Raw genomic sequence first — 54407 nt, 5'->3', positions numbered from 1 at the left:
TTCGAGCAGGGCTTCTTCCTGCTCCGCATCGAGGATACGTCGGTCGTCGGCCGAGAGCGTGCGCCGGGTTCGACTGTCGGTCACGAACCATTCGATATCCCCTTCGGAGAATTGATACCAGTAATGCTTTAGTTCACGGCCTGGTTGCCCGTCGGGCAATAGTTCGTGAACAGGGCTGTGGCTGGCCTGGTATAGCTCGTAAGCCGCCATTGCATTGTTGTAGAGGAACGCGTCGGCTTTACTTTTGTGAGTCGGCCAATTGTCTTCTATTTCGTGATCGTCGAGGATCATGTAAGTGGGGAGTGTGGACATCGACTTCTGAATATGAGGTTGAGAAAAGGCGGTGCGATACTTGCTGAGGATTTCTTCGTACTCCCGATCAGGACCCATCCTGTTCAGGTCATCTACATAAACCTGATCGCCCGTCATCAACAAGGCGCTGATCGGTGGTGATGATTTTTCAGCCAGGGCGTTGATCGCGGCAAAGATTCTGTCGCCCTTGGCGGGCGCTGACGGTATGCCGAATGTCATGCGCAGGTAGCGGCATGAGCCGACGATATAACCCCGTGCTGCGCGGGTCTTGTCCGACGCGGTGCGAAAGCGGTAGATGTCCTTCGGCCATTGCAATGGCAGCTCTTGTACCGTTTCCACGGTATGCACCGGGCTCATGGTGCTGAACCAGCCGGCCTGGTACTCGTAGGCGGTATCGGCGGCAAGATGGTTGAGTGCAATAACGTCAGACATGTCGCGTAATGGCGTCAAGACAACAAACAGGCCTTTGGACCAGTGTGGATCGCCGGCGCGGCGATAGCGTATTCCCGCAAATACCGGAGCGTTTTTTTTCACGTCGCCGCGTAAAAAGATGCGTGCATGGTTAGTTGTGGTATGGCCAATAATCGGGCCAACAGTAGGTTTAAGCATTTTCGAGTCCGTTCGAAATGTAACTATTAAAAGTAGTGGTGTTTTACGAAAGCAGTCACTGTACGTTGCTGGACTTATCCTATTGTTCGTCGGGCGATAAATATTGATGGGTAAGTGGACTTTGGCTGTGGCCTGAATAAGCCGCGGAAGTAGTCTCGACTGTTATCGACAGTAGGAATAGGTACAGCTCTTAACCGATCGTTGACGGCATCGTGAAGTGGTTGGGTGTTTTTCAGGCAAAAAAAGCCCCGCCAAATTGGCGGGGTTGAGGTACGAGCGTGGCGCTCGGAAACGTGGAGCACGAGTGGCCCTCCGGTGGAGGAAGGCCGCCCGGTCTTACAGCAGAATGGTGCGGATGTCGCCCAGCAGGTCGCTCAGACGCTTGGTGAAGCGTGCGGCAGCGGCGCCGTTGATCACACGGTGATCGTAGGACAGCGACAGTGGCAGCATCAGTTTCGGCTGGAAGGCTTTACCGTCCCAGACTGGCTGGATGGTTGCCTTGGAAACACCGAGGATCGCCACTTCCGGCGCATTGACGATCGGCGTGAAGCCGGTGCCGCCAATGTGCCCGAGGCTGGAAATCGTGAAGCAGGCACCTTGCATCTCGTCCGCCGAGAGCTTCTTGGTCCGGGCTTTTTCAGCCAGGGAAGCCGCTTCAGCCGCAAGCTGCAGCAGGCTCTTCTGGTCGACATTCTTGATGACCGGTACCAGCAGGCCTTCAGGGGTGTCGACGGCGAAGCCGATGTTCACGTATTTCTTGCGGATGATCGCTTTGCCGCTTGGTGCCAGCGAGCTGTTGAAGTCCGGCAGCTCCTTGAGCAGGTGCGCGCAGGACTTGAGCAGCAGTGGCAGCACGGTCAGCTTGACGCCAGCCTTCTCGGCCACGGCTTTCTGCGCGATACGGAAAGCTTCCAGCTCAGTGATGTCAGCCGAATCGAACTGGGTCACGTGAGGCACGTTCAGCCAGCTGCGGTGCAGGTTGGCGGCGCCAGCCTGCATCAGGCGGGTCATCGGCACTTCTTCGATTTCACCGAAGCGGCTGAAGTCCACGACCGGAATCGGCGGGATACCGGCACCGCCGGTTGCGCCTGCGGCTGGAGCTTCCTTGGCCTTCTGCATCATGGCTTTGACGTAAACCTGCACGTCTTCCTTGAGCACGCGACCGTGTGGGCCACTTGGGCTCACCGCGTTCAGCTCGACGCCGAATTCACGGGCCAGCTGACGAACCGCCGGGCCTGCGTGAACCTTGGCACCGCTTGGCGCTGGAGCTTGCGCCGGAGCGGCCTCGGCTTTTGCAACAGGTGCCGCAGCGGCAGGTGCAGCCGCTTGAGCTGGTGCTGGAGCCGCAGCTGGTGCTGGTGCAGCCGGTGCTGCAGCCCCTGCCACTTTCAGCTTGAGGATAAAGTCGCCAGTGCCGACTTCGTCTTCGAGTTTGACCGCGATGCTTTCCACTACGCCGGCAGCCGGCGAAGGGATTTCCATGCTGGCCTTGTCAGACTCAAGGGTAATCAGCGATTGATCAGCCACAACGGTGTCGCCAACCTTGACCAATACTTCGATGATCTTGGCCTTGCCCGACGAGCCGATGTCCGGGACGTGAATGTCCTGAACGGTGGCCGCAGCCGGTGCAGCGGCTGGCGCTGGAGCAGCAACAGGTGCCGGTGCAACAGGTGCAGGTGCAGGAGCGGCAGCCGGAACCTCAGGTGCCGCAGCGGCACCCTCGACTTCCAGTTCCATCAGTTCGTCGCCTTCTTTCAGGCGATCGCCCAGCTTCACTTTCAGGCTCTTGATGACGCCGGCCTTGGGGGCCGGAATCTCCATGCTCGCCTTGTCCGACTCAAGTGTCAGCAGGCTTTGGTCAGCTTCGATGCGATCACCGACCTTGACCAACAATTCAATTACTTCACCTTCACCGCTGCCGATGTCAGGTACGCGAATGAGTTCGCTCACAGAGTGTCTCCTCAGCAGTCCAGTGGGTTGCGTTTTTCCGGGTTGATACCGAACTTGGCGATGGCTTCAGCCACCACCTTAGGTTCGATGTCACCACGGTCAGCCAGTGCTTCAAGGGCTGCCAACACCACGAAATGACGGTCGACTTCGAAGAAATGACGCAGTTTCTTACGGCTGTCGCTGCGGCCGAAACCGTCGGTGCCCAGCACTTTGAATTCCTTGGACGGAACCCACTGGCGGATCTGTTCGGCGAACAGCTTCATGTAGTCGGTGGACGCGATGACCGGACCTTGACGGCCGTTCAGGCACTCTTCGACGTAGCTCAGCTTAGGCTTCTGGCCAGGGTGCAGACGGTTGCTGCGCTCTACGGCCAGACCATCGCGACGCAGTTCGTTGAAGCTGGTAACGCTCCACACGTCAGCGCCGACGTTGAACTCTTCACGCAGAATCTTCGCCGCTTCACGGACTTCACGCAGGATGGTGCCGGAGCCCATCAGTTGAACGTGGTGTGCCGCTTCGCGGTTGTCTTCTTCGAGCAGGTACATGCCCTTGATGATGCCTTCTTCCACGCCGGCCGGCATGGCTGGCTGCTGGTAGGACTCGTTCATCACGGTGATGTAGTAGAAAACGTCCTGCTGCTCTTCGGTCATCTTCTTCATGCCGTCCTGGATGATCACCGCCAGCTCATAGCCGTAGGTAGGATCGAAGGTGCGGCAGTTCGGGATGGTGGCGGCCAGCATGTGGCTGTGACCGTCTTCGTGTTGCAGGCCTTCGCCGTTCAGCGTAGTCCGGCCGGCGGTGCCGCCGATCAGGAAACCACGGGTACGGCTGTCGCCGGCGGCCCAGGCCAGGTCACCGATACGCTGGAAGCCGAACATCGAGTAGAAGATGTAGAACGGCAGCATCGGCTGGTTGTGGCTGGAGTACGAAGTACCGGCAGCGATGAAGGAACTCATGGCGCCTGCTTCGTTGATGCCTTCTTCGAGAATCTGACCTTTCTTGTCTTCGCGGTAGAACATCACCTGGTCTTTATCGACTGGCTCGTAGAGCTGGCCGACGGACGAGTAGATGCCCAACTGGCGGAACATGCCTTCCATGCCGAAGGTACGGGCTTCGTCCGGAATGATCGGAACGATGCGTGGGCCGATTTCCTTGTCCTTGACCAGTTGCGCGAGGATCCGCACGAAGGCCATGGTGGTGGAGATTTCACGGTCGCCCGAGCCGTCCAGGATAGCCTTGAGGGTATCGAGTGGCGGCGTCGGGATGCTGAAGCTCTGGGCGCGACGCTGAGGTACGAAACCACCCAGGGCGGTACGACGCTCGCTCAGGTAACGGGCTTCGGCGCTGCCTTCTTGCGGTTTGAAGAACGGCAGGTTTTCCAGTTCGTCGTCCTTGACCGGGATGTCGAAACGATCACGGAACAACTTCAGGCTGTCGACATCGACTTTCTTGGTGTTGTGCGCGGTGTTCTTCGCTTCGCCGGCGCCGGTGCCATAACCCTTGATGGTCTTGGCCAGGATGACGGTCGGTTGTTCTTTGTGGTTGACCGCTTCGTGGTACGCCGCGTAGACCTTGTACGGGTCGTGGCCGCCACGGTTGAGTTTCCAGATCTCGTCGTCGGACAGATCGGCAACCATCGCCTTGAGTTCTGGCGAGTTGAAGAAGTGTTCACGCACGAACGCGCCGTCTTTGGCCTTGTAGTTCTGGTACTCGCCGTCGATGACTTCGTCCATCCGGCGTTGCAGGATGCCGTCGACGTCTTTGGCCAGCAGTGGGTCCCAGAAACGGCCCCAGATGACTTTGGTCACGTTCCACTGAGCACCGCGGAACACGCCTTCGAGTTCCTGGATGATCTTGCCGTTGCCGCGAACCGGGCCATCAAGGCGCTGCAGGTTGCAGTTGATGACGAAGATCAGGTTGTCCAGCTTCTCGCGGCCAGCCAGGGAGATGGCGCCCAGGGATTCCGGCTCGTCGCACTCGCCGTCGCCCAGGAAACACCAGACTTTTTGCTTGCCTTCAGGGATGAAGCCGCGGGCTTCCAGGTACTTCATGAAGCGTGCCTGGTAGATCGCCTGGATCGGGCCAAGGCCCATCGATACTGTCGGGAACTGCCAGAAATCAGGCATCAGCCACGGGTGCGGGTAGGACGACAGACCGTTGCCGTCGACTTCCTGACGGAAGTTGTTCATCTGGTCTTCGGTGATGCGGCCTTCCATGAATGCACGGGCGTAAACGCCTGGCGAGGTGTGACCCTGGAAGTAGATCAGGTCACCGCCGTGTTCGTCGGTCGGGGCCTGGAAGAAATAGTTGAAGCCGATGTCATACAGGGTTGCGCTGGAGGCGAAGCTGGAGATGTGACCGCCCAGGTCAGAATCTTTCAAGTTCGTACGCATAACCATGGCCATCGCGTTCCAGCGTACCAGCGAGCGAATGCGGCGTTCCATGAACAGGTCGCCAGGCATGCGTGCTTCGTGGGTAACGGGGATCGTGTTGCGGTACGGCGTAGTGATGGCGTAGGGCAGTTGCGAGCCGCTGCGGGTCGCGAGTTCGCCCATACGGGTCATCAGATAGTGAGCACGGTCTTCGCCTTCTTTGTCGAGAACCGATTCCAGGGCGTCCAGCCATTCCTGGGTTTCGACGGGATCGAGGTCTTGCATGGCTTGCTCCAGGGCGGAAAGGCTTCCAGAATCGGTTGCCTGAGTTAGCGACTGGCCTTGTGGGCAGACGTTATAAATTCTTGGAATGCCGGAGGTTGATTCGGCGGCGTGTAGTTTTACTACAAATCGTCGGCCATTTCAGCCTTTCGAATGTATATACGAGTAGTAAAACTACAGAAGACTGGCGTGTGGCCTCCTGCTTCGTTGTGAGAATAATCGTTACTGTTGGTCTTTAGCTAACCGAGATAGGTGGAAGTTTGATGCTGGCTGCCAAAAAAACCAAAATTTCAGCTATTTCTAACTTTTGTTCGACAGTCCTTTGCGTAGTGCATTTCATGCGTTCACTACAGACAGCCCTTTCCACGCCGATCAAGGATAGACCATGAGCCTTCCTTCGCTTGCCGAACTGCCGGCCATTCTCCTCCCGTTTGTCAGCCGCGCCGAGCAGTCGTTCCGTGCCACGGTTGCCCTGTTTGACGATGATCATGGCCTGTCGACCTGGTCGCCAGAGCGCTGGGCAGCGTTTGCCCGAGTGACTGCGGCCAGCGATTTTGTCATTGAACAGAGTCTGCGTGACCCTTTGATGTTGCTTGAGCTTGCGCGGTCCGGCGAACTCGACCGAAGTTTCACCGCCGGTGAGTTGTGCGCGCAGATCGCAGCCGCTGTGCAGGTGACCACTACCGAGGATGAATTGGGTCGCGTATTGCGCCGTCAGCGCAACCGCCAGCAAGTACGGATCATCTGGCGCGACCTGACCCGCCAAGCCGATCTGATCCAGACCTGCCGCGACCTCTCGGACATGGCCGACGCAAGCATCGATCAGGCTTATCAATGGTTGTATCAGCGCCATTGCCAGCAGTTCGGTACACCCACCGGGCGGCGCAGCGGCGAACCGCAGCAAATGGTCATCCTCGGCATGGGCAAGCTTGGCGCGGTGGAGCTCAACCTGTCGTCGGACATCGATTTGATCTTCGCTTACCCCGAAGGCGGCGAAACGGTTGGCGTGAAGCGTGCGCTGGATAACCAGGAATTCTTCATTCGTTTGGGGCAACGGCTGATCAAGGCGCTGGACCCGATGACCGTCGACGGTTTTGTATTCCGCGTCGACATGCGCTTGCGGCCGTATGGTTCGTCCGGCGCGCTGGTGCTCAGTTTCAACGCGCTGGAGCAGTACTACCAGGATCAGGGTCGCGACTGGGAGCGTTACGCGATGATCAAGGCGCGGGTGGTGGCCGGTGACCAGGTGGCGGGCGCGCAGTTGCTCGACATGCTGCGACCGTTCGTTTATCGGCGTTATCTGGATTTCTCGGCGATCGAAGCGCTGCGCACCATGAAGCAGCTGATTCAGCAGGAAGTCCGGCGCAAAGGCATGGCCGACAACATCAAGCTCGGCTCCGGCGGCATCCGTGAAGTTGAATTTATCGCGCAGGCCTTCCAGCTGATTCACGGGGGGCGCGACCTGAGTTTGCAGCAGCGCCCGCTATTAAAAGTCCTCAGCACGCTGGAAGGGCAGGGTTACCTGCCGCCGGCAGTGATTGGCGAGCTGCGTGAAGGTTATGAATTCCTGCGCTACACCGAGCACGCGATCCAGGCGATTGCCGACCGGCAGACGCAAATGCTCCCGCATGGCGAGCAGGATCAGGCGCGCATTGCCTTTATGTTGGGCTTTGCCAATTGGACGGCATTTCATGAGCAACTGATGTATTGGCGCGGCCGGGTCGACTGGCACTTCCGTCAAGTGATCGCTGACCCGGATGACGAGGAAGGTGAGGAGAGCGAAGTGGTGGTCGGCGGTGAGTGGCTGCCGCTCTGGGAAGAAGCCCAAGATGAAGAGGCCGCCTGCCGACAGTTGGAGGAAGGCGGTTTTGTCGATGCGCCCAAGGCCCTGAAAACGCTTGCCAGCCTGCGCAGCAGTCCGCAATTGCGGGCGATGCAACGTCTGGGGCGCGAACGGCTCGACGCCTTTATTCCGCGTTTGCTGGCGCAAGCGGTGGAGCACGCCAACCCGGACCTGGTGCTCGAGCGTGTGTTGCCGTTGGTTGAAGCGGTGGCTCGGCGCTCGGCTTACCTGGTGCTGCTCACCGAGAACCCCGGTGCGTTACGGCGCCTGCTGACCTTGTGCGCGGCCAGCCCGTGGATTGCCGAGCAGATCACCCGTTTCCCCCTGCTGCTCGACGAATTGCTTAACGAAGGGCGACTGTTCAAGCCACCGCTGGCACCGGAATTGGCCGCCGAATTGCGCGAGCGGTTGACGCGTATTCCTGAGGATGATCTCGAACAACAGATGGAAGCCTTGCGGCACTTTAAGCTGGCGCACCGCCTGCGCGTGGCGGCCTCGGAAATTGCCGGCAGCCTGCCGCTGATGAAAGTCAGCGACTACCTGACCTGGCTCGCTGAAGCCATTCTGGAGCAAGTGTTGACCCTGGCCTGGCGCCAGACGGTCGCCAAGTACGGCTCGCCACAGCGTACCGACGGCACCTTGTGCGCCCCGGGTTTCGTCATTGTCGGTTATGGCAAAGTTGGCGGCCTGGAGCTGGGGCATGGTTCGGACCTGGACCTGGTGTTCATCCACGATGGTGATCCGCAGGCGGAAACCGACGGCGCGAAACCGATCGACGGCGCGCAATTCTTTACCCGGCTGGGGCAGCGGATCATCCATTTGCTGACCACCCAGACCAACTCCGGCCAGTTATACGAAGTCGATATGCGTCTGCGTCCATCCGGCGCGTCGGGGCTGTTGGTCAGTTCGCTGGGGGCGTTCGAGCGTTATCAGGAAAACGAAGCCTGGACCTGGGAACATCAGGCGCTGGTGCGGGCGCGAGTGCTGGTCGGCAGTCAGGATGTCGGCCAGTCCTTTGAAAAAGTCCGGGCGAAGGTTCTGGGTCGTGCACGCGATTTGCCCAAGCTGCGCCAGGAAGTCAGTGAGATGCGTGCCAAGATGCGCGACAACCTGGGGAGCAAGGGCACCGCTGCCGGGACCGCGCCCAATGCCTTCGAAGCGACTGCGCCATTCGACCTGAAGCAGGACGCCGGAGGTATCGTCGATATTGAATTTATGGTGCAATACGCCGCTTTGGCGTGGTCTGACGCGCACCCTTCGCTGCTCCGCTATACGGATAACATCCGCATACTGGAAGGTCTGGAGGAGGTCGGGTTGATGCCCACCGAAGACGCCAGTCTGCTGCGTGAGTCCTACAAGACCTACCGCGCCGCCGCTCACCGCCAGGCCCTGCAGAATGAGGCCGGGGTGATTCCGGGAGACCAGTTCGTGGCCGAGCGTCGAGAGGTTTTACGGATTTGGGCGGGGCTTGGCTTGAGCTAAAAGGATGAGATCAGGCAGGGAGCAGAAAATGCAGGATGACCGAGTGGCGTACACTGCTCATACAAAGCCTGGATAAATAAGACGGGGAGGCCGCCAGGAAGACTGGTCATGCCTCCCCGCTCGTTTGTGGATAACTATGAAAATTCTGATCGTTGGGCCCAGTTGGGTCGGTGACATGGTGATGGCGCAGACACTCTTTCAGTGCCTGAGACAGCGCCATCCTCAGTGCGAAATCGACGTGCTGGCCCCCGAGTGGAGTCGGCCGATCCTTGAGCGGATGCCCGAAGTGCGCCAGGCCTTGAGCTTTCCGCTCGGCCACGGCGTGCTGGAGCTGGCAACGCGGCGGCGGATCGGCAAGTCCCTGGCCGGCCAGTACGATCAGGCGATTCTGCTGCCCAACTCGCTGAAATCGGCACTGGTGCCGTTCTTTGCCGGCATCCCGAAACGCACCGGTTGGCGTGGCGAGTTTCGTTACGGCCTGCTCAACGACGTGCGCACCCTCGATAAAGAGCGTTACCCGCTGATGATCGAGCGCTTCATGGCGCTGGCCTATGAGCCTGGCGCCGAGTTGCCCAAGCCGTATCCGCGCCCGAGCCTGCAAATCGACCCGGCCAGCCGCGACACTGCGCTGACCAAGTTCGATCTGGCCCTTGATCGTCCGGTGCTGGCGCTGTGCCCGGGTGCCGAGTTCGGCGAGTCCAAGCGCTGGCCGTCGGAGCACTACGCCAAGGTCGCCGAAGCGAAAATCCGCGAAGGCTGGCAAGTCTGGCTGTTCGGTTCGAAGAACGATCACGCGGTCGGCGAAGACATTCGCTCACGACTGATTCCGGGCCTGCGTGAAGAGTCGGTGAACCTCAGCGGGGCTACTTCGCTGGCCGAGGCCATCGACTTGCTGTCCTGCGCCGATTCTGTGGTGTCCAACGACTCCGGCCTGATGCACGTTGCGGCAGCGCTGAACCGTCCGCTGGTGGCGGTCTATGGCTCGACGTCGCCGGGCTTCACGCCGCCGCTGGCCGAGAAGGTCGAGATCGTTCGTCTGGGTATCGAGTGCAGCCCGTGTTTCGATCGCACCTGCCGTTTCGGCCATTACAACTGCTTGCGCCAGCTCGCGCCGCAACCGGTGAACGAAGCTCTAGAACGCCTGCAAGGCGCTCCGGTCGAGGTCCGTTAAGTTGCGGGTACTGTTGATCAAGACTTCTTCGTTGGGCGATGTGATTCATGCGTTGCCGGCGTTGACCGACGCAGCACGGGCGATCCCGGGCATCAAGTTCGACTGGGTGGTGGAAGAAGGCTTCGCCGAGATCCCGACCTGGCACCCGGCTGTCGACAAGGTGATGCCGGTGGCGATCCGTCGCTGGCGCAAGAACATCTGGCAAACCATCAAGAGCGGCGAGTGGAAGCGCTTCAAGCAAAGCGTTCGCACCACGAAATACGATCTGGTGATCGATGCCCAGGGCCTGCTCAAAAGCGCCTGGCTGACCCGTTACGTCCGCGCGCCGGTGGCCGGGCTGGACAAAAACTCTGCCCGTGAGCCAATCGCTGCGCGGTTTTATTCCCGACGCCTAGCGGTCGCCCGTGGGCAACATGCAGTGGAACGACTGCGTCAGCTGTTCGCCGTGGCGCTGGGCTACGACCTGCCGCAAGGGTTGGGCGACTATGGCCTGAGCGTTGAGCGGCTGGTCGAACTGCCGCGCAAGAATCCTTACGTGCTGTTCCTGCACGGCACTACGTGGGACACCAAGCACTGGCCGGAAGCTTATTGGCGTGAGTTGGCTGAACGCATGGGGCACCTTGGCATGGCGGTGAAACTGCCGTGGGGCAACCCGGTCGAGAAGGCCCGCGCTGAGCGCATCGCCAAGGGCCTGCGTAATGCTGAAGTGCTGCCCAAATTGAACCTGGCCGGCGTCGCCAAGGTGCTGGCCGGTGCACAAGCCTGCGTGGCGGTGGACACGGGGCTCGGTCATCTGGCGGCCGCATTGGACGTGCCGACGGTGTCGCTGTTCGGCCCGACCAATCCAGGCCTGACCGGTGCCTATGGCAAAAGCCAGGTGCACCTGGCGAGCAACTTCCCGTGTGCGCCGTGCCTGCAAAAGAAATGTTCTTACCAGCCGACCGCTGAAGATCAGCGTCGGTTTGATCTCAAGCGCGAGTGGCCATTGTGCTTCACTCGCCTGAACCCCGAGCGTGTCGCGAGCCGGTTAAGCACGTTGTTACTGGCTGAGGAGCTGCGCTGATGCAATTGGCTTTTGTCCTTTACAAATATTTTCCGTTTGGCGGATTGCAGCGCGATTTCATGCGCATCGCCCTGGAATGCCAGCAGCGCGGGCATCAGATCCGCGTCTACACGCTGATCTGGGAAGGCGATGTGCCGCCGGGTTTCGAAGTGCTGGTGGCGCCGGTGAAGGCGATTTTCAACCATCGCCGTAACGAAAAGCTGAGTGCCTGGATGGAAGCCGACCTGGCCAAGCGTCCGGTGGACCGGCTGATTGGCTTCAACAAAATGCCGGGGCTCGACGTCTACTACGCTGCTGATGGCTGCTTCGAGGACAAGGCGCAGACCCTGCGTAATTCCCTCTATCGGCGCTGGGGTCGCTACCGGCACTTCGCCGAGTACGAGCGCGCAGTGTTCGCCAAAGATGCGAAAACCGAAGTGTTGATGATTTCCGAAGTCCAGCAACCGCTGTTCATCAAGCATTACGACACACCGCTTGAGCGCTTTCATCTGCTGCCGCCAGGCATTGCCCTGGACCGTCGTGCGCCGGCCAATGCGGCTGAAATTCGCGCTGAGTTCCGCCGCGAATTTTCCCTCGCTGACAACGAATTACTGCTGGTGCAGATCGGTTCCGGGTTCAAGACCAAAGGTGTCGATCGCAGCCTCAAGGCCCTGGCGGCGCTGCCATCGGAGCTGCGTAAACGTACCCGACTGTTTGTAATTGGCCAGGACGACCCCAAAGTATTCCAGTTACAGAGTGCGGCGTTGGGGCTCGGCGATAGCGTGCAGTTTCTCAAGGGGCGCAGCGATATCCCGCGTTTCCTGCTCGGCGCCGACCTGTTGATCCACCCGGCGTACAACGAAAACACCGGGACGGTATTGCTTGAAGCGCTGGTGGCCGGTTTGCCGGTGCTGGTCAGTGCGGTGTGCGGTTATGCGCATTACATCGCCGAGGCTGACAGCGGTCTGGTGCTGGATGAGCCGTTCGAACAGGCGCAACTCACGCAGTACCTGACGACCATGTTGAGCGACGACGCAGCGCGTGCGGCCTGGAGCCGTAATGGCCTGGCCTTCGCCGACACGGCCGATCTCTACAGCATGCCGCAGCACGCGGCGGATGTGATTCTGGCGGAGCAACACTGATGAAGTTGATTCTTGCCGAACCGTTCAAGAGCCTTTGGGCCGGACGCGATGCGTTCACCGAAGTCGAAGGCCTGAAGGGCGAGGTTTACCGTGAGCTCGAAGCTCGCCGTACCCTGCGCACCGAAGTGGCCGGGGACGGCTTCTTTGTGAAGATTCACCGGGGCATTGGCTGGGGCGAGATCTTCAAGAATCTGCTCACCGCCAAGCTGCCGGTACTCGGTGCCGGTCAGGAATGGCGGGCGATCCAGCGTTTGCAGGAAGTCGGTGTGCCGACCATGACCGCCGTTGCTTACGGCGAGCGCGGCAGCAACCCGGCGGACCAGCACTCGTTCATCGTCACGCAAGAGCTGGCGCCGACCGTCAGCCTGGAAGACTTCAGCATCGATTGGGTCAAGCAGCCGCCGGAACCAGAACTCAAGCGTGCGCTGATCGCCGAAGTGGCGCGCATGACCGGCATGATGCACCGCGCCGGGGTCAACCACCGCGACTGCTACATCTGCCACTTTCTGCTGCACACCGATAAACCGGTGACGGCCGACGATTTCAAGCTTTCGGTAATCGATTTGCACCGTGCCCAGACCCGCCGGGCGATCACCAAACGCTGGCGTGACAAGGATCTGGCGGCGTTGTATTTCTCGGCGCTGGATATCGGTCTGACGCGTCGCGACAAGCTGCGTTTCCTCAAAGGCTACTTCCAGCAACCCCTACGCCAGGTTCTGCGTGAAGAGGCTGCGTTGCTGGCGTGGCTCGAGGGCAAGGCCAACAAACTTTATGAACGCAAGCAGCGCTATGGAGATGCGCTTTGATGCGTTTGTCTGAATTAAAGGGTGCCGGTCGCACACCAAACTTGCCATTGAGTATCGAGTTGGCGGACGCCGCAGGCCCGGCGCAGTTGCAACTGCTCAGCGTGCTGCGGGTTTTGCCGGGGCAGCGTTACGTGGGCGCCGCTGTTTGGCGCGGGCGTCCGGTGCTGGCCAAACTGTTGGTGGGCAGCAAGGCGGCGCGGCATTTTCAGCGTGAGCTGGACGGCGTACGTTTGCTCGCCGCTCAAGGCTTGACTACACCGATGCTGTTGGCCGATGGCCTGAAGGACGGCGAGGGTGGCTGGTTGCTGTTCGATTTTCTTGAAGGCGCCGAGAGCCTCGGCGATGCCTGGAAGCAGGTCGAAGCGCTGCCGGCGCTGGCGGACGAGCAAACGGCGGTGTTGGCCGAGGCGCTGGCCGCCATCGGTCAATTGCACAGCAAGGGCCTGTGGCAGGAAGACTTGCACCTGGACAATCTGCTGCGCCACGACGGCCATCTGTACTTGATCGACGGTGCGGGTATTCGTGTTGAGCAGGCTGGTCAGCCGCTGTCCCGGCAGAAGGTTCTGGAAAACCTAGGGGTATTTTTTGCCCAGTTGCCGAAGTCGCTTGAGCCGTTCACCGAAGAATTGCTGGTGTATTACCTGCTGAGCAACGGCGAGCATGCCTTGCCATTGGAAGCGTTGCAGAAGCAGGTCAACAAAGTCCGCAGCTGGCGTTTGAAAGACTTTCTGATCAAGGTCGGCCGCGAATGCACGTTGTTCAGTGTGCAGCGCGGGGCGTTCGGTTTGCGCGCGACTCCTCGTGAGGAAGAGGCGATCATGCTGCCGGTGCTGGCGCAGGCCGATGCCCTGCTTGATCAGGGGCATCTGTACAAGACCGGTGGCGCGGCGAGCGTTGGCAAGGTCGAAGTGGCGGGTCGGACGCTGGTGGTCAAGCGCTACAACATCAAGGGTTTTGCCCATTGGCTCAAACGCTTCTGGCGCCCGAGCCGGGCCTGGCATTCATGGCGCGAGGGTCATCGCTTGGTGTTCCTCGGCATTGCTACGCCGAAACCCTTGGCGCTACTGGAGAAGCGTTTTTTCTGGCTGCGCAGTCGGGCTTATCTGATTACCGAATACTTGGCGGGGCCGGACATCATTGAGCGTTTCGCGCCGTTCGTTGAGAGTGGTAATGCGCCTGAAGCTGAGTTGCTGGCGCTGGATCACTTGTTTGCCGAGCTGATTCGCGAGCGTATCAGTCATGGGGATTTCAAGGGCCATAACCTGTTTTGGGACAGGGATCGCTGGTCGTTGATTGACCTGGATTCGATGTGTCAGCACGGTTCGGCCAGTAGTTTTGCTCCGGCGTATGCGCGGGATCGGGCGCGGTTTATGCGTAACTGGCCTCAGAGCAGTGCGCTGTATCAGGTGATTGATCAGCGTTTGCCCAAGGGGGCGTAGGAACTGCCGCAGGCTGCGATCTTTTGATCTGGCGGCCTGACAGCCGACCTGTCTTTCGCAGGTGTACATATCCATTTCTGCGGTAACGGCCGCTTAGGGTTTCGCCCTTACGGCGCCTCACTTTTCCAAACGACGAAAAGTAAGCAAAAGTCTTCGCCCCGAGCGTACGGCACCTCGCCTAGGCTCGGCGTCCCCTCACTCCGGTGTCCATCAGGGGGCATCGCCTACGGTCTGCTGCGCGACGACCTCCTCTCGATGTGTCCGGCTGCGCCGTACGGCGCTGCGCGCCAACCCCCTGATGAACACCTCCACTCGGCCTCCCGATGGGGCGGGTAGATCAAGATCAATGGCAACAGCACGGCGGCCTGACAGCCGGCCTGAGTGGTTGGGTGTGGGGAGGTTCTATGTTTGGCACTGGACCGAAAGCTGGTGGGATGAACCGGGACAAAGCGGTATGAGGCCGGGCGGCTAGGCGGAGCAAGGGGTTCAGAGCAAACCGCATACCGAGACCAGTGCCAAAACGGTGCCAAACAATAAACAGGCAAAATTAGACACTAGCGTTGTGTCTAGGCCGATTTGGCGAGAGCTTTGGCACCGGGCACCAACGTCGGCTCGGTATCGTAATAATGTACCGAGGCGCTTACATCCAGCCTCCAGCCCAGACCACGCGCCCGACTATCTCCAGGTCGTTCAGGTTTTCTCTCGTAACCGTCATCGTCTGATAGGCCGTGTTAGTGCTTATGACCGCGACACCGCCACCAATCTGGCGTTGCAGACGCTTGGCATAGAGATGGTCATCCAGGCGGATCACGTAGACCGCCTCTCCCTCCAGCGTGTTGCGGCTATGGTCTATCAGGACCGTGTCGCCATCGCTCAGCAGCCCCTCCATCGAATCACCGTCAACCCTGATAGCGGACAGCTTCGACGGCTCCAGACCCTGTTTACGCAGTGAGTAGGTCGTGAACGCCAGGTGCGTCAAAATCCGCGCACCCTCGCTCCATGAGCCATGTCCTGCGCTGCACCGTGCATCGTAGAGAGGGACATAGCTGTACTTATCGTCTTCTATTACCCGCTGTACCTGTTGCTCTTCCCCAAATGCCAGCCACATCGCGGAAACGCCTGCGGCCTGCGCTATCTGTTCCAGCCTGTCGAGGGTCGGATACGTCTCCCCGCTCAGATAACTGCGTATAGCTCCCTCGGAAAGGCCTGATTCACGCGAAAAAACGCGTGCAGCCCTGGTGCCCATCGCGTCCTTGAGCCTATCCCGGAAGCATCCGATTGCCCCCACTGGAATCGGATGCTGCGTATCTGAAGCATCCGTTTTATCCGATTCCTTGTAAGTCATTGATTTCTCTCGGTTATTCATTTTTCTGGGCGTGAAACGCATAAAAAAGAATCGGATGCGCGTTTTTCCGATTGATATGCGCGGTTATCCGCGCTATGTTTATCCGCAACAGGACGTTAGACGTCCCAAAAAAACCACCCGTGAAGATGGTTCAAAACTATGAGCGATATCGACATGCCCACAGACCCAGCTAGCCGATGGGAGTGGATCAAATACCAACTCCGTGTTCGTGGCACCTCAATGGCCGAGCTTGCACGTCAGCTAGAAGTGACCGACCGCGCAATCCGCAATGCCAAAAGTACGCCTTACCCACGCATTGAGCGCTCCCTCGCTGACGCCCTGAGCCTTGATCCCGCCGACATCTGGCCGGAGCGCTGGAACGCTGACGGCACTCCACATCGGCAACGCCCTGGGCGCGCGGAAATAAACACGTCCTACAGCAAGGATACCGGACTCTACCCGGTTGGACACTGTAAAGCGGTAAGGAGTGCCTAAACATGCGCCGCCCAAAAGATGACAAGACGCTAGACATATTCTCTGTCCCACAGCCGGTTCTTTCTATCCCTGGTCTCGGCAACTACGCGGCTCAAGTCAGTGAGCTGGTGAGTGAAATCCTCAAGGGCTCCGAGCTGGACCGCTATGAAATCGCCGCTCGTATGTCTCGCCTGTCAGGCGATGACGTCAGTAAGAACATGTTAGACGCTTGGTCGAGTCCTGCCCGCGCTGATCACAACCTTCCTCTATATAGAGCCGCGTTGCTGGAAGAGGTTTGTGCCAGCCACGTCCTGACAAACTGGCAGGTGCACTTACGTGGTGGTCGTGTTGCTTATGGGCGCGAGGCGTTGGACACCGAGCTAGGTCGGCTTGAGCGAGTCGCCGCGAATGCTACTCGTCAAGCTCGTGAACTGAAAAAGCTGCTGGGTGAAGACCATGCGTAATTGGTTCACCGCCCAGGAACTGGCTGGTCTGCCTGGGCTGCCTGGCACTGCTCGCAACGTCAAGGCCATGGCCGCCCGCGAACAATGGGAGGGTCAACACCGCCTAGGCAGCAAGGCCATCGAATACGCCTTTGCCATCCTGCCAAAAGAAACCCAGACCGCATTGATCGCCGCGTCGGTAACGGAGACCCAGCCTCAGCAAGTTGCCGAACTACAACCTAATACAACTGAGCGTGACGCTATTTCTGCGTCACGCTTGAGCGAAGATCAACGCTCAGTCATGACAGCCCGACTGGCCTTTGTGCGCGAGATCGAGCGCATGAGCCAGACCATAAGCCAGCAACGCGCCATCGATTCCCTGGTCGCCCTAGCCAAGGCTGAGCAACTTAGCCCGTATCTGACTGAGCGTGTGCAGCGCGCCAACGACCGCAAGACCGGCGACCGTTCTTTGAGCGAACGCACCCTCAAACGCTGGCTGTCCGACTACCGTCAGCATGGCGAAACAGGCCTGGCGCCTGCTCGCCGTCAGAAAGACATGAGCTTGCCCGCGTGGTCGGCGTCTTTCCTGACTTGCTACCAGCGCCCAACCAAGCCCAGCGTCGAAGCGGCTTATGCCGAGTTCGCCCTCAAGCATCCGGCCGAGCGCCCGAGCATCCACGTGGTCCGTCGCTTCCTTAATAAGCTCAGCGCCGAGGCTCGCGAGCGCGGCCGTCGTACCCCACAGGAACTCAAGGCGCTGCAACCCTTCAAGCGTCGGACCACTAAGAACCTGTACCCCTGCGACGTGTTCACCGCTGACGGTCACAAGTTCGACGCCGAAGTACTCAATCCGCGCACCGGGAAACCATACCGGCCGGAAACCACCACCGTCCTCGATGTTGCCACCCGCAAAGCCGTGGGCATCTCCATTGGTGAAGCCGAGTCCACCATCGGTGTTCTGGACGCCCTGCGCGATGCTGTGCAGTACGGCATGTTCGCCATGTTCTACGTGGACAACGGTTCAGGGTTCGCCAACGACACCGTGCGCGAAGTGGTCGACCGGATCGGCGGCACTATGACCCATGCACTGCCTTATAACAGTCAGGCGCGAGGTCTGATCGAGCGTTCACACCAGACCATCTGGGTCAATGCCGCGAAGAAGCTGACGAGCTATATCGGCGCCGACATGGACAAGCACGCGGGCACGAAAGTCCATCGGATCAGCCGCAAACAACTGCGCGAGACGGGCACCACCCGCTTGATCCCGACCTTCGCCGAGTTCATGGCGGGCGTTGAGTATGAACTCGACATCTACAACAACACTCCGCACCGAGGCCTGGAACGGTTCCGCGATCCGCTGACCGGCAAGCTACGCCACATGAGCCCCAACGAAGCATGGGATGCCGCTCGCGCAGAGGGCTGGGAGCCAATGGTGGCGTCGTCTGAGCTGCTGAATGACCTGATGCGTCCGCAAGTCCTGCGCCCAACCCGTCGCGGCGAAGTTACTTGGGCTAACGAAACCTACTTCCTGGACGCATTGCGTAACTTCCACGGCGATGAAATCCGCCTTGCCTATGACGTGCGTGACGCCTCCCGCGTTTGGGTCCGTACCTTGGACGGCGACCTGATCGGCGAAGCCCTATTGGACGGCAACGCCAGCGATTACATGCCGAAGGCGATGATTGAGAAAGCCTACGACAAGCGCGAAAGCGGCCAGATGAAGCGCGCCGTGGACAAGCTGGAAACCTTGACTGGCAAGCGCGTGGAAATGATCGCGCCGACCAGCGCGCCTTCCGCCCAACTCAGCGCCGACCAACTCGCCGAAGCACAACGCTTCGCCCAACTGGCAGCCCCACAGGCGCAGACCTTCGACCTGCCATCCGACCCAACCGCCCGTTACCACCTTTGGCACCAGCTCGCTGACCGCCTGAGCCATGGCGAAGCCCTGACGGACGAAGAAGCCCAGTGGCACAACCGCTACCCCAAACACCCGGACTTCGCCTCGATCCGCCGCATGTTCGAGTTCGCTGAACAAGCCCGCGCCTAACACAAGACTTTCAAGGAGCTTTATATGAGCGTTTCTAAAATCGTACCGCTGACCAATGTCGGCCTGTTGTCTGCCGCCATCGAGCGTGCTCACTCCCGCCCGATGGGCCTGCCCGGTCTGGTGGTGATGTACGGCGCCAGTGGCCTGGGCAAAAGCGTTGGGGCGGCCTTCGCCGCCAACCTGCACCGCGCTTACTACGTCGAGTGCCGCGACACCTGGAGCAAGAAAGCTTTCCTACAGGCGATCCTGCGAGAAATGAGTATCGCCCCCGGCCAAACGCTGTCGGTGATGGTCGATCAGGTGGCCGAACAATTGTCCCGCAGTGGCCGTCCGCTGCTGATTGATGACGTTCAATATCTGCTCGAAAAAGCCGTGGCCAATGTCCTGACGGATATCTACAACGCCAGTCAGGGCACCATCGTCCTGATCGGCGAAGAGCGTGTGCCCAGCAGCTTGGCCAAGCTGGAACGCCTGCATAACCGCGTGCTGGAGTGGGTGCCCGCTCAACCGGCGACCCTCGACGACCTTCGCAGTCTGGCCAAAGCCAGCTATCCGAACCTGAAAATTGCCGACGACCTGCTGGAAGACCTGCGCCACAAGGTGCGCGGCTGCCTGCGCCGCGTCGCGGTCAACCTCTACAAGGTCTACGGCGAAACCCAGGCCATGGCGATGGACAGCATCGACCTGGCTGGATGGGGCAATCGCGGCTGGTTTACCGGCGAGGCTCCTGTACGGAGGGGTGTGTAATGGCTGGGGGACGTGGACGCAAACAGATTGATCTGGAAATGCAGGGCACCAAAGGCAATCGCCAGCGCATTTGGGAAGCCATCCGTGTAGGCCGTGATGGGTTTACGGCCTATGAAATTTCCCGTCGTGCCTGCACCGATGACACCGCCGTGCGCAGCTACCTGCAATCGCTGATCAAGGGTGGTTATGTTGAGGTCGTCACGGGGGCCAAGTTCGAAGAACAGACCTTGCGCCTGCTCAATGACATAGGAGCCGAGGCGCCCGCCGTCACTCGCGACGGCAAGCCCAGCACCGCCGGAAAAGGCACCGAAGCCATGTGGCGCTCCCTGCGCATCCTGGGCGAACTGGATGCCGACGAGTTGGCCGCGCAAGCCTCCATTGTGGTGCCGACCACCAGTTGGACGGCCCGTTCTTATCTGAAATGGCTCAAGCGTGCGGGCTATGTCGTCGAGGTCCAGGCCAGCAAGCCAGGTAAGAAGGCCCGTTACCGTCTGGGGCACGGAAAATACACCGGCCCACGCCCGCCCATGATTCAGCGCATCGGTCAGGTCTTCGACCCCAACCTGGGCGAAGTCGTGTTCCGTCAGGCCGAACCTACGGAGGATGTTCTATGAACGTTCAACTCGCCGCCTGGGGTCCAGAGCCGCCGTTGTTCGTTCGCCTGCTCGCCGCCGAAGTCGCTGCCAGCAACAAAACCAAAGCCAGCCAACGCATCGGTATGAGCCGCACCACCGTCAGCCTGATCCTGGCCAACCGCTACGCGTCACCCAGCACGGCTGGTGTTGAGCGCCGTGTCATGGAAACCCTCGGCCGTATCGAGTGTGTCGCCTTGGACGACGTGGTCACCACTGATCAGTGCCAAATCTATCGCGAAAAACCGGCACCCACCCACAACCCGCAAGCCATGCAGCACTGGCGCGCCTGTCAGCACTGCATTCACAACCCCGACCGCTGCCATCAGGAGATTGACCATGCTCGCCTCCACTAACCGCACGCCGCTGAAAGTGTTGACCCCGTCACTGGCTGAACGCCTGCGGGTGTTCAACCACGCCGCCCGTGCCTTGCAGTCAATGCGTATCCGCCTGCTGAGCCTAGACCCGCTAGAGAACCGGCTGACTATCGATCCCGACGCCGGTCGCCGACTGGTCGACGCCCGTGCCGTCAGCGGTTACCAGCGCCATGCAAGCGCCGGTAGCACCCGTTACACCGTGTTGTTCCAGGGTGTGACCCTGGAATGGCGCGAAACCATCAGCGCCGCCCGTCCTGACGACTGGGCTCGCCCGACTCTCCATTGAGGAACCCTGTAATGACTGCACAACAACACACCATCCCCGAAGGCTATCGCGTCGATGCGCAACGTCGTCTCGTTGCTGAAAGCATGATCAAGCCGCTTGATCTGGCCCGCGACGCCCTGGTGCTGGAACTGGTCGAAAAAGCCCGAGTGGCCAGCAAAGGCTTGGCCTTGTTCAAGGCCGCTGCCTTCGGTGATATCGACGCCTTCGTCGAGATGAGCGCCGAGGAATACGGTGCCAAGCTGGGCGGCAAGAAAGGCAATGTCAGCCTGATCAGCTTCGATGGCCGTTACAAAATTCAGCGAGCCATTCAGGAAAGCATCGCCTTTGACGAACGCCTCCAGGCGGCTCGGGCCTTGATCGACGAATGCCTTGAAGAGTGGACCGCCGGGGCGCGGCCGGAGGTGGTCACCTTGGTCAACGACGCGTTCCGCACCGACACCAAGGGCGACATCCGCACGGCGCGAGTCCTGGCCCTGCGCCGCTTGGAGATTGCCGACGAACGCTGGCAGCGCGCCATGCAAGCCATCGGCGAAGCCTGTCAGGTGGTCGGCTCAAAGTCCTACATCCGCGTGTATGAGCGCGTCGGCGACACCGATCAGTACCAGCCCATTAGCCTTGATATTGCGGGGGTGTGAGATGACGCCGATCACCATCCGGTGCTTCTTCAGCACCGGCGCGTACCACGCCAGAGCGCCTGGCTACAAAACCACTGCCTCATCGGCAGAGTCAGCCAAAAAGGCAGCCGACCGTCTGATCGAAAAACTGCGCCCTAACGCTGTAATTGACAGTGTGGAGGAGATTCAAGACGGCTGTCCTGCTGTATTGAAACTCTATCACTACCACTTCAAACAAGCCGACGAGACCTGACCATGCAGCGCTACCACGACACCACCACAGATCCGCTGCCTATTCATTCGCCACAGCACGATACCGAACGCGCGAACCTTGCTCGCCAAACCGCCGAGTTCCTGGCTCGCGGCGGCAATGTCCAGCAGATCGGTTTTTGCATGAGCAATACGCCTGCGACGTTCACCATCAACCCCGAGCGCTCGCCGGTCTATGCCCATCTGTTCGTGCCAGTTGCCTCTGAGGCAGCTCCCAAAGGGCAAGTGTTGCCCGAGCCTGCGACAGAACTTGCACAGACAGATGAGCAAAAACTCGCGGCCCTGATCATGGCTGATGCCGCCCTAGGTAATTCGCCCAAGTGGATCGCCAAGAAACACCACATGACCGAGAAACGCGTGCGGCAGATCGCCCGCGACTACCACATCACCTTCCATGTACAGCGATAGGACATCCCATGGCCAAGATCACCATCACCCTTGAAGACCATCACGACGACAGCGGTAAACCGACGGTATCCCTGGACATGTCCGGCGCCCGAGTCGGGCCGTTTGGGCAGACCTCGCAGACTGAGGCGCTACGTATTTCGCAAATGCTATTCGGCATGGCCGCTTGCGAAGAAAGTCTGGGCGCGCTCCCGGCCTGCCGCCGACAGCCAAGCAACACCACCCTCCATTAAGCGAAACCGTCCCGGCGATCCGGGGTGGTCTGCCGGGCGTGGTTGCCCGGTACTGATGAGCAGCCGAGGAATACATGGATCACGAGAAAGCTTTAGACAAAATCAAGAAACTGCTGCGCCTGGCAGCCAGCGACAACCCACACGAAGCCGCCGCTGCGATGCGCCAAGCCCGCGCACTGATGGAGAAATACCGCCTGGAAGAGTCGGATATTCAGCTTTCCGAGGTGTACGAGTGCGCCGCCCGTAGTGGTTCGAAGATGGTCCCGCCGCAATGGGAAGCCAACCTGGCCGGGGCCGTGACCAAGGCCTATGCCTGCAACATCCTGTTCATGGCGGGCATCGGTGAATGGCGATTCATCGGCGAACTGGCAGAGCTGGCCAGCTACACCATGACCCTGCTGCTCCGTCAGATTCGGCAGTCCCGCCGCGACTTTATCAGCACTCAGTTGAAGCGCTGCAAGACTGCGACCAAGACCAAGCGCGCCGATGTGTTCTGTAAGGCTTGGGTGTCGGCTGTGCGCCAGCAAGTCATGGCCTTCGCCGGTAACGATGAACCATCCCCGGCCGCAGCCGCGTACATGCTCAAGCACCACGCGGAAACGGAAAAGCTCGACTGTCGCGAACGTAACGCCAGCAAGGGTAATGGTGTGCGGGCCATGACCGACGCGATGCACGGCATCGTCGCTGCCAGTGATGTTCGTCTGAATCACGGCCTGAACGGTCAAGACCAACTAGCCCTGAATTAAGCGAAACCACCCTGGTATTCCGGGGCGGTCTGCCGGACGTGGTTGTCCGGTATTGATGAGCAGCCAACCCATGACCGACGAAACACCCGCAGCACGTAAAACCCGTCTGGCCCGTGAACGCAAGCGTGCGGAACGTAAGCGGCTCAAGGACAAGCGGCTCGCCATGGGCGCCAGCAAACTGAAAATGGAAATCTACAGCGGTACGGAACGGGAGCTGGAGCAGATCCGCACGGCCGGTGCGTTCGATGAAACCGAGCATGCGCTCACTGCAACGATTCACGGGGTGGCCGAACTGTCCCGGCGTGATCCAGCAGCATTCCGTGCCCTGATACAACGGAGGGGACAATGAACACCAGAAACTTACAACTCAGCAAGATCCACATTGCCAAGAAAGACTTGGGGTTGGATGACGAAACCTACCGCTCCATACTGGGTCGGGTGGCGGGTGTGCGTTCGGCCAAAGACCTGAACCCGCGTCAGATCGGCCACGTGCTGGCCGAGTTCGCCCGATTGGGCTGGACCTCGACGCCCGCCAAACAAACTGGCCGCAAGGCTCCTACCCCAGCACCGGACCGGGAAAAGCTGATGGGCAAGGTCGAGGCCTTTCTCGCCGAGGCCAAGCGCTCTTGGGCGTATGCCGATGGCATGGCCATGCGCATGTTCAAGGTCGAACGCGTGGAGTGGCTGGACCCGCAACAGCTCCACAAAATGGTGGCGGCATTGACCTACGATGCCCGCCGACACGGGAGGACCGAGTAATGAACGAAGAACTGTTCCCGGACGACACGGATAAGCTCGACCCTGAAAAGGTTCTGGCTCATATGGAAGCACCAACCGTCCTTGCCCGCTGGGAGGGCACCTTGGGTGAGATGGTCAGAGTTGCCGAAGTCGAGCTGCGCAAGGCGCTCAACAACACCGATAGCGCTCCTGAGCTGGCCCGCCGCGTGGTCTACGCCATCTGCGAACACCAGGGCGGCACAGTGATGTATTTGCCACGCGGCACAATCCTCAAGCGGGCCATGCGCGACGCCGCTATCTATCAGGACTGGCGGGACAAGGGGGTTAAGCCTGCTGATATGGTCAGCAAGTACGATCTGTCGAGCCAAACGATTTATGACATCATTGCCCGTCAACGGGCGCTGCACCGAAAGAGCGAGCCCGACTTATTCGGCTTTGATGACGGGACGATTCATTAGGGTTGCTCATAGGAGAGCGGGTATGAAAGTAGTTAATGGTTTACTCGGAATACTTCTCGGCTTGGCCGTTTCTTTATCGGCCCACGCTGTCGCCGACAGCCCAAAGCACGCATTCAAAAACTCATACGATCAGTTACTGGAAGAACTTCCCAACGTCCGCAGTCAATTGACTGAAACTGATACAGATGGGTTGAAGCGCTGGGTTGGGACGGTCCCTGTCGGCAGTGCCGCGTCAATTGTTCAGATCAGTGGCAAAGGTAAAGATGCAATAACTGAATTGACGGTGATGCTGCTTTTTACTGCCACAACTACTAACGCCGACTATGACAATGCCGAGGCGCTCAGAGACGTTTTGTTTCAGGGTCTTTTAGGTAGAGGTGCTGCTTTCGGTCTTGTAAATGATTTTTGGGTACACGAACTGGCACGTCAACAACCCATTATCAGGGCTGGTGGAAAACCCAAAAGCGGAGTCAAAACAGTTGGCAAGGGAACATCTCAAGTGAGTCTTGAACTTGTAAACACCCCCCAGGGCCTAATGGCTATTTACTCAATGAAGTTGCTTTAACACCAGCCCCGCCACCGTGCGGGGCTAAAACCTTAAACCCCCCTGAAATTACAACTTCTCCCCCCGTGCGCGAACCTACACCCGTTCTTTCAAACGGCAGGTTCGCACCATGCACACCGCTCCCGCTTCCCTCAAAGTCTCCCGGCCCCAGTGGCCGCGCCAACATGCGCAACTCATCCTTGCCGCAGGGGATGACCTTGCCCGCGAAGTCTTGTGGGCCAAGGTTCCTGCTGACTGGCGGGACATGGTGCAACTGCATATTGCCCAGGCAGAAGCGCACACCGCGCAGCACGTCCAGCAGCGTCAGAAGTTTCGCCCCGCTGTAAGCCCCGCAATGCCTGTCCTTGCTGAGTACCGAGCGCCCATCCCTGTGCGCGGCAACGCTGTGGTTGCCAACCACCATCTGGCCGCCCTGCGAGCCAACATCCACACACCGCGAGTATCTGCATGAACCTTCACTTACCGAAGCGGCGCCCCCGTGCGCCACGTATGACCGATTGGACCTTGATTACCCTGGTGCTGCTGATCGGCCTGGCCTTGGTGGCACCAACCAAACTGCCGGTCGTGCTTTATAAAGCAGGCCTGGTCACCCTGGGCGGTGTTCTCGGTTACTGGATTGACCGTGCGCTGTTCCCGTATGCGCGCCCCAACCATGTCGCCCGAGTCGAACGCGCAATGGCCGGTATTCGCCGCGCCCTGGTTGTCCTGGCCTGCATCCTTGGCCTGACGTTGGGGCTCTGATCATGCGCCGAATCCTTCTATATATAGGTGCGGCCTGCGGGGGCTTACTGATCGGACTCGCCAACAGTCCAACGGCCTTCGCCGAGATACCCGACCAAGCCGAGCGCTACCGCCGCGACTTGACCCGTATCGCCCAGGCGGAATGGGGGCTAGATGCTCCGGTGTCGACCTTTGCCGCGCAGATCCACCAGGAAAGCCGCTGGCGGTTCGATGCGAAATCGCCGGTCGGTGCGCAAGGCTTGGGCCAGGTGATGCCCTCGACCGCCACCTGGCTTGCCCAGCTGTTTCCCAAAGCCCTGGGCAAGGTCGAACCGTTCAACCCGATTTGGTCCATGCAAGCGCTGGTCAGTTACGACCGCTGGCTAGCGGATCGCATCCAGGCGCGTGGTCTCTGCGAACAAGGGGCGTTCATCTTGTCCAGCTACAACGGCGGGCTGGGTTGGGTCATCCGCGACCGCAAGTTGGCTTCGGCAAAAGGCGCCGATCCGCTGACCTGGTTCAACTCCGTCGAGCGGCACAACGCTGGCCGTTCGGCCGCTGCCTTCAAGGAAAACCGCCAATACCCACGCCTGATCCTGTTGCGCTGGGAGGCCCTATACATCGCTGATGGCTGGGGCCAGGGAGTCTGCCAATGAAAGTTCTGTTTGATCTGATCAAGCCCGCCCTCTGGTATCTCGGCGTGATCGCCGCCGTGGTGTACGGCCTGCACTTGAACCGCCAAGACGGTTATGACGAAGGCTACAACCTGGGTAAGTCCGACGGTGACACCGAAGTCGCTGATCTGCGCCAAGCCTACACCAAGGAAAAACAGACCACTGCCGAAGCTGCGACAACGGCTGCCAACAAGATCATTGCGGACCTGCGCGCCGAACAGGCCAAGGGCAACCAACTGGCCAGTCAGTTGGCTGACACCAAAGACAACCTACGCAAAACCACCGACAAGCTCACAGGAGAGATAGCCCATGTCACCAAACGCTACCGGCGTGCCCTCGATGCGCAGCCCGAGCCGCTGCCTGTTGCTGTGTTCACTACTGGCTTTGTCCGCGTGTGGAACACCGCCAACGGTATCAGTACCGCAATGCCAACCCCGAACGGCACCAGCGGAGCTGCTGCGCCGCCCAGCGGAGCCGGAACCGCTGACGATCTCGACTCCGGCGTTAGCCAGGCTCAAGTCCTGACTAACCAGGTGCGCAATGGAGAGAGGCACGGAATCTGCCGAGCGCAACTTAACGATCTGATTGATTGGACCCTCAATGAGAGCAGATGACTTCGCCACCCGGATGGAGGCGATCCATAACAAAACAGCGTTAACGGCACATATGGCACAGCGCGAAACCTTGATTGGACCTTCCGCCAAGTTCTGCCAGATGGCTGATTGCGAAATGCCCATACCAGAAGATCGACGCCAGGCCGTCGAAGGCGTGCAGTTCTGCGCCGAGTGCCAAAGTCGCCGCGAAAAAAGGGCCTGCAAATGATGATGATTGAAATGCCCGCCTGGCAGTTGGTTGGTGTCGGCGTGACGGTGTTGGGTGGTTTTGCCGGACTGGTGAAGCTGCTGCTGTTGCAGACCGAGCGGCGCCTGGACCAGCGCAATGCCGTGATGGATGACCGCTTCAACGCCTTGGCCAAAGACAGCGACCGCCTGCGAAGCGTGGAACTCAACTTCGAGCGGCTGCGCGCAGATCTGCCCCTGCACTACGTGCGACGTGAGGACTACGTCCGAAACCAAACCGTCATTGAAGCCAAGCTCGATGCCTTGGCGCTCAAGTTAGAAAACGTTCAGCTCAAAGGAGTACGACCATGAACATTGATCCCGCCAAGGTCCGCCGCGAATCCCTGCGGTGGTACATCCTTCTCACCCTCAACACCTCCCGCCCCGTGGACCCGCACGAAGCCATGGTGCTCTCGACCATCCAGGGCATTCTCCCGGATGTCACCACCTTGGAGTTGCGCCGTGAACTCGACTACCTGGCAGATCGCAGTCTGGTGACCCTGAAAAAACAATCCAGTGGCGCTTGGATCTGTGGCTTGACCCACTACGGCGTCGACGTGGCCGAGTACACCATCGACTGCAATCCCGGTATTGCCCGCCCCGAAAAATACTGGAGCTAAGCCATGCCCCCGCGCAGCAAAGTCGCCAGCCTGCCCAAGGCCGTCAAGGCCTGGCTCGATAAGGCCCTCGCCGAAAACAGCTTCAGCGAATACGAAAGCCTTGCGGCCGAGCTGTCGGCCCAGGGTTTTTCGATCAGCAAATCGGCGCTACACCGTTATGGCCAGGACTTTGAATCCAAGCTCTCGGCGCTCAAGGTAGCCAGCGAGCAGGCTCGCGCCGTGGTGGCTGCGGCACCGGATGAGGAAGGTGCCGTCAACGAAGCCCTGATGCGCTTGGTGCAGGAACATCTGTTTAAGCTGCTCATGACTGACGGCGACAAGATGGACTTGCCGAAGGTGGCCAAGGCTGTGGCTGAGTTGGGCAAGGCGTCTATTGCGCAGAAAAAATGGCAAAGCGAATATCGCGAGAAGGCCGAGGCGGCAGCGTCCCGTGTCGAGAAGATCGCCAAAAAAGGTGGCTTGAATCAGGCCACGGTTGACGAGATCCGGCGCGAGATTCTTGGGATGGCAGCATGAATCTGCCTCTTGTCCTGGACAGCACCGCCAGTCTGGTGGCTCCGGCGGTCCTGCTCGGCTATCAGAAAAAGTGGATCGGCATTCGTGCGCCCCTCAAGGTTGGCGAGAAGTCACGCCGAATCGGCCTGACCTGGGCGGAAGCAGCCGACAACGTTCTGGTGGCAGCGGCGGAAAAACCGGCCGGTGGCCAGACGGTTTATTACCTGGGCTACAACCAGGACATGACGGTCGAATACATACAGGCCTGCGCGATGTGGGCTCGCGCTTACAACTATGCGGCCGAAGAGATTGAGGAAGGCATCTGGCCCGACAGCGACCCCGACAAGCACATCAAGACCTACACCATCGGCTTCCCGAGCGGGCACCGCATTGTCGCGCTGACCAGTCGCCCGTCCAACCTACGTGGTCGTCAGGGTGTGGTCGTGATCGACGAAGCGGCGTTTCACCAAGATCTGGCCGAGCTGCTAAAAGCGGCGCTGGCCCTGTTGATCTGGGGCGGTGAAGTCCATGTGATCAGCACCCACGACGGCACTGAAAACGCCTTCAACGAATTGATCAACGATATCCGCGCAGGTAAACGCAAGGGCGCGCTGTTCCGTTGCCCATTCCGTGAAGCGGTCGAGGATGGGCTTTATCAGCGGGTCTGCCTGCGCAAGGGCATCGAGTACAAACCCGAAGAGGAAGCCGTCTGGGTCCAGGATGTCTATGACTTCTACGGCGATGCGTCGGAAGAGGAACTGGACTGCGTACCGTCCCAGGGCGGTGGTGCCTTTCTCAGTCTGGCCTTGGTCGAGCAGCGTAGTAGCCGCGACGTGCCGGTATTGCGCCTGGCCTACCCGCAAGGCTACGAGACCCTGCCCGAACACCTGCGCCTGGCTGAGTCGCTGGAGTGGTGCGAAGAGCATTTGAAACCGCTGCTTGAGGCAATCCCGCTGGATGTCCAAAGCTATTACGGCATGGACTTTGGCCGTAGCGGTGACCTGTCTGTCATCTGGCCGCTGCTCAAGGAGCAGAACCTGCGCAAACGCACACCGTTTGTGGTCGAGCTGCGTAACGTGCCGTTCAAGCAACAAAAACAGATCAAGTTCTACATCCTGGACCGCCTACCCAACTTCCTAAAAGGGGCCGATGACGCCAGAGGCAACGGGTCGAACCTCTCAGAAGACACCGCCATTAAATTCGGCTTCAACCGCATTGAGCGGGTGATGCTGACCGAGGGCTGGTATCGCGACAACATGCCCCCGTTCAAAGCCGCTCTGGAAGACGACACCTTCTACGACATCCCGGCCGACAAGGACGTGGTCGGCGACGTGCGCGCTTTTCGGGTGGTCAAGGGTGTGGCCCGCATCCCGGAAAAGCGCACCAACGAGAAAGGCGAAAAGTCTGGCGGCAAGCGCCATGGCGACGCCGGTATCGCTGCCGTGCTGGCGGATTACGCCTCCCGGCAGGAAACAGAAATATTCGAATTTCACCGAGTCCAACCCACCGCCCAGCAGGATCGCGAGATCAAGCTCGGCGCCGGTTGGCGCACCCAGAAAGGCATTTGGTAATGGCTGACTCCCGCATCGTCGATCAATACGGTCGCCCGATCCAGTACGACAAACTCACGGAAGAGCTGGCCGCTGCCCGCACCACCGGCATTCGCCAGGTATGGCACCAGTCAGTGGCCAGCGGCCTGACACCTGGTCGCCTGGCCAACATCCTGCAAGCCGCCGCCGAGGGCTCGGCTCATGATTACTTGACCCTGGCCGAGGAAATGGAAGAACGGGATCTGCATTACGCCTCGGTGTTAGGCACCCGCAAGCTGGCGATATCAGGTCTGTCGATCCGAGTCGAAGCCGCCAGCGACGACGCCGAAGACGTGCGCCGTGCCGACGAACTCAAAGAGATTGTGGACTCCCCCGAGTTCGGCGAACTGCAAGCCGACCTGACTGACGCCATGGGCAAGGGCTATGCCGTCTCCGAAATCATGTGGGACCGCAGCGGCAAGACCTGGAACCCGCAGCGCTTTGAGCCCCGCGATCAGCGCTTCTTCCAGTTCGATCGTGACACCGGCCGGGAGCTACGCCTGCTCGATGAGGCCGACCCGGTGAATGGCGTTGCTTTGGCACCGTACAAGTTCATCGTCCACCTACCGCGCATCCGTTCGGGTCTGCCTATCCGGGGCGGCCTGGCGCGTCTCGCGGCCGTCGGCTACATGTGCAAGGCCTGGACCTGGAAGGACTGGATGGGCTTTGCCGATATCTTCGGCATGCCCATGCGCGTGGGCCGCTACGGGCCGGGGGCCAGCAAGGACGATATAGCCACCCTGATGTCGGCGGTGGCCAACCTCGGCAGCGATGCGGCGGCGGTAATCCCAGACAGCATGCGCATCGACTTCACCCAGGCCGCGAACGTCACCGGTGCCGGGGACTTCTTCAAAGGCCTGGCCGAGTGGTGGGACAAGCAAGTCAGCAAGGCCGTGGTCGGTCAGACCATGTCCACCGACGACGGCTCCAGTCAGGCCCAGGCAACGATCCACAACGAAGTGCGCCTCGACCTGCTGCAAGCCGATGCCAAGGCCGAATCCAACACCCTCAATCGCTACTTTGTGCGGCCTTGGTGCGATCTGAACTTTGCACCTGGTCGGCCGTATCCGCGGCTGATCATCGACGTTCCCAAGCCTGAAAACACCAAAATCTTCATTGAAGCGCTCAAGGAGCTGGTCCCGCTGGGTTTCAAGGTCGAACAGTCGGTAGTCAGCGACAGGCTCAATATTCCTGCGCCTGCCGAGGGCGCCGAGCTGCTGGGCATCCCTGCGCCGGTTGCCACTCCACCATTGGCGCAGGCGACCAACAGCGAGCAGGTGCCCAGGAAACCGGTGGTGTTGCCGGACATCGTTGATAACCAGGTGCGGACGATGGAGCGGGCTGTAGGGGTTCACCTGGATGACATGGTCGAGGAGATCAAGGATCTGCTCGACTCAGTCACCAGCCTGGAAGCGTTTCGGGATCGGTTGATTGAAACCTATCCGACGATGACCACCAACCAGCTAGCGGACGCTATTGCCGATGGGCTGGCGGCGGCCAGCCTGGCTGGGCGGGATGACATCTTAAGGGGGTTGTGAGCGCAGGTTAGTAGTATTGATTCGGAATCAACCAGGACTCGTCAGGTTCATGTTTTTTCAGGATGGCTTCAGGGTAATGCATGGTGAGCGCGCTTAATGCGGCCTGAAGAGTTGCTTTTTCGGTTGAGTGAGTTCGGCTACCTGGGACGTAAGCACCAGCTTGCGTCGGTGTCTTGAAGTAGTGGCTCAGAGTGTAGGTATAGGTGGGACCATCAATTGTCTGTTCCAGCCAAATTTTTATACCTACGGTCGGATTCAAAGACTCAATACTGAGCGTGACTTTGATTTCGCGAACAAGAACCTCGCTTTCAAGGACGTAGAGATTGCTTTCCAAAAGCTGAAGAATTTCGTTTGCGGTCTGTTCCATCGTGTCGTTCTCCTTAAGTTTTATGCGGCACAACAATAAGCTAATTACGACAAAAAGGAAGGTTACTAAATGGCCGTTTCTCACGGTTCATTACCGTTCAAAGAGCAGATCGACTACTTCCGTGGCAAGGTCGATCTGCCGACCCGCTCCTGGACGGACATCTACACCGCCGAACATGACTACGCCTTCGTTGTGGCCGGGGCGGTCAAGCGCGATCTATTGGCCGACCTACGCGGCGCAGTCGAGAAGTCCATCGCCAATGGCACCACCCTGGAACAGTTTCGCAAAGACTTCGATCAGGTCGTCGGCAAACACGGCTGGCAGTACCAGGGCGAACGTGGCTGGCGTACCAACGTCATTTGGGAAACCAACCTGCGCCAGTCCTACAACGCTGGGCGCGAAGCGCAGATGGCCGACCCGGAGCTACGCAAGCGCCGCCCCTATGGCGTGTATCGCCACGGCGACAGCGCTCACCCGCGCCCACAGCACCTGGCCTGGAATGGCACTACATTGCCGCTGGATGACCCATGGTGGTCGAGCCACACCCCGCAGAACGGCTGGGGCTGTAAGTGCAAAAAATTCATGCTCTCGGCCAGGGATGTCGAGCGTCAGGGCCTGACAATTGGCCCAGCGCCCGCTATTGAGTGGGAAGACCGAGTTATCGGCAAGAACAGCCCCAACGGCCCGCAGACTGTCCGCGTGCCAAAGGGCATTGATCCCGGTTTTGAATACGCTCCAGGCCGCTCTCGTCTGTCGGACGCCGTGCCCCAGATGCGCGTCCGTGATCCATTGCCAGCACCGTCAGCAACGCCAGTCCCGGTATCGGCAACAGGCCTGCCCAACCGCCAACCAACCGGCCCGTTACCACCACCTCGTCCAGTTCCGGCAAAGCGCTTGCTCCCGGCCAAAGTCCCGGCACCGCAAGCGGTCACCCAGTTCCTGGGCGAGTTCGGCGCCTCCGATGCCGCCCCGGCCGTATTCCGCGACGTGACCGGCGACACCCTGGTGATCGGCCGGGAGATGTTCACCGATGCCAAAACCGGCGCGATAGCGCTGGCCCAGCAGCTCAAGGCCCGCGAACTGCCACTGTTGGCCGAAGCCATCAAGAACCCCGACGAGATCTGGGCACGCCTGGAATGGCAGTTGGACCTGGGCAAAGCCGTTCTTCGGCGGCGCTACCTGGCGCACGTCCAGGTGAAGGGCAAGTCCGCTTCAGCCGTGGCCGTGTTCGACCAGGGCGCCGATGGCTGGACGGGGGCGACCGGTTTTGTTGACGACAGCGAGCAATACCTTGAAGCCTTGCGCCTGGGTGTCCGCCTTTACCGACGCACTGAATAGGAGAGAACCATGGCCGGTGCAATGCTCGATGTTGTCATCGATACAACCACCATTGGCAAAGCCCTGGGTGAACTGGCAGAGCGCTTGGGCGACCTGACAACCCCGCTTAACGACATTGCTGAATACCTGCACCAGTCCACTGATGACCGCTTTATCAAACAGGTCGCGCCGGATGGTTCGCCCTGGGCGCCGCTGGCTCCGTCAACATTGGCCCGTAAGAAAGGTGGCCGCATCCTTCGCGCAAAGGGCACGCTCCAGGACACCATGCGCCACAGCGTCAGCGGTAATGAACTGGCTTTCGGTACAGACCGGCCATACGGCGCCATCCACCAGAACGGCGGCAAGGTCGAACATGCCGCTAGGTCGCAGCAGGTTTACTTCCGTCAGGGTAAAGATGGGGCGGTCGGCAATCGCTTTGTGAAGAAGAGCAAATCCAACTTTGCGCAGTGGGTTAGTCGTGGCGCGCATGACACCGAGATCAAGGCACGGCCTTATCTGGGCCTATCGGCAGAGGACGACACAGAGATCGTGGCCATCATTCAGGATTACTTACTGGAGTCCGTAACCGGCTGATCGCGCACAATCTCCTGAGCGCGGTGATCGCCTCTAACGGATACATGCGCCGCTTACAGGGTGGCTAGGTAGCGTTAGACCTGCGTTAGATTCGCTCGTATCGGTATTCCCTTCGCCACCAGCAGACACCCATTGCCCCTTCTATACGTATAGAAGGGGCAATGGGTGTATCCCCTCGCAGCCTTCACCAGGCGCAAAACCTTAAACCGCCCTGAAATTACTTTCGTTTGATGACCCGCCGACACTGGCGGCATGAAAACTCAACTCGCCGTTAACTCAGAAATCTACAGCTCCGTCGAGCTTTCCGATGGGAAAGCGCCCGAGTGGGTAGAACTTATTCCAGCCGGTCCAAACGTCGTTGGCCGTGATGGCCGCGCCTGGCTGTTCGACGACTTCGCCTATCAGTCAGTGCAATCCAACTTCGCCAGTCGGGCTATCGAACTGCCTATCGACTGGGAGCATGCCACCCAGCGCCGAGCCCCCTTGGGTGAAGACGCTCCGGCCGGTGCCTGGATCAAGCAACTGGATACTCGCAACGGTGCGCTGTGGGGCCAGGTCGAGTGGACGCCTCGCGGCGCACTCCAGGTTGAAAACAAAGAGTACCGCTTCCTTTCCCCTGTTTTCGATTACGACATTGAGACCACGCGCATCGTGCGCCTGGTCAGCGCAGCCCTGACCAATATTCCCAACTTCCTCATGACAGCGCTCAACCAAGAGCAAATGGAGAACGTCCCTGTGAAACCCTCGCCAGAGCTTCTAAAACTTTTGGGCCTGCCTGACACGGCAACCGAAGAACAGGTCTTTACGGCCACCACTGAAAAACTCAAATCCACCGCCCAGGCGCTCAACAACGAGTCGGCCAACCTGGACCGCTTCGTCCCCCGTGCGGACTACAACGCGCTGGAAGCTCGCGCAACCAATGCGGAACAAGCCTTGGGCGAGTTCAAAAAGGCAGAGCACACCAAGGCTGTCGACGCCGTGATCACCGCTGCCACCCAAGCCGGAAAGATCACCCCTGCCACCGTGGAATACCACCGCGCCATGTGCCAGGACGAAGCCGGTCTGACGCGTTTCAAGGCGTTCGTCGATGCGGCGCCAATCGTTGCTGATCCCACCAAGCTGGGCGAACGCAAACCGGACAACCTCGCCACCGCACTGAACGCCGAAGAGCAAAAGGTCGCCTCGCTGCTGGGTATGAGCGAAGCGGAATTCATCAAGGGCAAGGCGTAACTCCCCTTATATAAAGGAAGCAACCATGATCGTTACCCCCGGTTCCTTGGCGGCGTTGTTCACCGCGTTCAAGGCAGAGTTCCAAAATGCACAGGCTGCAACGCCGACCGACTGGGCACGTATCGCCACGTCGGTGCCGTCGTCGTCCGCCAGCAACACCTACGGTTGGCTGGGGCAGTTCCCGACCTTCCGCGAGTGGATCGGCGACCGCGTTCTTAAGAACATGGCGGCGCACAGCTACTCCATCACCAACAAGAAGTTTGAATCCTCGGTCGGCGTACCTCGCGATTCCATCGAAGACGACGAGATCGGCGTCTATAAACCGCTGTTCGCCGAGATGGGCCGTGCTTCCACCGCGCACCCCGACGAGTTGGTGTTCGGTCTGCTGAAAGCTGGCTTGACCACCCTGTGCTACGACGGCCAGAACTTCTTCGACGTCGATCATCCGGTCTACACACAAACCGATGGCACCGGCACGGCTGTCTCCGTCAGTAACTACCAGGACGGCGAAGGTCCAGCCTGGTATCTGCTCGATGTCAGCCGCGCTATCAAGCCGATCATCTTCCAGGTCCGCCGTAACTACGCGCTCAAGGCGATGACCAGCATGGACGATGAACAGGTCTTTATGCGTGACGAGTACCGCTATGGCGTGGACGCTCGCGTAAACGGCGGTTTCGGCTTCTGGCAGTTCGCTTACTGCTCAAAGGCGCCGCTTACCCCAGAGAGCTACGGCGCCGCTCGCGCAGCCATGAAGAACTTCCGTGCAGACGGTGGCCGTCCTCTGGGCATCAATCCCGGCTTACTGGTCGTCCCGTCGCAACTGGAAGGCGCGGCCCGCAAGATCCTGGTCAAGGATGCCAATAGTGGCAACGAATGGGCAGGCACCGCCGAGGTGCTGGCGCCGAGCTGGCTGGGATAAGGGGGCGTTATGGCTTTCGTGATCACCGCCAAACGCGACGGCTTCCGTCGTTGCGGCATTGCACACCCTGGTAAGCCGACTTCCTACCCGGACGACTTCTTCACGGAAGAACAGTTGCGGGCTCTGGATAAAGAGCCTCAGTTGATCCTCGCCTACGCGGAGGATGAATTCGACCAGGTACAGGAGCGGTTCAATGAGTCCTTATCGCAAACCGCGTTACCGCAAGCACCCAACACCTTGGAAGCAGGCCAGCCGCAAACGCTTGAAACAAACGCTGCACCTCTGGCTAATGCAGTGGTCAGTGCCGTCAGCGAAGTCCTGGGCAACAGCGAGTCTGGACCGGATGCTCGGGGACCTGGTCCGGTTTCCGTGATGGACAAGGTTGAGGATTCGACCATCGACGGCGGCCAGGACACTCCGCCCCCAGGCGATCAGCCGGACGGTTCGCCAGCAGCGGATGCAACCGACACGGCCGCCAAGCCTGAAAAAGCTCAGGCCACCAAGGCCAAGGCCGCCGCTAAATGAACATCACGCTACCGAGCGCAGCCCAGTTGATGCACCGATTTGGTGAGGAAGAAATCACCCAGTTGGCCGTCAAGCCGCCGCGTAACCCCATCGAATCGGATCTGCTGTTAGCCGCTGCCCAGGGCAAGCCCCTGGACGGTTGGTCCGCCGAAGAGGTGGAAACCGCCATGGACGCATTGGCGAGGATCGCCGATGCCGTCAGCCGCGCTTGTAGCGAAGTGTCGTTCTACCTGCGTTTTCGCAAGCCCGGCGAGGATGCGCCGGTTTGGGTTACGGATGACCTGCCCGAACTGGCTCGTTATCACCTGCAAGGTACGGCCGTGGAAGAGTCGACAATGCGCCTGCGTTATCGCGACATCATCAAGCGCCTGGAGAAACTGGCGACCGAGGATGAAGCCAGGGGCGCGTCCGAGGCGGGCGACTCCGGGTTGCAGATCGCCCACCCACCTCGGCTGTTCTCACGCAAAACCCTGGGGCGGCTGTGATGTTGGCTGAACTGGAAGACGGTGTTTTGCAACAGCTTCAGGCGCTGAAAAAAGCAGTACCGCGCCTGCGCCTGGAGACCTACGGCGGCGAACTGAGTGACCCAGATTTGATGGCCAGCCTGATTGCGGGTGGTCCTTCGATCCTGATCACCACACCCAAGATCAGCTTTAAGCCGCGCTCCAATCGTCGCTATTCGGCTGCTCTGGTATTTCGCCTGGTCGTTTCTTCCGGGAGCGAGCGCAGGACCACCCCCAAGGCCAGCGACCCTGGCAGCTATTGGTTGTGGGGTGAGTGCCTGGCATTACTCACGAACTGGCAACACAAGCCCGACGGCGCCATGGTCAGGCCAACGGAGTTCAACAACCTGGTCAACGGCAAGTTTCAGGTGCAACACCTTTCGGTGCTGGGTCAGTCCTTCGCCATCGATCTGGACTGGCTGATCCCAGAGCCAAGCTGGCCGGACTTCGAAGGGATTGCCCTGGAATACCACTCGCCAGCGGGCAACCCCGATCCGGTGGCCACCGACAACATCGAACTGAGGGACGTGTGATGCACGTATTAGCCGCGCCTGGTCACCAGGTGCCTATGGAGTCAGACCCGCACAACCATATTGACCCCACTGAATCGGTCGATGTGCCTGACACCTCTTATTACCGTCGCCGGATGGCGGCAGGCGAACTGTTGCCCGCCAAGAAGCCGCGCAACGGTGCCAAACAACCCGCACAGGAGCCCGCTGAATGAGCATTTCCTTTGACACCATCCCGGCGTCGATTCGCAAGCCGGGCGTTTACATGGAGTTCAACACCAGCCTGGCGGTACGGACACTGCCGACCAACAAACAGAGCGTTTGCCTGATCGTTCCCTTGGGCGCAGGTGCGACAGTGGCGGCCAACGTGCCGACACCGCTCAACAGCGCACCGGAGGCCAAAGCCTTGTTCGGCGGAACCGTCGCCGAGGAAATGGCTGACGCGTTTATCACGGCCTATCGCTACGCCGCTCTCTCGGCCGTGGGCGTGGTGGTCGAAGGCGATGCAGAGCCCGACATCAAAGCCGCACTGGACGCGACCGCCATGGGCGGCTTCACCATCCTGGTGCCTGCCTGGTACAGCCGGATCGCGCTGACCGCACTGCGTACACATATCCAGACCTACACCAGCTCGATGGAACAACAGGGCATCATCGGCGTAGCGGCACTGACCAGCACCCTGTCCGCCGCGACCACCCTGGCCACGTCGCTGAACTCCGGCGCAATCAGCCTGGCGGTGTTGCCGGGGACAGCGTCCAGTGCGCGCCAGGTCGCCGCTGCTTATGCCGCGATGATCGCCTCGGAAGAAGATCCGGCACGGCCGCTGAATACCCTGGTGCTGACCGGCATCAAGGTTCCGCCCGTCACTCACCGCCTCGGTCGCACAGAGCAGGAAACCGCTCTGGCCAACGGTGTCACGCCGCTGGAAGTCGCGGCCGGTGATGTCATCCAGATCGTCCGTGCAGTGACCACCTACACCAAGTCTGCGGCCGGTGCCACGGATGTGTCGCTGCTGGATCTGACCACCATCCGCACGCTGTATTACGTGCGTATGGCCTGCCGCGACCGTATCCGTCAGCGCTTCCCGCGCTCCAAGCTCTCCAAGAAAACCCCAGAAGCAGTCCGTGGCGAGTTGCTGGACGTGCTGCTCAAGCTGGAGGAGTTGGAGATCGTCGAAGAGGTCGAGGCCAACGCTGCCGGTCTGGTGGTCGAGCGTTCGGGCCAAGACGCAAACCGCCTCAACTCAACCATTCCCGTCGACGTGGTCAACGGCCTGCACGTATTCGCCGGTCGCATCGACTTGCTCTTGTAAGAGGTACATCTAAATGGCTGACAACTATGTGGGACTCATCGTCCTGGAAATCAACGGCACCGATTACGAGGTGACCAGTGTTGAACCGAGCCTCAAGACCGGGCGCAAGGTGGTCAAGACCATGAACCGCACCGGCCGAGCGACTGGCACGGCCAAGGGCATTGAAGAGCACGACCTCAAGATTGCAGTACCGATTCCGAAGTCGGGCGAACCGGACTGGCGTGCCCTGATGGACGCGAAGATAACCATTTATCCGCAAGACGGCGGCAGCAAGCGCCAAACCTGGACTGGATGCTCACTGTTGGAGATGGGCAGCAAGTACCAGGTTGAAGGTGAAGCCACTCGCGACCTGACTGTCGCCGCGTTGAACTACTACACGGAGTAATGCAATGACTGAGCAAATGAACAAACAGTGGGACGGCCTGACCGTTACCGGCGAACTGCGCATCGGCGTTTACTACTCCGGCCTGCGTCACAAGCGCTTTACCCTGCGCGTCGGCATGGCGGGCGACTTGGTAGCCGCTCAAGAGCTGCATCCCGATGGGCCTTTTCAGTTGGTCACACTGGAAGTGTATCGCCGCCAGTTGCTGTCCCTGGGCGATATTCCGCCCGAAGCGCTGACCACCGAGCTGCTGCGCGAGAACTTGGCCGAAACCGACTTGGCCGTCATCGCGGACGCCGATGCGGCGCTGGAAAAAAAGCTCGCGCCGCCGAGCGCGGCAACGCCGACTGGCGACGCATCGAACACGCCTTCATCCGACAAGGCTACCGACTAGACGAACTGCGCCGGATGACCCGTGCCGAGATTGATGCCCGTATCGACCTGATCATCGGCAAACCGAAAACCACCCGCTACGTCAGCAAGCGGCAGCGTAAACCCTTGCCAAAGCCCAATAAAGGAAGCACCTGATGAGTTCCGATCTGCGCGTCGCGCTTCGTATTCAGGCCCATTCGGGCGACAGCCGACGTGAGATCGGGGAGCTTAATCGCGACCTGCGTAAAGCCGGTAAGGAAGGTGCCAAGTCTCTGGCCGATGAGAGCTGGAAGGCTGGCACAGCCATTACTAAGGTCGGCCAGGCCGGGGCGGTCAGTTACAAAGTCATCCGCAACGCCATGCGCGAAACGGCGAAGGCTGGTTCCGACACGCGGATCGAGGTCACCAAGACCTCGGCCGAGTTGAAGGCGATGGCCAACGCCGCCCGTAAAGCGGCGCGGGACGCCAAGACCGAGTTGGCCAACGCAGATCGGCAAGGTGTTCAGCCACTGCGCCAGAGCGTGGAAAAAACCGAATCGTCCTTCCGCCGTATGGCCCAGAACAGTGGTCGTCATTTGCGCGCCTTGAAGACCATTGCCATGGGCGTGCGTCAGGAGTTTGACCGGCTCAAAGGCTTGGGCAGTAGCGCTCAGGGGCAACTCGCCGGTTTGGGGGTTGGGCTTGGCGTTGTCTCCGGCGTTACTGGTAGCGCCCGACTAGATCGCCAGTTGATCCGTACTCAGCAGACTGCTGGTATGACTGGTGAGCAGCGAGAGGAATGGCGCGGTGAACAATGGCGACTGGCGAAGACCTATGGCATTGAACGGGAGCAAGTCCAAACGGGGTTCGATACGTTAGTTGCAAGCGGACTTTCTTACGACAAAGCTAAAGCCAGTTCTGAGGCAATTGCTCAATCGACTGCCGTTACTGGTGCTGATTCTGGAATATTGGCCAAAGCCCTGGTAACAGGAGCCAGCGCCTTCGATATTGATCTTGCCAAGCCCGAAGCCGCGCTCGACTTGCTGCAAAAGATGATTGTTGCTGGCCGCTTGGGTAACGCTGAGCTTGAGAACCTTTCTAGCATCTTTCCAAAGGTCGGTGGCGACGCCAAGCGGGCTGGTATGAGCATGGCGCAGGCATTGTCATTCGTTGAAACCTTGTCCCTGATTGAACTTGAACCGGACCGGCTGGGCACACTTGCTCAGTCCACGTTACGAGCCTTTAACAATGATGGTTACCGGAAGGAAGTAACGAAAACCACAGGCGTAGACTTCTTTAATAAAAAAGATGGCAGCGTAAGAAACACGCAAGATGTTTTTTTAGATCTTAAAAAGAAATACAGCAAGCTCAAAACAGACCGCGAGCGTGCCAAGTTCATGGGCGTAGTCTTCGGGAAGATGGATCAGGATACCCAAAAAGGTGTGAATGCCTTTTTAACTGGTGACCGCCTGGATAAGTTTGCTGAAAGCACAGGCGATATCAATAACGCCAAGGGTGTTATAGAGAAGGACTTGGCAGATAACCTCAACAGCTCGACGGCTGTCGGGACTCGCATGAAAGCGACCCTTGGTGAAGCTATCGACCGTATGGCTAAGCCCCTTAACAAAGGCTTTGCCGACCTCGGCACGTACCTGCTCGATGACTTGAACCTGTCTGGCGAGCAGATGCTGGCCGGTGGTGCGCTGATGGGCGTTGGCGGCTATTACGCCGGACGCGGTGCCAAAGCTGGCGCGGGAGCCTTGCTGAACAAGTTCATGGGTGGTCCTGAAACCCTTAAGAACATCGCCGTGGGCAAGGTGTTGGAAGAAGCGACCGGTGTCACGTCGGTGTTCGTGACCAACTGGCCAGCGGGCGTCCCTCTCGCTGGTGGTCTTCTGCCGGACTTGCCGGGTGTCTCTGGAAAAACCGCAGCGCCTGGTAGCCAAGGTGCTCTCGCCGCAGCTGCAATGTATTTGATACGTAAATCGCCCTACATCGCAGGCGCATTCATTCCAGGATCTACACCTCAAGGCGATGACGCCCGTCTGGATCAGGCACAACGTAGCAAGCTGCTGAACGATGATCAGCGTACCTACCAGTCAGCCTTCTACAGCAACCGTATTGCTCTGGCTGGTCAGAACCCGGACAAACCGCAAGACTGGCTTTCCACTCAGGCCCAGCGCCTGGCGCATCAACAAACCGGGTTGACCGCCTCGGGCAACTCCGTCGATGGCGCCAATGCCTGGGCGGCGGGTGTTGCCAACCGCGCCGTAGGTGCCGGGGCTGAAAGTCAAGCCGCCAATGCGCGCCTGCAACGACTGCTGGATCAACCCTTGGTCATCGAATTGCGCATGGACTCGCGCATGATCCAGGCCGAGGTCGAGCGCCGCACCGACCTCCAAGTAAGGCGTGGCCAATGAGCTGGGCAGAAAACTTGCTGGACGCCTCTTTTCGAGGTGTCCCGATCCAGGTCGTCGAAGAAAACCTTCAGTGGCAGCGCGCACTTGCCGAACACGGTACGCCTTTCAAAAATGGTGACAGCGTTAGGGATCTTGGCCGTGGGGCTCGACGCTTTCCAATGCAACTGGTGCTGTTCGGCGTTAACTATGAGATCGAGCTACAGAACCTGCTGAGCGCCTTGGAAATCATTGGGCCGGGTGAGTTGATCCATCCGATTTATGGCAGTGTCAGTGTCGTTCCCCACAACTTGGACGTGAAACACCATGCCGAGGGGCCAGACTCAGCTGCGGTTAGCCTGGTGTTTGTAGAAGACACTCCAGACCTGCCATTCTTCGCCCGCCAGTTTGAGTTCGTCGATGTCGGCGTCACCGACGTGGAAGACGAATACACCTGGCAGGACGGTGTGTTCGATCTGTTCGGCCGCATCGACTCCCTGGTCAGCGAAATTCAATCGTGGATCGGTGGCGGCTGGGTGGGCCTGATCGAAAAAGCCCTGGGCTTGCCAGGCATTTTCCTGCGGGTGCAGCAACTGCGCTCGCAGATCCTCGGCGTGGTCTCGGGTGTGGCATCCATGGCCAAGCATCCATCTGCCGCTTACGACCCTCTGACCGATCTGTTCCGCACCCCGACCCAGATCCGCAGTGCCATTCAAGGCAGCACGCCGGAAAAGCCGACCGCCTTGCTGTCCATGTCCGGCGTCCCGGCCACCGTTCCCGGCAGCGCCAGCCTAACCACGGACGCGGCTCGGGCAGGCAACGCCTTTCTGATCAGTGCTCGCCAGGGCGTGGCGCCGAACGCCGACCTGTTGCCGGACGGCATGCCCGAAGATCCGGTGGCGGCCAGTGGTTTTGCCCTAGTGGTGTTGGTTATCACCGAACTGGCGGCGGCGCACGCTCAAGCGGTGGCTATCGTCATCGAGGACGAAGGCCAGAAACCGACGCTGAGCCCGCTGGAACTCGAAAGCTTGGTTAACCTGGTGCGCTCGCTGGTGCAGTCCGCCATCCTGCTCCAGCGCCGACTGTACGATGTGGAAACCTCCCGGCCGATCATCGAAGCGCTGCGCAACACCGCCGCGCTGATCCAGGCCCGCGCCCGTCAGGTCATTTTGCAGAGCCCGCCCATGGTCGAGCGCAGGGTTGAAACCCCGGCCAGCCTTCGCCTGTTGGCTCACCGCTGGTATGGCGACCATTCCCGTGCCCTCGAACTAATCCGGCTCAACCCTGACCTGAAAACACCCCACAACATCCCGGCCGGCAAGGTATTGCGTGCTTATGCAGAATGACATCCAGACGACACCGATCCGCCTGTCCATCAGCGGCCAGGCCCACGACACCTGGGACGGCTGGTCGGTTGAGTCCGACTTGCTGACACCCGCCGACGCCTTTGAACTGGAGCTGTACACCAAGCATTCCACGCAACTGCCTGCCGTGCTGAAAGAGGGGGCACCATGCTCGCTGACCCTAGGCGGTGACCGCGTGCTGACCGGGCAGATTGACGAGTTCGAACACGACATCTCGCGCCAGGGCATTTCGATGCGCATCAACGGCCGGGACCGTGCCGCGCCTCTGGTCGATTGTTCAGCGCCGTTTGTGTCGATGCGCGAAGCATCATTGACGCAGATCCTCGACCAGGTGGTAAAGCCTCTGGGCATCTTCCAGGTCGAAATCCGCGCCGACCAAGCCAAGACCCGGCGCCGCATTCAGATCGAACCCGGCCAGACCGCCTGGGAAGCATTACTCCAAGTCGCCGAGGCCAACGGTTTGTGGCCATGGGTCGAGCCAGACGGTCGTCTGATCATCGGCGGGCCAGACTACAACGCACCGCCCGTGGGTACGTTGATCCTGCGCGAGGACGGTGTGGGTAACAACGTGCAACGCCTGAGTGTGCGCCGTTCCATCGCCAACCGTTACAGCCAGATCACCGTCCTCGGCCAGCATGGTCAGTACGACAACGACGGCCTCGACACCAAACGCTCGCACCTGCGTTCGGTCATCCAGGACGAGACCCTGGCCCGTCGTGGGATCTTCCGGCCGAAGGTGGTCATTGATAGCGCCAGCGAGAACCAGGATATGGCCACCACCCGCGCCCGCAAGCTGCTGGCCGACAGTCGTCTGGAAGGTTTCGAGATACGCGCCATCGTCCAGGGCCACCGGGCTGATAACGGCCAGGTCTGGAATCCTGGGCAACGCGTGATCGTTCGCAGCGAGCCCCACGAACTGGACGCCACGTTCTTCCTGATGGCCCGCACTTTGCGCCTGTCCCGTGGCGAGGGCGCCATCACCGAGTTGCGGCTACGTGAAGACAAGATGTGGATCCTGGACGGAAACAAGCAGAAGAAACACAAAGGCAAGGTCAATAAAGACGCGGCCTTTATCGAAATGATTAAGGGGCTCTGATGAGCAGCATGGGGCGCTTGATACGTGAGCAAGTCGGCAGAGTGCTGGCGAATGTTCGCCTGCCTTTCCGTGCTGTTGCGGCCCGCAACACTCACGGCAAGCTGATTGGAGTTGAAGTCGAGGGACTAGCGGGGGAGTCAGTATCGGCGGAGCTGTTCCAGCACTATGGGTTCAGCTCAGCGCCACAGCCTGGCGCCGAGTACCTGGTTATTCCCGTGGGAGGCAACAGCAAACACGCTATCGTCGCCGCCAGCGATGACGGTCGCTACCGAATAGCGCTCCAGGATGGCGAAGTGTCGATCTACACCGATGAGGGAGATTACGTGCATTTGAAGCGCGGCCGGGTGGTGGAAATTGTGACCGATACGCTGGTGGTCAAGGCAGGGATCAAGGTGCGGTTTGAGACGCCGTTGGTTGAGATGAGCGGCGATCAGCACGTTGATGGCGGTATCAAGGCTGATGGCGAGATTGCCGACCATGCGCGGAGCATGCAGGAGGATCGCGATATCTATAACGGACATGACCACGGTGGTGGGCCTACTCCCACTCAGAAGCAATAAGCCGTGATAATGTCGAGCCTTCAACAAGGAGGATTCAATGAGCAATGTGATTCAAGTTACCCCGTGCTCCGATTGGTACTATGTCGATTGGACTGAAGATCGTCTGGATTGGAGCGTTACACTGATCGCCGCATGGGGGCTTACCAGTGACGGCCTAGTGGTTGGATTGATCCCTGCTAGCGGCTCGCGAAACGGCACTAATTCGACTGCGCCTCAATTGGTTCCCGCTCCGAGCCTGGGGGACAATTCCTTCATGTGTCCAAGCTATCTGAGAAGCAACGTGACATGGCGAAAGCGCGTTCCTACTGAACCTTAAACCGTCCTGAAATACCGCCCCGCATGCCTGTGGGGCATCCTGCCTCTCTATGGACGCAGGCATAAACCCCACCACTGGCGACTTGACGGGCCAGCGTATCAATACGCTGGCGAACGCCGTTTACATTCGTCTCATGACTCCCCTCGGAACCTGGTGGGCTGATCCCACGTTGGGCTCCCGCCTGCACGAACTTCGCCGCGAAAAAGACCGCCCTCGGGTTGGCATCCTTGCCAGGCAGTACGCCGAGCAAGCGCTCCAGCCGCTGCTCGATGACGGCCGCGCCAAGAAGATCACCATCACCGCCGAGCAGCCTCACAACGGCTGGCTCACCCTACAAATCGACATCATCGACGCCACCGGCAATCCGCAGGTGTTTCGCCAACCTGTAAGGGTGATTTGACATGGCTTATTCCTCCCCGTCGCTGGAGAGCATTCTCGCGAACATCCTGCGAGACATTCGCAACCTTCAGCCCGAAGCCGATATCGGCACGGACAGCGACAACTACGTGCGCTCGGCGGCGGTCGCGGCTGCCATCGAGGGGCTTTATCAGAAACTGGCCTGGTTGTACCGGCAGATCTTCCCGGACACTGCCGACGAAGAGGAAGTGGTTCACGCGGCGGCAATTCGTGGTGTACCACGTAAGGACGCAATGGCAGCCACTGGCTCTGTTGAATTGAAAGGTGTTCCAGGTGTAGTGCTATTGGTAGGTGCGACCTTGAGACATGTCGTGACTGGTGAGCAGTTCACCGCGAAATCTAGCGCGACACTTGGCACTGATGGCAAAACCAAGGTAGTCGTCAAAGCGCAGACAGTCGGCAGTGCACTCAATCACCTGACCGGTGATCTGGTCATCACCAGTCCACCGTTGGGCATGGATTCGACTGCCACGTTCGTCGGGGAAACTACTGGAGGAGTGGACCAGGAGAAGGTCGAGTCGCTGTTAGCCAGGCTGTTGGACATCATTCAGAAGCCGCCCGCAGGTGGTGCGGACTACGACTATGCCCGTTGGGCTAAAGAGGTCGATGGCGTCACCGATGTACTGGTGCTGCCCAAGCGTCGCGGTGCGGGCACCGTCGACGTCATCATCACCGCCAGCGGTGGCCTTCCCTCGGCCGAGGTAATCGCTAACTGCCTGGAATACATCCTGAGTCAGTGTTCAGTTATTGCTGACATTTGGGTGTACGTGCCGACCATTCGGACCGTCAACTCCACCGCCTTGGTCGAGTTGGCACCAGGTTATCTTCTTGCCGACGTTCAGGTGGCCGCGCAGAAGGCCTATGACGCCTTACTAGGCACTTTAAAGCCCCGCGACATGCTTAAGCGCTCGCAGATTGAAGCCATGATCAACAACCTCGCGGGCGTTGTAGATCGCTTGGTGACAACGCCGGCTGGAAACGTTAACGCCTCTGATGACCCTGCGTTGATCGGTTGGATTCGTCCCGGAACGCTCACGCTGGGGTTGTTGCCATGACACCACTTGCCGACCAACTCAGGCTGTTACTGCCGCCTGTGTCCTACGACGGCACAGCGCCGACGCTCTCGGCCGCCATTGAGGCCGAAGCCAATGCGCTGACCTTGTCCGATAGCAAAGCCAACACGGTCTACAGCGCCATGTTCCCCGACTCCGGCGAAGGGTTGGTGGACTGGGAGCGTGCATTGGCGTTGCCCGACCCGTGCTTGATCGGCGTTCCTCAGTCGGTCGGGCAACGTGTTCAAGCGGTCGTCAGCAAAATGCAGTCGCGTGGGGGCAGAGCAAATCCTTTTTTATCGCGTTGGCCAAGAGTCTTGGCTATGACATCACCATCACTACTTTTCGACCCGCCCGTACAGGCCTGGCACGAGCAGGCGACCCCATCTATGGCGGAGACTGGGACTTTACCTGGCGAGTCAACGCGCCGGTGGTCACCGTCAATCACGCCATGTCCGGCATCACGGGCGCTGGCGACCCGTTATCTACGTGGGGGAACAAATCACTTGAATGTCGACTTAGCCAGATGAAACCGGCTGAGTCCGTTTTGCTTTTCGGTTACGGAGACCACTGATGCAAAAAATTGGCGATAGCACCAATACAGCGAACGCTGCGGGGGAGTACACAGAGGGTAGTCCTGGAGCCGGTGTTAGTCCTACTCTGATCAAGGCCGGTTGGTTGAATGCTATTCAACGAGAGCTGGTTAACCTGGTAAACGGTGCAGGTATTCCACTTAATCCGGCTGATGACCTGCAAGTCTTCAAGGCAGTAAAGGCTTTGGCGGGGGCGGCGTATGTTCAGGCCACCGAGTTGCTTCACGGTGTGACCAAAATCGCAACCAAGGAGCAGGTGGCTGCCGGTACTGATGACTCCACGACCGTTACCCCTAAGAAGCTGGCTAAAGCCCTTGCGGACCTCTGGCGGCAGGCCACTGAGTCGCTTTACGGTGTGACCAAAATCGCAACCGAAGAGCAGGTGGCTGCCGGTGCTAATGATTCCACGACCGTTACCCCCAAGAAGCTGGCTAAAGCCCTTGCGGACCTCTGGCGGCAGGCCACTGAGTCGCTTTACGGTGTGACCAAAATCGCAACCGAAGAGCAGGTGGCTGCCGGTGCTAATGATTCCACGACCGTTACCCCTAAGAAGCTGGCTAAAGCCCTTGCGGACCTCTGGCAGCAGGCCACCGAGGCACGATTCGGTGTTGTGAGGCTCGCAAGCCAGGCAGGAGTCAACGCAGGTATTGACGATGCATCGGCGGTGACACCGAAGACGCTACGTTGGGGCTTTTTAGTAAGTCTTTCTCCCAACGGCTACATCGTTTTCCCGACCTGGCTTTTTGGGTGGACTCTCCAGTGGGGAACAGCAGTCACTGTGCCAAGCGGTAGCAGTAGCACCACCAGCTTCCCGATAGCGTTCCCCAATGCTTGTTTTAAACCTTTACTGACGCTGAATGCTGCTGCGAATTTGTCTTCGAACTACAGCGGTGGAGTGTCGTGGGCAAGGGAAAAGCTACACATCTTCCACTATTCCGATAGCGGTTCGTCAGCAACCTATAACTACTGGGCTGTTGGTTATTAAGCGGAGTTATGCAATGAAAAGAGTCTACAGTACGGGTACTGGCGGGAATTACCTGGTGGGGTTTCACCAAGAAATTCCCGATGATGCGAGAGAGATACCTGATGAACTTTACGATGCGGCTTTTGCTAACCCTGATTCGGGTAAGGTCCGGGGACCTGATGTAGATGGCCTGCCAACGATGATTGATGCTCCGCAACCTACGGCCGAAGAGATATTGGCCGCTGCGACAGTGGCAGCCGTCACAGAGCGTGACCGTCTGTTGGCTTACGCGACACTTCGTATCAACCCGCTTCAAGACGCCGTCGACCTTGACGAAGCATCGGCTCAGGAAGCTGCACTGCTCAAAGCATGGAAGCAATATCGAGTGGCGCTGAATCGTATTGAGAGCCAGCAGGCATTTCCGACCGACATCACTTGGCCGTTAACCCCTTCGAATGAGTAGTTCTGAGAATCTGTTCAGAGCGCCATACAGACGGTAGCAGTCCTGTTCCTCTGCTCGGTGCCATATCTCAAGCAAAAGACAAAAAATATTTTTAAATTCAAGCGTGCCAAACATCCCGCCAAACAGTGCCAAATACGGCGCGCGCTTACATTGGGGCGCGCCACTTCGTTGTGGGTGGGTGATATCTGTAGAAGCTGCCGCAGGCTGCGATCTTTTGATCTTGGCGGCCTGACAGCCGGCCTGAGTGGTTGGGGCGCGCCACTTCGTTGTGGGTGGGTGATATCTGTAGGCGCTGCCGCAGGCTGCGATCTTTTGATCTTGGCGGCCTGACAGCCGGCCTGAGTGGTTGGGGCGCGCCACTTCGTTGTGGGTGGGTGATATCTGTAGGAGCTGCCGCAGGCTGCGATCTTTTGATCTTGGCGGCCTGACAGCCGGCCTGAGTGGTTGGGGCGCGCCACTTCGTTGTGGGTGGGTGATATCTGTAGAAGCTGCCGCAGGCTGCGATCTTTTGATCTTGGCGGCCTGACAGCCGACCTGAGTGGTTGGGGCGCGCTACTTCGTTGTGGGTGGGTGATATCTGTAGGAGCTGCCGCAGGCTGCGATCTTTTGATCTTGGCGGCCTGACAGCCGGCCTGAGTGGTTGGGGCGCGCCACTTCGTTGTGGGTGGGTGATATCTGTAGGAGCTGCCGCAGGCTGCGATCTTTTGATCTTGGCGGCCTGACAGCCGGCCTGAGTGGTTGGGGCGCGCCACTTCGTTGTGGGTGGGTGATATCTGTAGGAGCTGCCGCAGGCTGCGATCTTTTGATCTTGGCGACCCGACGCCCGGCCCGTCCCACAGTGCAGCGCTACGGCGCCTCTGGCTGATCGAAATTATCCAGCGCCCGATTCACCAACAGTTCCCCCAGCGAGATCATTTGCTGAATCGCCAGCGCCACATGCCGGCGCGTACCTTCCAGTTCAAACGCCAAATCACTGGCTAATACATTCAGCGACGCCAGCGTTTCCGAGGCGTGGGCCAGCAGGGTTTCGTTGTCCAGATCGGGGATGACCGCGAAGATGTTGGAGGGACGTTTGTCGGGTAGGTTGCCCTTGTCGAACGGTGGTTTGAGGTGGTGATCCAGCGCGCGCTCGGCGGCGTCGTGGAGTTTTCTGGAGTCGTTGGAGGCGTAAGGGGAAGTGCTTGGGTTTTCAGGGGGATTTGTAGTGACGTTGTTCATGATGACGCTCCTTGAGTTGAGAGGTTGCGCCTTGATTTATCCGGGCCGCGACGCCCGGTCGCTGAATGGGCAGCGACCACCAGAGGCTAGTCATGCGGCTTCCGACCAGCAACCTTAAAAACATGTCAGAAGCTTCTCTGGGTCCTACGTTTATGGGCTTTTTGTACGAGCCGAGCGCGCTCGTGCACCGGCGTCCAAGGCGATCTCCCCGCGTCAAACAACCTCTGGGTCATTCCCGCCATCTTTACGCTATAATCCCGCCCTTTAGCTGTTTCTCGCCCTTTTGCGAGGACACATTATTTCCAGGCGCATGTCGCCTGCATGCAGACTAAAGAGGCTAGACCCCTGTGGCATTGACGATTCTTGGCCTGTCCGGCGCCCTTAGCCATGATCCTTCCGCAGCCTTGTACATCGACGGCAAGCTGGTCGCGGCCGCTGAAGAAGAGCGCTTCGTACGCGATAAACATGCAAAGAACCGCATGCCTTACGAATCGGCGAAGTTCTGTCTGGAACAGGCTGGCATCAAACCTTCCGACGTTGACGTAGTGGCGATCCCGTTCGCCCCGATCAGCCTGTTCGGCAAGGCCCGCTGGCACTACGCCAAGCGTTACTGGTACGCGCCGGACCGCGCGCTTGACGCGATCCTGATGGGCAACCGTCGCTACAAGCGCTATCGCAACAAGATTGTCTGGTGCCTCGAGCAACTGGGCTTCGATCCGAAGAAAATCAAGATCGAGCCGGTCGAGCATCACCTGGCTCACGCGTCCAGCGCCTACCACTGCTCCGGTTTCAAAGAGAAAACCGCGATCCTCGGGATCGACGGCAAGGGTGAGTACGCCACGACCTTCTTCGGTTATGGCGAGAACGGCAAGATCCACAAGATCAAGGAATTCTTCGACCCGGACTCCCTCGGTGGCCTGTACGGCGCGATCACCGAGTTTCTCGGTTTCGAAATGCTCGACGGTGAGTTCAAGGTCATGGGCATGGCGCCGTACGGCGACGCCAGCAAATATGATTTCTCCCGTCTGGCTTCGTTCGAAAACGGTGAGCTGGTGATCAACACCGATTACGCCAACGTCATCGGCCTGCGTCGCTACAAAGAGAAGGGCAAGGGCTTCTACTTCTCGCCGAAGCTGATCGAGTGGCTGGGGCCGAAGCGTGAAGGCGATATCGCTGACGAACCCTACATCCACTACGCCGCGAGCATGCAAGCGCTGTTCGAAAAACTGGCGTTGCAGATGATCGACTACTACTTGAGCGACGTGCTCAAGGAAACCGGCAAGCTGGCTTTCGCCGGCGGCTGTGCGTTGAACGTCAAGTTGAACCAGAAAATCATCGCTCGCGACGACGTCAAAGAGCTGTTCGTACAGCCTGCGTCTGGCGATGCCGGCACCGCGGTGGGCGCTGCTGCTTATGTGTCTCACGCCCGTGGTGTACCGGTCGAGAAGATGGAGCACGTCTACCTCGGCCCGTCGTACAGCAACGAAGACGTGATCGCGGCCTGCGCTCGTCACCCGAGCGCGCCCACGTGGCGCAAGCTCGACGACATGCCGGAGAAAATCGCCAAGATCATGGTCGACGGCAATCCGGTGGCCTGGTTCCAGGGTCGCATGGAGTTCGGCCCGCGTGCGTTGGGCGGTCGTTCGATCATCGGTTGCCCAAGCGCCACTGGCGTGGCTGACCGGATCAACCACCAGATCAAGTTCCGCGAGCGCTGGAGGCCTTTCTGCCCGTCGATGCTCGACACCGTGGCGCCGCAGATGATCAAGATCGATCACCCGGCACCGTTCATGACCTTCACCTTCGAAGTGGCTGAAGAGTGGAAAACCCGCGTGCCGGAAGTCGTCCATGAAGACGGTACTTCCCGTGCCCAGGTGCTCAAGCGCGAATACAATCCGCGCTACTACGACATGATGAAAGCGCTGGAAGTGCTGACCGGTAACGGCGTGTCGCTGAACACCTCGCTGAACCGCCGTGGTGAGCCGATGATCTGCTCGCCGACCGACGCCCTGAACATGTTCTTCGGTTCCGATCTACAGTATCTGATCATGGAAGACATTCTGGTGGTCAAAGACGGCGCGGACGCTTATGACACGCTCGGCTGAGCGCCATGTGCTGCAGTTCTGTCACGGCTATGACGGGCCGTTCCTGGACTGCGCCCGACAGTACGCCAGCCTGTTCGCAGGGTCCGGCTATCGAGTGACCACGGTGTTTCTCACCGGGGTTGCCGATGCCGACGTTGCGGGGGCCTGTGCGTCTGATGAAGTGTTGTTCATGGAGTACAGCTCCAAGGCCATTCGTGGCCTGAAGCTTTCGGCGATTGCCGATCTGCGTAAAATCGCCCAGTCGCGCAATTTCAGTTTTTGTATCGCCCACCGTTTCAAGCCGATCTACATCGCCTTGCTCGCAACGCAGTTGCCGGTGATCGGCGTGCACCACGCCTTTGGTGATTACCAGCGGCGGACGCGCAAGCTGTTCGCGCATATTTTTCGCAAGCGTCTGAGCCTGCTCGGGGTTTCCGATGCGGTGCGCGACGACATGCGCCATTGCTTGCCGAAATGGCCGGCGGCGCGGATTCAAACCCTTTACAACCGCATCGATGTCGACGCGTTGCAGGCCACTCAGGTGTCCTTCGATGAGGCGCGCGATGCCTTGGGCCTGTCGCCGGATGCGTGGGTGATCGGCAACGTCGGCCGCCTGCACCCGGACAAGGACCAGGCGACCTTGCTGCACGGTTTTGCCCAGGCCTTGCCGCGTTTGCCGGTCGGCAGTCAGCTGGCGATTCTTGGCACCGGACGTCTGGAACAGGATCTCAAGGAGTTGGCCCGCGAACTCGGTGTGGGAGACTGCGTGCTGTTTCTCGGTCAGGTGCCGGAGGCGCGTCGCTACTTCCGGGCATTCGATGTGTTTGCCCTGAGTTCCGACCACGAACCGTTCGGCATGGTGCTGCTCGAAGCCATGGCCGCTGGGGTGCCGTTGCTGGCCACCGCGTGCGGCGGGGCGAAGGAAGTGGTCGAAGGGGTCGGTATTTTGTTCCCGCAGGGGGATGCCGAGCACCTGGCGCAAGGGCTGCAACACCTGGCCGTGATGAATCAGCACGAGTGTCAGGTATGCGCCGAGATGATGCTTGATCGCCTGCGTGAACGCTTCTCGGATCGTGCAGTACGCGAAGCGTTCTGGCGTTTGCCGCACGTCCTTGAACTGACGGCGAGGGCCTGATGCTCAACCGATTTCAAGGCTGGCGCGAGCGTGGCTGGTCCGTTGTCGACGCCTCGACGTATAGCGATGCCTGGCAGCGTTTTGGCGGTAGCGTCGCGACTCATCCTCTGGTGGTCGAACGTCTGGCGCAGTTGGCCGATATCCCGGTGCGTTACCTGGCCTGGGAGCAGGGTGGCGAACTGAAAGCCGCGATCCCGACCTGGGGCCGCGACCTGGCATTGTCCAAAGACGTGCTCAAACGTAACGGCAAGAAAGGTCTGTTCGATCTCGGCAACGCTGAATTCATCCTGCCGGCTGCGGTCGATGCGCAGGCGCTGCTGCGTCACCGTGGGCGCTACCTGTCGGCGCTGAATGAAGGCCGCTTTGCCGGCCTCAAGCCGCAAACCGAACAGCTGGCCATGGCCCGCACACCTGAAGAACTGTCGAAGAAGTTTCGCTACAATCAGCGCCGTGAGCTGCGCTTGCTTGAAGAAGCCGGTGGCGTGGTACGGCCGGTCAGCGAGTTTTCCAGTCAGGAGTTGGCGGCGATCTACTGCGATCTGTTCCAGCGCCGCTGGGGTTTTCCGGCAACCGGTGCAGCACGCATGAGCGAGGTAGTCGAACTGCTGCGCGAGTTGCTGATCGGTTCGGTGATCTTCCTCAATGACGCCCCGATTGCGATTCAGTTGGTCTACCGTGTTGAAGCGCCAGAGTGGGTCAGCGTCGAGTACATCAACGGTGGGGTTGACCCTGAAACTCGCGAGTTCAGCCCCGGCAGCGTATTGAGTTTTCTCAATACCCAAAGCGCCTGGGAGCAGGCCCGTGCGATCGACAAGCCGCTGCGTTTTTCCTTCGGGCGCGCTGATCGTGAATACAAGGACCGCTGGTGCAACCCTGTGCCGGTGTTCGCCGTATGAGCCAGACCATGAGCCGGTCCCTCAGTCGCAAGCAGCAACTGCTCAAGCGTCATCGACGTAACAAGCGCATCGGCCTGTTGATCGGTGTCTTGCTGTTGATCGCCGTTGGCGTGCTGGTCACCTGGTGGCTGCCGCTGGTGCTCGCGATCCTGGCCTGGGTCGCCCATGAAGCGTGGTTTGCCGACCATTTGTTTTACTCGCCCAAGGACGATTACCAGTACAGCTTCCCGCCGTACACCCAGCAACCCAAGGTCCGACTGGACGGTGGGCGTCTGCTGCTGGACGACGGCGTCATTCTGACCGACGACACCACACTGGTACTGGCGCTGCGGGTAAAAAGCACTTGGCTGGGACGCTTTTTCGATCCCATGGTCGAGTTGTCGGGTGGCGATAATCCGGACCGACAAGCTTTCGAGCGTGGTGTAAACGGCCTGCGCTACCTCAATCTCAGTGGTCAAGCGCATGTTCTGTCGCAGGGCGATTTGCGTGTACGAGGGCGCTTCTGCCGGTTGCTCGGAGAGCCCGTGCTCTGGTCGTTC

At 59.6% G+C, this 54407-nt stretch carries 60 protein-coding genes, 2 other RNA genes and 2 pseudogenes (2 of these 64 only partly in view); 58 read left to right on the top strand and 6 right to left on the bottom strand.

Annotated features, from left to right (window positions below; all coding sequences use genetic code 11):
• The 3 genes from BLL42_RS11820 to aceE all read right to left on the bottom strand — a co-directional run.
• Positions 1–921: the 5' portion of an alkaline phosphatase D family protein gene (locus BLL42_RS11820; RefSeq protein WP_071552255.1), read on the bottom strand. It extends 474 nt beyond the left edge of the window; 921 of the gene's 1395 nt are visible here — the first part of the coding sequence; it begins with the start codon at positions 919–921; the stop codon falls past the left edge of the window.
• 336 nt (positions 922–1257) lie between these two features.
• Positions 1258–2871 (bottom strand): dihydrolipoyllysine-residue acetyltransferase, encoded by a 1614-nt coding sequence (aceF, locus tag BLL42_RS11815; RefSeq protein ID WP_071552254.1) that lies wholly within the window; start codon positions 2869–2871, stop codon positions 1258–1260.
• A gap of 11 nt (positions 2872–2882) precedes the next feature.
• Positions 2883–5528 carry a pyruvate dehydrogenase (acetyl-transferring), homodimeric type gene (gene aceE / locus BLL42_RS11810; protein WP_071552253.1) on the bottom strand — a complete coding sequence of 882 codons (2646 nt, stop codon included), beginning with the start codon at positions 5526–5528 and terminating at the stop codon, positions 2883–2885.
• Positions 5529–5910: 382 nt separating this feature from the next.
• On the opposite strand from aceE, the gene glnE reads away from it, so the two are divergent.
• From glnE to BLL42_RS11780, 6 genes are all read left to right on the top strand, one after another.
• Complete coding sequence (gene glnE, locus BLL42_RS11805; RefSeq protein WP_071552252.1) at positions 5911–8850, top strand: bifunctional [glutamate--ammonia ligase]-adenylyl-L-tyrosine phosphorylase/[glutamate--ammonia-ligase] adenylyltransferase; 2940 nt, start codon at positions 5911–5913, stop codon at positions 8848–8850.
• Between the two features lie 136 nt (positions 8851–8986).
• Positions 8987–10021, top strand: coding sequence for a lipopolysaccharide heptosyltransferase II (waaF, locus tag BLL42_RS11800; RefSeq protein WP_071552251.1), 1035 nt, complete (start codon positions 8987–8989; stop codon positions 10019–10021).
• 1 nt (position 10022) lies between these two features.
• Positions 10023–11084 (top strand): lipopolysaccharide heptosyltransferase I, encoded by a 1062-nt coding sequence (waaC, locus tag BLL42_RS11795; RefSeq protein ID WP_071552250.1) that lies wholly within the window; start codon positions 10023–10025, stop codon positions 11082–11084.
• Positions 11084–12205, top strand: a complete 1122-nt coding sequence (locus tag BLL42_RS11790) for a glycosyltransferase family 4 protein (protein WP_071552249.1) — start codon at positions 11084–11086, stop codon at positions 12203–12205. Before waaC ends, BLL42_RS11790 begins: the two co-directional genes overlap by 1 nt.
• Entirely contained in the window at positions 12205–13011 is an 807-nt protein-coding gene (rfaP, locus tag BLL42_RS11785; RefSeq protein WP_071552248.1) for a lipopolysaccharide core heptose(I) kinase RfaP, read from the top strand. Before BLL42_RS11790 ends, rfaP begins: the two co-directional genes overlap by 1 nt.
• On the top strand, positions 13011–14450 hold the full coding sequence (locus BLL42_RS11780; protein ID WP_071552247.1) for a lipopolysaccharide kinase InaA family protein: 1440 nt from the start codon (positions 13011–13013) through the stop codon (positions 14448–14450). The genes rfaP and BLL42_RS11780 overlap by 1 nt, the downstream gene beginning before the upstream one ends.
• Positions 14451–15090: 640 nt before the next feature.
• Here the strand turns inward: BLL42_RS11780 and BLL42_RS11775 are convergent.
• Positions 15091–15795, bottom strand: a complete 705-nt coding sequence (locus BLL42_RS11775; RefSeq protein WP_071552246.1) for an XRE family transcriptional regulator — start codon at positions 15793–15795, stop codon at positions 15091–15093.
• A 159-nt stretch (positions 15796–15954) separates the two neighbouring features.
• On the opposite strand from BLL42_RS11775, the gene BLL42_RS11770 reads away from it, so the two are divergent.
• From BLL42_RS11770 to BLL42_RS11635, 28 genes are all read left to right on the top strand, one after another.
• Positions 15955–16290, top strand: a complete 336-nt coding sequence (locus BLL42_RS11770) for a helix-turn-helix domain-containing protein (protein WP_071552245.1) — start codon at positions 15955–15957, stop codon at positions 16288–16290.
• A 2-nt stretch (positions 16291–16292) separates the two neighbouring features.
• Positions 16293–16733, top strand: a complete 441-nt coding sequence (locus BLL42_RS11765) for a hypothetical protein (protein ID WP_071552244.1) — start codon at positions 16293–16295, stop codon at positions 16731–16733.
• Positions 16726–18759 carry a DNA-binding protein gene (locus BLL42_RS11760; RefSeq protein ID WP_071552243.1) on the top strand — a complete coding sequence of 678 codons (2034 nt, stop codon included), beginning with the start codon at positions 16726–16728 and terminating at the stop codon, positions 18757–18759. Before BLL42_RS11765 ends, BLL42_RS11760 begins: the two co-directional genes overlap by 8 nt.
• Positions 18760–18783: 24 nt before the next feature.
• On the top strand, positions 18784–19506 hold the full coding sequence (locus BLL42_RS11755; protein ID WP_071552242.1) for an AAA family ATPase: 723 nt from the start codon (positions 18784–18786) through the stop codon (positions 19504–19506).
• On the top strand, positions 19506–20120 hold the full coding sequence (locus tag BLL42_RS11750; protein WP_081427302.1) for a helix-turn-helix domain-containing protein: 615 nt from the start codon (positions 19506–19508) through the stop codon (positions 20118–20120). Before BLL42_RS11755 ends, BLL42_RS11750 begins: the two co-directional genes overlap by 1 nt.
• A complete protein-coding gene (locus BLL42_RS11745) occupies positions 20117–20494 on the top strand; it encodes a hypothetical protein (protein WP_071552241.1) in 378 nt (125 codons plus the stop codon). Before BLL42_RS11750 ends, BLL42_RS11745 begins: the two co-directional genes overlap by 4 nt.
• Positions 20478–20801, top strand: coding sequence for a hypothetical protein (locus BLL42_RS11740; protein WP_071552240.1), 324 nt, complete (start codon positions 20478–20480; stop codon positions 20799–20801). The genes BLL42_RS11745 and BLL42_RS11740 overlap by 17 nt, the downstream gene beginning before the upstream one ends.
• An 11-nt stretch (positions 20802–20812) precedes the next feature.
• Complete coding sequence (locus tag BLL42_RS11735) at positions 20813–21436, top strand: DUF3164 family protein (protein WP_071552239.1); 624 nt, start codon at positions 20813–20815, stop codon at positions 21434–21436.
• 1 nt (position 21437) lies between these two features.
• Positions 21438–21668, top strand: a complete 231-nt coding sequence (locus BLL42_RS11730) for a hypothetical protein (RefSeq protein ID WP_071552238.1) — start codon at positions 21438–21440, stop codon at positions 21666–21668.
• A gap of 2 nt (positions 21669–21670) precedes the next feature.
• Positions 21671–22093, top strand: a complete 423-nt coding sequence (locus BLL42_RS11725) for a hypothetical protein (protein ID WP_071552237.1) — start codon at positions 21671–21673, stop codon at positions 22091–22093.
• An 8-nt stretch (positions 22094–22101) separates the two neighbouring features.
• A complete protein-coding gene (locus BLL42_RS11720; RefSeq protein WP_071552236.1) occupies positions 22102–22323 on the top strand; it encodes a hypothetical protein in 222 nt (73 codons plus the stop codon).
• Positions 22322–22392, top strand: an RNA gene (locus tag BLL42_RS11715) — hammerhead ribozyme type II. Before BLL42_RS11720 ends, BLL42_RS11715 begins: the two co-directional genes overlap by 2 nt.
• A 5-nt stretch (positions 22393–22397) precedes the next feature.
• Positions 22398–23069, top strand: coding sequence for a DUF2786 domain-containing protein (locus tag BLL42_RS11710; RefSeq protein ID WP_071552235.1), 672 nt, complete (start codon positions 22398–22400; stop codon positions 23067–23069).
• An RNA gene (locus BLL42_RS11705) (hammerhead ribozyme type II) lies at positions 23068–23138 on the top strand. The genes BLL42_RS11710 and BLL42_RS11705 overlap by 2 nt, the downstream gene beginning before the upstream one ends.
• Complete coding sequence (locus BLL42_RS11700) at positions 23125–23418, top strand: hypothetical protein (RefSeq protein WP_174553332.1); 294 nt, start codon at positions 23125–23127, stop codon at positions 23416–23418. Before BLL42_RS11705 ends, BLL42_RS11700 begins: the two co-directional genes overlap by 14 nt.
• Positions 23415–23828 (top strand): gp16 family protein, encoded by a 414-nt coding sequence (locus tag BLL42_RS11695; RefSeq protein WP_071552233.1) that lies wholly within the window; start codon positions 23415–23417, stop codon positions 23826–23828. The genes BLL42_RS11700 and BLL42_RS11695 overlap by 4 nt, the downstream gene beginning before the upstream one ends.
• Entirely contained in the window at positions 23828–24265 is a 438-nt protein-coding gene (locus tag BLL42_RS11690) for a Mor transcription activator family protein (RefSeq protein ID WP_071552232.1), read from the top strand. Before BLL42_RS11695 ends, BLL42_RS11690 begins: the two co-directional genes overlap by 1 nt.
• A gap of 22 nt (positions 24266–24287) precedes the next feature.
• Positions 24288–24830: a hypothetical protein gene (locus BLL42_RS11685; protein WP_071552231.1), complete on the top strand. Its 543-nt coding sequence runs from the start codon at positions 24288–24290 to the stop codon at positions 24828–24830.
• 109 nt (positions 24831–24939) lie between these two features.
• Positions 24940–25281: a hypothetical protein gene (locus BLL42_RS11680; protein WP_071552230.1), complete on the top strand. Its 342-nt coding sequence runs from the start codon at positions 24940–24942 to the stop codon at positions 25279–25281.
• Positions 25278–25571 carry a putative holin gene (locus BLL42_RS11675; RefSeq protein WP_071552229.1) on the top strand — a complete coding sequence of 98 codons (294 nt, stop codon included), beginning with the start codon at positions 25278–25280 and terminating at the stop codon, positions 25569–25571. Before BLL42_RS11680 ends, BLL42_RS11675 begins: the two co-directional genes overlap by 4 nt.
• Positions 25572–25573: 2 nt before the next feature.
• The gene (locus tag BLL42_RS11670; protein ID WP_071552228.1) at positions 25574–26206 is read left to right on the top strand and encodes a transglycosylase SLT domain-containing protein; all 633 of its coding nucleotides are present in this window, start codon (positions 25574–25576) and stop codon (positions 26204–26206) included.
• Complete coding sequence (locus BLL42_RS11665; RefSeq protein ID WP_071552227.1) at positions 26203–26838, top strand: DNA-packaging protein; 636 nt, start codon at positions 26203–26205, stop codon at positions 26836–26838. The genes BLL42_RS11670 and BLL42_RS11665 overlap by 4 nt, the downstream gene beginning before the upstream one ends.
• The gene (locus BLL42_RS11660; protein WP_071552225.1) at positions 26825–27046 is read left to right on the top strand and encodes a TraR/DksA C4-type zinc finger protein; all 222 of its coding nucleotides are present in this window, start codon (positions 26825–26827) and stop codon (positions 27044–27046) included. Before BLL42_RS11665 ends, BLL42_RS11660 begins: the two co-directional genes overlap by 14 nt.
• Entirely contained in the window at positions 27043–27375 is a 333-nt protein-coding gene (locus BLL42_RS11655) for a hypothetical protein (RefSeq protein WP_081427300.1), read from the top strand. Before BLL42_RS11660 ends, BLL42_RS11655 begins: the two co-directional genes overlap by 4 nt.
• Complete coding sequence (locus BLL42_RS11650; protein WP_071552223.1) at positions 27372–27683, top strand: hypothetical protein; 312 nt, start codon at positions 27372–27374, stop codon at positions 27681–27683. Before BLL42_RS11655 ends, BLL42_RS11650 begins: the two co-directional genes overlap by 4 nt.
• A gap of 3 nt (positions 27684–27686) precedes the next feature.
• On the top strand, positions 27687–28199 hold the full coding sequence (locus BLL42_RS11645; RefSeq protein ID WP_071552221.1) for a DUF3486 family protein: 513 nt from the start codon (positions 27687–27689) through the stop codon (positions 28197–28199).
• Positions 28196–29749 carry a hypothetical protein gene (locus tag BLL42_RS11640; RefSeq protein ID WP_071552219.1) on the top strand — a complete coding sequence of 518 codons (1554 nt, stop codon included), beginning with the start codon at positions 28196–28198 and terminating at the stop codon, positions 29747–29749. The genes BLL42_RS11645 and BLL42_RS11640 overlap by 4 nt, the downstream gene beginning before the upstream one ends.
• Positions 29749–31305, top strand: coding sequence for a DUF935 domain-containing protein (locus tag BLL42_RS11635; protein WP_071552217.1), 1557 nt, complete (start codon positions 29749–29751; stop codon positions 31303–31305). The genes BLL42_RS11640 and BLL42_RS11635 overlap by 1 nt, the downstream gene beginning before the upstream one ends.
• 7 nt (positions 31306–31312) lie before the next feature.
• Here BLL42_RS11635 and BLL42_RS11630 read toward each other — a convergent pair whose 3' ends face one another.
• Entirely contained in the window at positions 31313–31672 is a 360-nt protein-coding gene (locus tag BLL42_RS11630; protein WP_071552215.1) for a hypothetical protein, read from the bottom strand.
• A gap of 69 nt (positions 31673–31741) precedes the next feature.
• Between BLL42_RS11630 and BLL42_RS11625 the strand changes: the two genes are divergently transcribed.
• From BLL42_RS11625 to BLL42_RS11530, 20 genes and pseudogenes are all read left to right on the top strand, one after another.
• On the top strand, positions 31742–33010 hold the full coding sequence (locus BLL42_RS11625; RefSeq protein WP_071552213.1) for a PBECR2 nuclease fold domain-containing protein: 1269 nt from the start codon (positions 31742–31744) through the stop codon (positions 33008–33010).
• A gap of 9 nt (positions 33011–33019) precedes the next feature.
• Positions 33020–33583 (top strand): phage virion morphogenesis protein, encoded by a 564-nt coding sequence (locus BLL42_RS11620; protein ID WP_071552212.1) that lies wholly within the window; start codon positions 33020–33022, stop codon positions 33581–33583.
• 252 nt (positions 33584–33835) lie between these two features.
• Positions 33836–34282 (top strand): annotated as a pseudogene (locus tag BLL42_RS31260) (phage protease); the annotation flags it as partial.
• Between the two features lie 556 nt (positions 34283–34838).
• A complete protein-coding gene (locus BLL42_RS11610; RefSeq protein WP_071552208.1) occupies positions 34839–35732 on the top strand; it encodes a Mu-like prophage major head subunit gpT family protein in 894 nt (297 codons plus the stop codon).
• A 9-nt stretch (positions 35733–35741) separates the two neighbouring features.
• Positions 35742–36257 carry an HI1506-related protein gene (locus tag BLL42_RS11605; protein ID WP_071552206.1) on the top strand — a complete coding sequence of 172 codons (516 nt, stop codon included), beginning with the start codon at positions 35742–35744 and terminating at the stop codon, positions 36255–36257.
• Positions 36254–36742, top strand: a complete 489-nt coding sequence (locus BLL42_RS11600) for a phage protein Gp36 family protein (RefSeq protein ID WP_071552205.1) — start codon at positions 36254–36256, stop codon at positions 36740–36742. The genes BLL42_RS11605 and BLL42_RS11600 overlap by 4 nt, the downstream gene beginning before the upstream one ends.
• A complete protein-coding gene (locus BLL42_RS11595) occupies positions 36742–37293 on the top strand; it encodes a phage protein Gp37 (RefSeq protein ID WP_071552204.1) in 552 nt (183 codons plus the stop codon). Before BLL42_RS11600 ends, BLL42_RS11595 begins: the two co-directional genes overlap by 1 nt.
• Positions 37293–37484 carry a DUF2635 domain-containing protein gene (locus BLL42_RS11590; RefSeq protein ID WP_071552203.1) on the top strand — a complete coding sequence of 64 codons (192 nt, stop codon included), beginning with the start codon at positions 37293–37295 and terminating at the stop codon, positions 37482–37484. Before BLL42_RS11595 ends, BLL42_RS11590 begins: the two co-directional genes overlap by 1 nt.
• The gene (locus BLL42_RS11585) at positions 37481–38581 is read left to right on the top strand and encodes a phage tail sheath C-terminal domain-containing protein (RefSeq protein ID WP_071552202.1); all 1101 of its coding nucleotides are present in this window, start codon (positions 37481–37483) and stop codon (positions 38579–38581) included. The genes BLL42_RS11590 and BLL42_RS11585 overlap by 4 nt, the downstream gene beginning before the upstream one ends.
• Positions 38582–38594: 13 nt before the next feature.
• Positions 38595–38966: a phage tail protein gene (locus tag BLL42_RS11580; protein WP_071552201.1), complete on the top strand. Its 372-nt coding sequence runs from the start codon at positions 38595–38597 to the stop codon at positions 38964–38966.
• 4 nt (positions 38967–38970) lie between these two features.
• Positions 38971–39357 (top strand): hypothetical protein, encoded by a 387-nt coding sequence (locus BLL42_RS11575; protein WP_071552200.1) that lies wholly within the window; start codon positions 38971–38973, stop codon positions 39355–39357.
• Between the two features lie 133 nt (positions 39358–39490).
• Positions 39491–41734 carry a phage tail tape measure protein gene (locus BLL42_RS11570; protein WP_071552199.1) on the top strand — a complete coding sequence of 748 codons (2244 nt, stop codon included), beginning with the start codon at positions 39491–39493 and terminating at the stop codon, positions 41732–41734.
• Positions 41731–43056 carry a DNA circularization protein gene (locus BLL42_RS11565; protein ID WP_071552198.1) on the top strand — a complete coding sequence of 442 codons (1326 nt, stop codon included), beginning with the start codon at positions 41731–41733 and terminating at the stop codon, positions 43054–43056. Before BLL42_RS11570 ends, BLL42_RS11565 begins: the two co-directional genes overlap by 4 nt.
• Positions 43046–44170: a phage baseplate assembly protein gene (locus BLL42_RS11560; RefSeq protein WP_071552197.1), complete on the top strand. Its 1125-nt coding sequence runs from the start codon at positions 43046–43048 to the stop codon at positions 44168–44170. Before BLL42_RS11565 ends, BLL42_RS11560 begins: the two co-directional genes overlap by 11 nt.
• Positions 44170–44730, top strand: a complete 561-nt coding sequence (locus BLL42_RS11555) for a phage baseplate assembly protein domain-containing protein (protein ID WP_071552196.1) — start codon at positions 44170–44172, stop codon at positions 44728–44730. Before BLL42_RS11560 ends, BLL42_RS11555 begins: the two co-directional genes overlap by 1 nt.
• A gap of 365 nt (positions 44731–45095) precedes the next feature.
• Positions 45096–45446, top strand: a complete 351-nt coding sequence (locus BLL42_RS11550; RefSeq protein ID WP_071552195.1) for a phage GP46 family protein — start codon at positions 45096–45098, stop codon at positions 45444–45446.
• A 1-nt stretch (position 45447) separates the two neighbouring features.
• Positions 45448–46518, top strand: a complete 1071-nt coding sequence (locus BLL42_RS11545; RefSeq protein WP_071552194.1) for a baseplate J/gp47 family protein — start codon at positions 45448–45450, stop codon at positions 46516–46518.
• Positions 46515–47089 (top strand): annotated as a pseudogene (locus BLL42_RS31015) (YmfQ family protein). Before BLL42_RS11545 ends, BLL42_RS31015 begins: the two are co-directional and overlap by 4 nt.
• On the top strand, positions 47089–48093 hold the full coding sequence (locus tag BLL42_RS11535) for a gp53-like domain-containing protein (RefSeq protein WP_071552193.1): 1005 nt from the start codon (positions 47089–47091) through the stop codon (positions 48091–48093). Before BLL42_RS31015 ends, BLL42_RS11535 begins: the two are co-directional and overlap by 1 nt.
• Positions 48094–48106: 13 nt before the next feature.
• Positions 48107–48535, top strand: coding sequence for a tail fiber assembly protein (locus tag BLL42_RS11530; RefSeq protein ID WP_071552192.1), 429 nt, complete (start codon positions 48107–48109; stop codon positions 48533–48535).
• A gap of 846 nt (positions 48536–49381) precedes the next feature.
• Here the strand turns inward: BLL42_RS11530 and BLL42_RS11525 are convergent.
• Positions 49382–49753 carry a DUF6124 family protein gene (locus BLL42_RS11525; RefSeq protein ID WP_071552191.1) on the bottom strand — a complete coding sequence of 124 codons (372 nt, stop codon included), beginning with the start codon at positions 49751–49753 and terminating at the stop codon, positions 49382–49384.
• 347 nt (positions 49754–50100) lie between these two features.
• Here BLL42_RS11525 and BLL42_RS11520 point away from each other — a divergent pair, with 347 nt between their 5' ends.
• The 4 genes in view from BLL42_RS11520 to BLL42_RS11505 are tightly spaced (at most 8 nt apart) and all read left to right on the top strand, a layout consistent with a single transcriptional unit that may run on beyond the window.
• A complete protein-coding gene (locus tag BLL42_RS11520; RefSeq protein ID WP_071552190.1) occupies positions 50101–51858 on the top strand; it encodes a carbamoyltransferase family protein in 1758 nt (585 codons plus the stop codon).
• Positions 51842–52972 carry a glycosyltransferase gene (locus tag BLL42_RS11515; protein ID WP_071552189.1) on the top strand — a complete coding sequence of 377 codons (1131 nt, stop codon included), beginning with the start codon at positions 51842–51844 and terminating at the stop codon, positions 52970–52972. The genes BLL42_RS11520 and BLL42_RS11515 overlap by 17 nt, the downstream gene beginning before the upstream one ends.
• Positions 52972–53868: an antimicrobial resistance protein Mig-14 gene (locus tag BLL42_RS11510; protein ID WP_071552188.1), complete on the top strand. Its 897-nt coding sequence runs from the start codon at positions 52972–52974 to the stop codon at positions 53866–53868. The genes BLL42_RS11515 and BLL42_RS11510 overlap by 1 nt, the downstream gene beginning before the upstream one ends.
• A gap of 8 nt (positions 53869–53876) precedes the next feature.
• Positions 53877–54407 carry the beginning of a PIG-L deacetylase family protein gene (locus BLL42_RS11505; RefSeq protein WP_071555743.1) on the top strand. The gene runs 885 nt beyond the window's last position, so only the first 531 of its 1416 coding nucleotides appear in the window; its start codon is at positions 53877–53879; the stop codon falls past the right edge of the window.

The organism is Pseudomonas frederiksbergensis, from assembly GCF_001874645.1.
Lineage (GTDB): Bacteria > Pseudomonadota > Gammaproteobacteria > Pseudomonadales > Pseudomonadaceae > Aquipseudomonas > Aquipseudomonas frederiksbergensis_B.
The sequence above is the reverse complement of the archived record's forward strand: the minus strand, read 5'-3'. Positions and strand labels throughout refer to the sequence as shown.

What these genes read in the sequence shown, in the direction of transcription:
- aceE (WP_071552253.1), bottom strand. Translation starts at nt 5,528, where the DNA reads ATGCAAGACCTCGATCCCGTCGAAACCCAGGAATGGCTGGACGCCCTG.
- glnE (WP_071552252.1), top strand. Translation starts at nt 5,911, where the DNA reads ATGAGCCTTCCTTCGCTTGCCGAACTGCCGGCCATTCTCCTCCCGTTT.
- waaF (WP_071552251.1), top strand. Translation starts at nt 8,987, where the DNA reads ATGAAAATTCTGATCGTTGGGCCCAGTTGGGTCGGTGACATGGTGATG.
- BLL42_RS11790 (WP_071552249.1), top strand. Translation starts at nt 11,084, where the DNA reads ATGCAATTGGCTTTTGTCCTTTACAAATATTTTCCGTTTGGCGGATTG.
- rfaP (WP_071552248.1), top strand. Translation starts at nt 12,205, where the DNA reads ATGAAGTTGATTCTTGCCGAACCGTTCAAGAGCCTTTGGGCCGGACGC.
- BLL42_RS11780 (WP_071552247.1), top strand. Translation starts at nt 13,011, where the DNA reads ATGCGTTTGTCTGAATTAAAGGGTGCCGGTCGCACACCAAACTTGCCA.
- BLL42_RS11775 (WP_071552246.1), bottom strand. Translation starts at nt 15,795, where the DNA reads ATGACTTACAAGGAATCGGATAAAACGGATGCTTCAGATACGCAGCAT.
- BLL42_RS11770 (WP_071552245.1), top strand. Translation starts at nt 15,955, where the DNA reads ATGAGCGATATCGACATGCCCACAGACCCAGCTAGCCGATGGGAGTGG.
- BLL42_RS11765 (WP_071552244.1), top strand. Translation starts at nt 16,293, where the DNA reads ATGCGCCGCCCAAAAGATGACAAGACGCTAGACATATTCTCTGTCCCA.
- BLL42_RS11760 (WP_071552243.1), top strand. Translation starts at nt 16,726, where the DNA reads ATGCGTAATTGGTTCACCGCCCAGGAACTGGCTGGTCTGCCTGGGCTG.
- BLL42_RS11755 (WP_071552242.1), top strand. Translation starts at nt 18,784, where the DNA reads ATGAGCGTTTCTAAAATCGTACCGCTGACCAATGTCGGCCTGTTGTCT.
- BLL42_RS11750 (WP_081427302.1), top strand. Translation starts at nt 19,506, where the DNA reads ATGGCTGGGGGACGTGGACGCAAACAGATTGATCTGGAAATGCAGGGC.
- BLL42_RS11745 (WP_071552241.1), top strand. Translation starts at nt 20,117, where the DNA reads ATGAACGTTCAACTCGCCGCCTGGGGTCCAGAGCCGCCGTTGTTCGTT.
- BLL42_RS11740 (WP_071552240.1), top strand. Translation starts at nt 20,478, where the DNA reads ATGCTCGCCTCCACTAACCGCACGCCGCTGAAAGTGTTGACCCCGTCA.
- BLL42_RS11735 (WP_071552239.1), top strand. Translation starts at nt 20,813, where the DNA reads ATGACTGCACAACAACACACCATCCCCGAAGGCTATCGCGTCGATGCG.
- BLL42_RS11730 (WP_071552238.1), top strand. Translation starts at nt 21,438, where the DNA reads ATGACGCCGATCACCATCCGGTGCTTCTTCAGCACCGGCGCGTACCAC.
- BLL42_RS11725 (WP_071552237.1), top strand. Translation starts at nt 21,671, where the DNA reads ATGCAGCGCTACCACGACACCACCACAGATCCGCTGCCTATTCATTCG.
- BLL42_RS11720 (WP_071552236.1), top strand. Translation starts at nt 22,102, where the DNA reads ATGGCCAAGATCACCATCACCCTTGAAGACCATCACGACGACAGCGGT.
- BLL42_RS11710 (WP_071552235.1), top strand. Translation starts at nt 22,398, where the DNA reads ATGGATCACGAGAAAGCTTTAGACAAAATCAAGAAACTGCTGCGCCTG.
- BLL42_RS11700 (WP_174553332.1), top strand. Translation starts at nt 23,125, where the DNA reads ATGAGCAGCCAACCCATGACCGACGAAACACCCGCAGCACGTAAAACC.
- BLL42_RS11695 (WP_071552233.1), top strand. Translation starts at nt 23,415, where the DNA reads ATGAACACCAGAAACTTACAACTCAGCAAGATCCACATTGCCAAGAAA.
- BLL42_RS11690 (WP_071552232.1), top strand. Translation starts at nt 23,828, where the DNA reads ATGAACGAAGAACTGTTCCCGGACGACACGGATAAGCTCGACCCTGAA.
- BLL42_RS11685 (WP_071552231.1), top strand. Translation starts at nt 24,288, where the DNA reads ATGAAAGTAGTTAATGGTTTACTCGGAATACTTCTCGGCTTGGCCGTT.
- BLL42_RS11680 (WP_071552230.1), top strand. Translation starts at nt 24,940, where the DNA reads ATGCACACCGCTCCCGCTTCCCTCAAAGTCTCCCGGCCCCAGTGGCCG.
- BLL42_RS11675 (WP_071552229.1), top strand. Translation starts at nt 25,278, where the DNA reads ATGAACCTTCACTTACCGAAGCGGCGCCCCCGTGCGCCACGTATGACC.
- BLL42_RS11670 (WP_071552228.1), top strand. Translation starts at nt 25,574, where the DNA reads ATGCGCCGAATCCTTCTATATATAGGTGCGGCCTGCGGGGGCTTACTG.
- BLL42_RS11665 (WP_071552227.1), top strand. Translation starts at nt 26,203, where the DNA reads ATGAAAGTTCTGTTTGATCTGATCAAGCCCGCCCTCTGGTATCTCGGC.
- BLL42_RS11660 (WP_071552225.1), top strand. Translation starts at nt 26,825, where the DNA reads ATGAGAGCAGATGACTTCGCCACCCGGATGGAGGCGATCCATAACAAA.
- BLL42_RS11655 (WP_081427300.1), top strand. Translation starts at nt 27,043, where the DNA reads ATGATGATGATTGAAATGCCCGCCTGGCAGTTGGTTGGTGTCGGCGTG.
- BLL42_RS11650 (WP_071552223.1), top strand. Translation starts at nt 27,372, where the DNA reads ATGAACATTGATCCCGCCAAGGTCCGCCGCGAATCCCTGCGGTGGTAC.
- BLL42_RS11645 (WP_071552221.1), top strand. Translation starts at nt 27,687, where the DNA reads ATGCCCCCGCGCAGCAAAGTCGCCAGCCTGCCCAAGGCCGTCAAGGCC.
- BLL42_RS11640 (WP_071552219.1), top strand. Translation starts at nt 28,196, where the DNA reads ATGAATCTGCCTCTTGTCCTGGACAGCACCGCCAGTCTGGTGGCTCCG.
- BLL42_RS11635 (WP_071552217.1), top strand. Translation starts at nt 29,749, where the DNA reads ATGGCTGACTCCCGCATCGTCGATCAATACGGTCGCCCGATCCAGTAC.
- BLL42_RS11630 (WP_071552215.1), bottom strand. Translation starts at nt 31,672, where the DNA reads ATGGAACAGACCGCAAACGAAATTCTTCAGCTTTTGGAAAGCAATCTC.
- BLL42_RS11625 (WP_071552213.1), top strand. Translation starts at nt 31,742, where the DNA reads ATGGCCGTTTCTCACGGTTCATTACCGTTCAAAGAGCAGATCGACTAC.
- BLL42_RS11620 (WP_071552212.1), top strand. Translation starts at nt 33,020, where the DNA reads ATGGCCGGTGCAATGCTCGATGTTGTCATCGATACAACCACCATTGGC.
- BLL42_RS11610 (WP_071552208.1), top strand. Translation starts at nt 34,839, where the DNA reads ATGATCGTTACCCCCGGTTCCTTGGCGGCGTTGTTCACCGCGTTCAAG.
- BLL42_RS11605 (WP_071552206.1), top strand. Translation starts at nt 35,742, where the DNA reads ATGGCTTTCGTGATCACCGCCAAACGCGACGGCTTCCGTCGTTGCGGC.
- BLL42_RS11600 (WP_071552205.1), top strand. Translation starts at nt 36,254, where the DNA reads ATGAACATCACGCTACCGAGCGCAGCCCAGTTGATGCACCGATTTGGT.
- BLL42_RS11595 (WP_071552204.1), top strand. Translation starts at nt 36,742, where the DNA reads ATGTTGGCTGAACTGGAAGACGGTGTTTTGCAACAGCTTCAGGCGCTG.
- BLL42_RS11590 (WP_071552203.1), top strand. Translation starts at nt 37,293, where the DNA reads ATGCACGTATTAGCCGCGCCTGGTCACCAGGTGCCTATGGAGTCAGAC.
- BLL42_RS11585 (WP_071552202.1), top strand. Translation starts at nt 37,481, where the DNA reads ATGAGCATTTCCTTTGACACCATCCCGGCGTCGATTCGCAAGCCGGGC.
- BLL42_RS11580 (WP_071552201.1), top strand. Translation starts at nt 38,595, where the DNA reads ATGGCTGACAACTATGTGGGACTCATCGTCCTGGAAATCAACGGCACC.
- BLL42_RS11575 (WP_071552200.1), top strand. Translation starts at nt 38,971, where the DNA reads ATGACTGAGCAAATGAACAAACAGTGGGACGGCCTGACCGTTACCGGC.
- BLL42_RS11570 (WP_071552199.1), top strand. Translation starts at nt 39,491, where the DNA reads ATGAGTTCCGATCTGCGCGTCGCGCTTCGTATTCAGGCCCATTCGGGC.
- BLL42_RS11565 (WP_071552198.1), top strand. Translation starts at nt 41,731, where the DNA reads ATGAGCTGGGCAGAAAACTTGCTGGACGCCTCTTTTCGAGGTGTCCCG.
- BLL42_RS11560 (WP_071552197.1), top strand. Translation starts at nt 43,046, where the DNA reads ATGCAGAATGACATCCAGACGACACCGATCCGCCTGTCCATCAGCGGC.
- BLL42_RS11555 (WP_071552196.1), top strand. Translation starts at nt 44,170, where the DNA reads ATGAGCAGCATGGGGCGCTTGATACGTGAGCAAGTCGGCAGAGTGCTG.
- BLL42_RS11550 (WP_071552195.1), top strand. Translation starts at nt 45,096, where the DNA reads ATGGACGCAGGCATAAACCCCACCACTGGCGACTTGACGGGCCAGCGT.
- BLL42_RS11545 (WP_071552194.1), top strand. Translation starts at nt 45,448, where the DNA reads ATGGCTTATTCCTCCCCGTCGCTGGAGAGCATTCTCGCGAACATCCTG.
- BLL42_RS11535 (WP_071552193.1), top strand. Translation starts at nt 47,089, where the DNA reads ATGCAAAAAATTGGCGATAGCACCAATACAGCGAACGCTGCGGGGGAG.
- BLL42_RS11530 (WP_071552192.1), top strand. Translation starts at nt 48,107, where the DNA reads ATGAAAAGAGTCTACAGTACGGGTACTGGCGGGAATTACCTGGTGGGG.
- BLL42_RS11525 (WP_071552191.1), bottom strand. Translation starts at nt 49,753, where the DNA reads ATGAACAACGTCACTACAAATCCCCCTGAAAACCCAAGCACTTCCCCT.
- BLL42_RS11515 (WP_071552189.1), top strand. Translation starts at nt 51,842, where the DNA reads ATGACACGCTCGGCTGAGCGCCATGTGCTGCAGTTCTGTCACGGCTAT.
- BLL42_RS11510 (WP_071552188.1), top strand. Translation starts at nt 52,972, where the DNA reads ATGCTCAACCGATTTCAAGGCTGGCGCGAGCGTGGCTGGTCCGTTGTC.